48 protein-coding genes and 3 pseudogenes are annotated in these 45,481 nt (G+C 71.0%); 29 read left to right on the top strand and 22 right to left on the bottom strand.

Going from position 1 to position 45,481, the window contains the following annotated elements; all coding sequences use genetic code 11:
• Together B277_RS18705 and B277_RS18700 are read left to right on the top strand one after the other, a co-directional pair.
• The coding region (locus B277_RS18705) for an integrase core domain-containing protein (RefSeq protein WP_007924957.1) at positions 1-154 on the top strand (154 nt) is incomplete at its 5' end.
• A pseudogene (locus B277_RS18700) lies at positions 154-330 on the top strand (four-helix bundle copper-binding protein); the annotation flags it as partial. The gene B277_RS18705 and the pseudogene B277_RS18700, both read left to right, overlap by 1 nt.
• A gap of 70 nt (positions 331-400) precedes the next feature.
• On the opposite strand, the gene B277_RS02835 reads toward B277_RS18700, so the two are convergent.
• The 5 genes and pseudogenes from B277_RS02835 to B277_RS02820 form a co-directional block, all read right to left on the bottom strand.
• Entirely contained in the window at positions 401-1,003 is a 603-nt protein-coding gene (locus B277_RS02835; RefSeq protein WP_007924954.1) for a DUF305 domain-containing protein, read from the bottom strand.
• Between the two features lie 158 nt (positions 1,004-1,161).
• Positions 1,162-1,452, bottom strand: a complete 291-nt coding sequence (locus B277_RS18695) for a beta propeller repeat protein (protein ID WP_238148171.1) — start codon at positions 1,450-1,452, stop codon at positions 1,162-1,164.
• A 235-nt stretch (positions 1,453-1,687) separates the two neighbouring features.
• On the bottom strand, positions 1,688-1,840 hold the full coding sequence (locus B277_RS18690) for a hypothetical protein (RefSeq protein WP_238148169.1): 153 nt from the start codon (positions 1,838-1,840) through the stop codon (positions 1,688-1,690).
• 203 nt (positions 1,841-2,043) lie between these two features.
• A pseudogene (locus B277_RS02825) lies at positions 2,044-3,539 on the bottom strand (multicopper oxidase family protein).
• Positions 3,540-3,572: 33 nt separating this feature from the next.
• Positions 3,573-3,806, bottom strand: coding sequence for an SHOCT domain-containing protein (locus tag B277_RS02820; protein ID WP_007924950.1), 234 nt, complete (start codon positions 3,804-3,806; stop codon positions 3,573-3,575).
• Positions 3,807-3,962: 156 nt separating this feature from the next.
• Between B277_RS02820 and B277_RS02815 the strand changes: the two genes are divergently transcribed.
• The 4 genes from B277_RS02815 (at position 3,963) to B277_RS02800 (ending at position 7,250) form a co-directional block, all read left to right on the top strand.
• Entirely contained in the window at positions 3,963-4,685 is a 723-nt protein-coding gene (locus tag B277_RS02815) for a response regulator transcription factor (RefSeq protein WP_272948435.1), read from the top strand.
• The gene (locus B277_RS02810; RefSeq protein ID WP_040880641.1) at positions 4,682-5,800 is read left to right on the top strand and encodes a sensor histidine kinase; all 1,119 of its coding nucleotides are present in this window, start codon (positions 4,682-4,684) and stop codon (positions 5,798-5,800) included. The genes B277_RS02815 and B277_RS02810 overlap by 4 nt, the downstream gene beginning before the upstream one ends.
• A 708-nt stretch (positions 5,801-6,508) precedes the next feature.
• A complete protein-coding gene (locus tag B277_RS02805) occupies positions 6,509-6,805 on the top strand; it encodes a hypothetical protein (protein WP_007924944.1) in 297 nt (98 codons plus the stop codon).
• A gap of 97 nt (positions 6,806-6,902) precedes the next feature.
• Positions 6,903-7,250, top strand: a complete 348-nt coding sequence (locus B277_RS02800) for a hypothetical protein (protein ID WP_007924942.1) — start codon at positions 6,903-6,905, stop codon at positions 7,248-7,250.
• Here B277_RS02800 and B277_RS02795 read toward each other — a convergent pair.
• The 8 genes from B277_RS02795 to B277_RS17270 all read right to left on the bottom strand — a co-directional run bounded on the left by B277_RS02795 (position 7,239) and on the right by B277_RS17270 (position 14,555).
• A complete protein-coding gene (locus B277_RS02795; RefSeq protein WP_007924940.1) occupies positions 7,239-8,090 on the bottom strand; it encodes a hypothetical protein in 852 nt (283 codons plus the stop codon). The genes B277_RS02800 and B277_RS02795 overlap by 12 nt on opposite strands.
• An 83-nt stretch (positions 8,091-8,173) precedes the next feature.
• A complete protein-coding gene (locus B277_RS16450) occupies positions 8,174-8,767 on the bottom strand; it encodes a thermonuclease family protein (RefSeq protein WP_157986927.1) in 594 nt (197 codons plus the stop codon).
• 35 nt (positions 8,768-8,802) lie between these two features.
• Positions 8,803-9,855: a hypothetical protein gene (locus tag B277_RS17805; RefSeq protein ID WP_007924937.1), complete on the bottom strand. Its 1,053-nt coding sequence runs from the start codon at positions 9,853-9,855 to the stop codon at positions 8,803-8,805.
• Between the two features lie 304 nt (positions 9,856-10,159).
• Positions 10,160-10,750 carry a mismatch-specific DNA-glycosylase gene (locus B277_RS02780; RefSeq protein WP_007924934.1) on the bottom strand — a complete coding sequence of 197 codons (591 nt, stop codon included), beginning with the start codon at positions 10,748-10,750 and terminating at the stop codon, positions 10,160-10,162.
• A gap of 100 nt (positions 10,751-10,850) precedes the next feature.
• Complete coding sequence (locus B277_RS02775; protein WP_007924933.1) at positions 10,851-13,100, bottom strand: heavy metal translocating P-type ATPase; 2,250 nt, start codon at positions 13,098-13,100, stop codon at positions 10,851-10,853.
• On the bottom strand, positions 13,090-14,076 hold the full coding sequence (locus B277_RS02770; RefSeq protein ID WP_040880640.1) for a hypothetical protein: 987 nt from the start codon (positions 14,074-14,076) through the stop codon (positions 13,090-13,092). Before B277_RS02770 ends, B277_RS02775 begins: the two co-directional genes overlap by 11 nt.
• A gap of 2 nt (positions 14,077-14,078) precedes the next feature.
• Positions 14,079-14,285 carry a heavy-metal-associated domain-containing protein gene (locus tag B277_RS02765; RefSeq protein WP_007924932.1) on the bottom strand — a complete coding sequence of 69 codons (207 nt, stop codon included), beginning with the start codon at positions 14,283-14,285 and terminating at the stop codon, positions 14,079-14,081.
• A 96-nt stretch (positions 14,286-14,381) separates the two neighbouring features.
• A complete protein-coding gene (locus tag B277_RS17270; RefSeq protein WP_156811717.1) occupies positions 14,382-14,555 on the bottom strand; it encodes a hypothetical protein in 174 nt (57 codons plus the stop codon).
• 274 nt (positions 14,556-14,829) lie between these two features.
• Here B277_RS17270 and B277_RS17800 point away from each other — a divergent pair, with 274 nt between their 5' ends.
• A complete protein-coding gene (locus B277_RS17800) occupies positions 14,830-15,066 on the top strand; it encodes a hypothetical protein (RefSeq protein ID WP_007924931.1) in 237 nt (78 codons plus the stop codon).
• Positions 15,067-15,103: 37 nt separating this feature from the next.
• On the top strand, positions 15,104-16,006 hold the full coding sequence (locus B277_RS02755) for a diacylglycerol/lipid kinase family protein (protein WP_157986926.1): 903 nt from the start codon (positions 15,104-15,106) through the stop codon (positions 16,004-16,006).
• 45 nt (positions 16,007-16,051) lie between these two features.
• On the opposite strand, the gene B277_RS02750 is transcribed toward B277_RS02755, so the two are convergent.
• Both B277_RS02750 and B277_RS02745 read right to left on the bottom strand, forming a co-directional pair.
• The gene (locus B277_RS02750) at positions 16,052-16,459 is read right to left on the bottom strand and encodes a potassium channel family protein (RefSeq protein ID WP_007924928.1); all 408 of its coding nucleotides are present in this window, start codon (positions 16,457-16,459) and stop codon (positions 16,052-16,054) included.
• Entirely contained in the window at positions 16,452-17,816 is a 1,365-nt protein-coding gene (locus B277_RS02745) for a TrkH family potassium uptake protein (protein WP_007924926.1), read from the bottom strand. The genes B277_RS02750 and B277_RS02745 overlap by 8 nt, the downstream gene beginning before the upstream one ends.
• Before the next feature lie 142 nt (positions 17,817-17,958).
• Between B277_RS02745 and B277_RS02740 the strand changes: the two genes are divergently transcribed.
• The 5 genes and pseudogenes from B277_RS02740 to B277_RS02720 all read left to right on the top strand — a co-directional run bounded on the left by B277_RS02740 (position 17,959) and on the right by B277_RS02720 (position 23,135).
• Positions 17,959-18,666, top strand: a complete 708-nt coding sequence (locus tag B277_RS02740; RefSeq protein ID WP_007924925.1) for a polyamine aminopropyltransferase — start codon at positions 17,959-17,961, stop codon at positions 18,664-18,666.
• Between the two features lie 393 nt (positions 18,667-19,059).
• Positions 19,060-20,946 (top strand): molecular chaperone DnaK, encoded by a 1,887-nt coding sequence (gene dnaK / locus B277_RS02735; protein ID WP_007924924.1) that lies wholly within the window; start codon positions 19,060-19,062, stop codon positions 20,944-20,946.
• On the top strand, positions 20,943-21,587 hold the full coding sequence (gene grpE / locus B277_RS02730) for a nucleotide exchange factor GrpE (RefSeq protein ID WP_007924923.1): 645 nt from the start codon (positions 20,943-20,945) through the stop codon (positions 21,585-21,587). The genes dnaK and grpE overlap by 4 nt, the downstream gene beginning before the upstream one ends.
• 21 nt (positions 21,588-21,608) lie before the next feature.
• Positions 21,609-22,632: pseudogene (locus tag B277_RS02725) on the top strand (DnaJ C-terminal domain-containing protein).
• Positions 22,633-22,688: 56 nt separating this feature from the next.
• Positions 22,689-23,135, top strand: a complete 447-nt coding sequence (locus B277_RS02720) for a heat shock protein transcriptional repressor HspR (protein ID WP_007924920.1) — start codon at positions 22,689-22,691, stop codon at positions 23,133-23,135.
• 16 nt (positions 23,136-23,151) lie between these two features.
• Here B277_RS02720 and B277_RS02715 read toward each other — a convergent pair whose 3' ends face one another.
• The gene (locus B277_RS02715) at positions 23,152-24,003 is read right to left on the bottom strand and encodes an SGNH/GDSL hydrolase family protein (RefSeq protein WP_040880639.1); all 852 of its coding nucleotides are present in this window, start codon (positions 24,001-24,003) and stop codon (positions 23,152-23,154) included.
• Between the two features lie 127 nt (positions 24,004-24,130).
• On the opposite strand from B277_RS02715, the gene B277_RS02710 reads away from it, so the two are divergent.
• Positions 24,131-24,697 carry a maleylpyruvate isomerase family mycothiol-dependent enzyme gene (locus B277_RS02710; protein ID WP_007924917.1) on the top strand — a complete coding sequence of 189 codons (567 nt, stop codon included), beginning with the start codon at positions 24,131-24,133 and terminating at the stop codon, positions 24,695-24,697.
• On the opposite strand, the gene B277_RS02705 is transcribed toward B277_RS02710, so the two are convergent.
• Positions 24,694-25,158, bottom strand: a complete 465-nt coding sequence (locus tag B277_RS02705) for an SRPBCC family protein (protein ID WP_007924915.1) — start codon at positions 25,156-25,158, stop codon at positions 24,694-24,696. The genes B277_RS02710 and B277_RS02705 overlap by 4 nt on opposite strands.
• 61 nt (positions 25,159-25,219) lie before the next feature.
• Between B277_RS02705 and B277_RS02700 the strand changes: the two genes are divergently transcribed.
• The 4 genes from B277_RS02700 to B277_RS02685 all read left to right on the top strand — a co-directional run bounded on the left by B277_RS02700 (position 25,220) and on the right by B277_RS02685 (position 30,921).
• Positions 25,220-25,492, top strand: a complete 273-nt coding sequence (locus tag B277_RS02700) for a ribonuclease E inhibitor RraB (protein WP_007924914.1) — start codon at positions 25,220-25,222, stop codon at positions 25,490-25,492.
• 123 nt (positions 25,493-25,615) lie between these two features.
• Positions 25,616-27,112, top strand: coding sequence for an LCP family protein (locus B277_RS02695; RefSeq protein WP_007924913.1), 1,497 nt, complete (start codon positions 25,616-25,618; stop codon positions 27,110-27,112).
• Positions 27,113-27,216: 104 nt separating this feature from the next.
• Positions 27,217-29,790, top strand: a complete 2,574-nt coding sequence (clpB, locus tag B277_RS02690) for an ATP-dependent chaperone ClpB (RefSeq protein WP_007924912.1) — start codon at positions 27,217-27,219, stop codon at positions 29,788-29,790.
• A 114-nt stretch (positions 29,791-29,904) separates the two neighbouring features.
• Positions 29,905-30,921, top strand: a complete 1,017-nt coding sequence (locus tag B277_RS02685; RefSeq protein WP_040880638.1) for an FAD-dependent oxidoreductase — start codon at positions 29,905-29,907, stop codon at positions 30,919-30,921.
• Between the two features lie 52 nt (positions 30,922-30,973).
• On the opposite strand, the gene B277_RS02680 is transcribed toward B277_RS02685, so the two are convergent.
• Positions 30,974-31,372 carry a universal stress protein gene (locus B277_RS02680; protein WP_007924907.1) on the bottom strand — a complete coding sequence of 133 codons (399 nt, stop codon included), beginning with the start codon at positions 31,370-31,372 and terminating at the stop codon, positions 30,974-30,976.
• Positions 31,373-31,489: 117 nt separating this feature from the next.
• Here B277_RS02680 and B277_RS02675 point away from each other — a divergent pair, with 117 nt between their 5' ends.
• The 5 genes from B277_RS02675 (at position 31,490) to B277_RS02655 (ending at position 37,100) form a co-directional block, all read left to right on the top strand.
• On the top strand, positions 31,490-32,491 hold the full coding sequence (locus B277_RS02675) for a Bug family tripartite tricarboxylate transporter substrate binding protein (protein ID WP_238148167.1): 1,002 nt from the start codon (positions 31,490-31,492) through the stop codon (positions 32,489-32,491).
• A complete protein-coding gene (locus tag B277_RS02670) occupies positions 32,488-33,030 on the top strand; it encodes a tripartite tricarboxylate transporter TctB family protein (protein ID WP_007924903.1) in 543 nt (180 codons plus the stop codon). Before B277_RS02675 ends, B277_RS02670 begins: the two co-directional genes overlap by 4 nt.
• 6 nt (positions 33,031-33,036) lie before the next feature.
• Positions 33,037-34,539: a tripartite tricarboxylate transporter permease gene (locus B277_RS02665; RefSeq protein WP_007924900.1), complete on the top strand. Its 1,503-nt coding sequence runs from the start codon at positions 33,037-33,039 to the stop codon at positions 34,537-34,539.
• Positions 34,540-34,633: 94 nt separating this feature from the next.
• A complete protein-coding gene (locus tag B277_RS02660) occupies positions 34,634-35,326 on the top strand; it encodes an LppX_LprAFG lipoprotein (RefSeq protein ID WP_128277219.1) in 693 nt (230 codons plus the stop codon).
• A gap of 1 nt (position 35,327) precedes the next feature.
• Positions 35,328-37,100 (top strand): MFS transporter, encoded by a 1,773-nt coding sequence (locus B277_RS02655; RefSeq protein WP_007924895.1) that lies wholly within the window; start codon positions 35,328-35,330, stop codon positions 37,098-37,100.
• On the opposite strand, the gene B277_RS02650 is transcribed toward B277_RS02655, so the two are convergent.
• Together B277_RS02650 and B277_RS02645 are read right to left on the bottom strand one after the other, a co-directional pair.
• Positions 37,062-37,925 (bottom strand): alpha/beta fold hydrolase, encoded by an 864-nt coding sequence (locus B277_RS02650; protein WP_169330579.1) that lies wholly within the window; start codon positions 37,923-37,925, stop codon positions 37,062-37,064. The genes B277_RS02655 and B277_RS02650 overlap by 39 nt on opposite strands.
• A gap of 14 nt (positions 37,926-37,939) precedes the next feature.
• Positions 37,940-38,773: an exodeoxyribonuclease III gene (locus B277_RS02645; protein ID WP_040880643.1), complete on the bottom strand. Its 834-nt coding sequence runs from the start codon at positions 38,771-38,773 to the stop codon at positions 37,940-37,942.
• Positions 38,774-38,997: 224 nt separating this feature from the next.
• Here B277_RS02645 and B277_RS02640 point away from each other — a divergent pair, with 224 nt between their 5' ends.
• The gene (locus tag B277_RS02640) at positions 38,998-39,753 is read left to right on the top strand and encodes a dienelactone hydrolase family protein (protein WP_040880642.1); all 756 of its coding nucleotides are present in this window, start codon (positions 38,998-39,000) and stop codon (positions 39,751-39,753) included.
• Positions 39,750-40,520 (top strand): SDR family NAD(P)-dependent oxidoreductase, encoded by a 771-nt coding sequence (locus B277_RS02635; protein ID WP_007924882.1) that lies wholly within the window; start codon positions 39,750-39,752, stop codon positions 40,518-40,520. Before B277_RS02640 ends, B277_RS02635 begins: the two co-directional genes overlap by 4 nt.
• Positions 40,521-40,644: 124 nt before the next feature.
• Here the strand turns inward: B277_RS02635 and B277_RS02630 are convergent, their stop codons facing one another.
• The gene (locus B277_RS02630; RefSeq protein ID WP_238148166.1) at positions 40,645-41,163 is read right to left on the bottom strand and encodes a hemerythrin domain-containing protein; all 519 of its coding nucleotides are present in this window, start codon (positions 41,161-41,163) and stop codon (positions 40,645-40,647) included.
• A 63-nt stretch (positions 41,164-41,226) separates the two neighbouring features.
• On the opposite strand from B277_RS02630, the gene pyrE reads away from it, so the two are divergent.
• The 4 genes from pyrE (at position 41,227) to B277_RS02610 (ending at position 44,533) form a co-directional block, all read left to right on the top strand.
• Positions 41,227-41,781, top strand: coding sequence for an orotate phosphoribosyltransferase (gene pyrE / locus B277_RS02625; protein WP_007924878.1), 555 nt, complete (start codon positions 41,227-41,229; stop codon positions 41,779-41,781).
• Positions 41,782-41,881: 100 nt separating this feature from the next.
• Positions 41,882-42,748 (top strand): siderophore-interacting protein, encoded by an 867-nt coding sequence (locus B277_RS02620; protein ID WP_007924876.1) that lies wholly within the window; start codon positions 41,882-41,884, stop codon positions 42,746-42,748.
• A 151-nt stretch (positions 42,749-42,899) separates the two neighbouring features.
• Entirely contained in the window at positions 42,900-43,691 is a 792-nt protein-coding gene (locus B277_RS02615; protein ID WP_007924874.1) for an HAD family hydrolase, read from the top strand.
• Positions 43,692-43,726: 35 nt separating this feature from the next.
• Positions 43,727-44,533, top strand: coding sequence for a DUF1206 domain-containing protein (locus B277_RS02610; RefSeq protein WP_128277218.1), 807 nt, complete (start codon positions 43,727-43,729; stop codon positions 44,531-44,533).
• Here the strand turns inward: B277_RS02610 and B277_RS02605 are convergent.
• Positions 44,421-45,317 carry a phosphatase PAP2 family protein gene (locus B277_RS02605; protein ID WP_007924866.1) on the bottom strand — a complete coding sequence of 299 codons (897 nt, stop codon included), beginning with the start codon at positions 45,315-45,317 and terminating at the stop codon, positions 44,421-44,423. The two genes, B277_RS02610 and B277_RS02605, sit on opposite strands and share 113 nt — an antisense overlap.
• Positions 45,318-45,481: the final 164 nt, after the last annotated feature.

Raw genomic sequence — 45,481 nt, 5'->3', positions numbered from 1 at the left:
CTACCGGACCCTCGCCGAGGTCGAGTACGCCACCGCCGGCTGGGTCGACTGGTACAACAACACGCGCCTGCACTCCACCCTTGGGATGATGACCCCAGTGGAGTACGAGCAAGCCCACTACGCGGTCCTCATCCGAGAGCCGCAACCCGTATAGGAGCGGCGCAGAACCTGGGGCGCTTCACTTTCCTCGAGGCCTGTGCGACCGCCTGCAAGTCGTGCGGTGACAGCTGTGAGGAGCATGCCTCGATGCATGAGCACTGTCGCATCTGTGCCGAGGCGTGCCGGCGGTGCGAGCAGGCCTGCCGCGAGTTGATCACCTCGCTCACCTGACCGATTACCGGGAGCGGGTCGCGCGCCACCCGTGATCCGGCCGGCCGAGCTCGTCAAGGGCATGCCGCGCTCAGAGTTCGCGCTGCATGGCCGTGATCTCGGCTTTCTGCGTCTTGACGATGGCTTTGGCCATCCTCTCGACTGCGTTGTCCTCGGTCGAGGTGAGAACTTGCTCTGCCATGGTCACAGCGCCTTGATGGTGCTTGATCATGAGGGTGAGCCACTGCTTGTCGAATTCGGCGCCAGTGGCCGACTCGAGTTTGGACATCTCATCCTGCGTCATCATCCCGGACCCGTGGTCCACGCCGGAAGAGCTTGCGGTGGGGGCGTCCCAGTCCTTGAGCCAACCTTCCATCGTCTGGATCTCGGGGCCTTGGGCGCCTTTGATGTCCTTGGCGAAGTCGCGGACCTGCTCCGAGGCATTGGCTGAAGGGTCAAGAGCGAGGTCGGCCATCGCGATCGCCTGCTCGTGGTGAGGGATCATCATTTGGGCGAACATGATGTCGCCTTGCCGGCCCTCCGCCGTCGTGGAGGTGTCGCTGGTGCTCATCGGTGTCTTGTCGTGGTCCATCCCGGACATGGATCCGTCAGAGCCGCTGGAGCAGGCAGCCAGGGCGCCTGCGGTGAGGGTTGTCGCGACCACGTGAGCAGCGCGCCGTCCAAGGCGGGTCATCGGGGACTCCTTCGCAGAATGTTCGAGGCAGGACCAACCCTCACGTCGCGGAATGGTGATTCGATCCCGATCGTATTGAGGTTGGATGAAGGCCACCGCGCTGCCGGTGGAGGATCGGCGCCGCGGAGTCCGAGACCTGGTCGCACAGGCACGACGACTCACTGGACCAATGTCTGGGTGGTCCTTCCTGCATCCGTGGTGCTGATCACGCGCCCGTTGACGGACGCGATGATCTCCAGTTGTCCGTCACTAGTGCGGCCCGCCCACAGCGCTTCGGCCGGCCCGATGCTCTTGGGGTGGAGGGTCCAGGTCTGGCCGGCGTCGCTGCTGGTTGCCAGTCTGCCCGCGGCTGAAGAGGTGACGATGGTCTCTTCGTCGGCCCAGGCGGCGAGGACGGCGACCTCTGGTGGGGCGAGGGAGGTCCAGGTGGTGCCCTCGTCCTGGCTCATGAGCAGGCCAGCGCTTGTGGTGGCCAGGACCGTCCCGGACGTGGGGGAAGCGGCCAGCACCCGTGGCGGTGAGGGAATGTCCCGCGTATCCCAGGTCTTTTGTCGCTGGTGTGTCGAAGCGTTCCGTCGAACCCGATGACGCCGTTTGGGCCGGCGGTCAGAGCGTGGAAGTCCGAGCGCCCGCCGCGTGAGGCGACCTGCCAGGTGCGGCCCGTGTCCTGTGACGTGATGAGACCTACTGGCTGGGGGAGGTCGGTGCCGGGTGGCCGGAGGCATACAGAGTGCCGTCGTCGCCGATGGTGAAGCCCATCAGGTCGATGGCAGGACCGTTGCGGACGAGCTTGCCGTCGACCTGCTGGAACAAACCTTGATGGGTCGCCACCAGCACGTCGCCGGTTCGTGGATGTCGAGCGATCCCATGAACGTGGATCAAGGGTGCGGGCTGTTGGCTCGCGTCGCTTCCCGCTGGGCTGGACGACTCACCGCCAGTGGACTGCGGTGTCCCGGTCTCGGATGTCGAAGAGCACGCGGCCAGCAGCGCCACCGCAGCCACCACAGCGATACCTCGGGCGACACGTCGTCGACGGGGCCTCATGCGATGTACTCCAACGCGATCATCATGCCGCCCTCTGCGTGGTAGATGTTGTGGCAGTGGATCATCCAGTCGCCCTCGTTGTCGGCGTCGAGGTCGATGGCGAAAGACTGCATGGGGGCCATGAGGACAGTGTCCTTCCTGAGCCCGGAGGGCAGGGCAAAGGTGTGGCCGTGCACGTGCACCGGGTGAGTCATCATCGTCATGTTGGTGGCGTTGATCCGCAGTCGTTGCCCGGCCCGGACGGTCAGGGGCTCGTTCTTGCCGAACGGAGCTCCGTTCATCCCCCATGCGTAGGGCTGCATCGATCCGGTGAGAGTGAGCCGCGCGGTTGCATCGGGTCTCCTGCTGGGCAGTTTGGCTGCCTGGCGGGTCTCAGGTCGGAGCCGACGAGGACTTCTCGAGTGAGTTCTCGTGGGTTGGCGTCCCCGCCGGGTGCGGCGCCGCTTCCGGTGCGGACCAGGGCCATGGCCTGACCGCCGCTGGCCTTGCCGACCGGCTTGGCCACCAAGGGGAAGGCCCCGTCGCCGAGGGTGACAATCGCGTCATAACGTTCGCCCATCCCGATGTAGAACGCGTCCGTCTCGGTCGGCTCGACCGGGAACCCATCGCTGTGCGTGATCGTCATCCGGTGCCCCCCGAGAGCAACGGTGAAGATGGTGTCGGAGGCGGCGTTGATGATTCGCAGGCGAATCTTCTGCCCGGCCTTGGCTCTGAGCGTCTCGGGGTCCGCTGGCGGCCGTCCGTTGATCAGGAAGTGCGGGTAGGTCACGTCTCCGGCGTCGCCCCACGGCTCGGCCTCGTCCATGGCGCCTTGGTTCATGCCATCCATCTCGCCGTGGTCCATGCCACCCATGCCTCCGGATCCGGAGTCGTTGGCCAAGAGCTTCTCCAGGACCTGCTCGGGCGTGGTGCCTGTTCCGTCGATCCAGTCATCGAGGACAAGGACCCACTCGGTGTCGTAGTCGCCTGGCTCGTTCGGGTCGTCGATGATCAACGGGGCGTACAGTCCCCGGTCGAGCTGGACGCCGACGTGGGGGTGGAAGAAGTACGTGCCCGGGTCGGGCGCTGTGAATTCGTAGACGTAGGAGGTCTCCGGCTTCACCGGGTCCTGCGTCATGCCGGGGACGCCGTCGGCCGGGTTGCGCAGACGAATACCGTGCCAGTGGATGGTGGTCTCGTCCGGAAGTTGGTTGTCGAGGGTGACGCGCAGGAAGTCGCCGGCGGTGGCCCGCAGAAGTGGACCAGGCACGGCGTCGCCGTATCCCCAGGTCGAGACGGTGCGGCCCGCTAGATCGAGGGTGATCGGCTTGGCGGTCAAGGACTTGGTCACCACCGTCTGGCCCGGGTCAGGTGAGACCGGCGTCGGAGCGCCGAAGGCCCCCTTCGGCGCGCTGGCACCCGATCCTTTGGTGGCGGCATACGTTCCCAAGCCCGCTGCGCCAGCGGTACCGAGGCCACCGATCAGCAGGCCACGGCGAGTGATAGAGCCCATAGTTCCCTCCAGGGGTCGGTGTACCGACGCGCGTCAGCGCCCATGAATGATCAGGTGACGTCGCTTTTCGTACTCATCGACGCTCAGGTCACCGCGGGCCAGTCCTTCGTCGAGAAGCGTCAGCGCGTCGGTCCGGGTAGGGCCTGTGGCGGTGCTTCTCTGGCCGGGGAACAGTGCGCGCACGGCGAGCACGACGATCACCCAGAAGGCGAGGACGCCTGCGGCCATGCCCAGCCACATCATGTCGCAGCCGTGATTCCACATCATCGGAGACTCCTTCTTGAAGCCGACCTCCCGGCATGCAGACAGGCTCCGGCGGGAAGGTCATGGGTTGGTGGTCGCCGCGTTGAGGTTTGACGAAGATCCTCGTCGATTCGCCGCTGACGTCGGCCGTGGTGCGGCCCTCGGGTGAGACTGTCTGTCGTGAGCACACGAACCCCTGTCGAGCCGTTGGCGAAGGTGCTCATCATCGAGGACGAGAAGACGCTGGCAGAGATGATCGCCGCCTATCTCGCCCGCAGCGGGTACCAGACCACAGTCGAGCACAACGGCGTCGCCGGAGTCGAAGCAGTACGAGAGCAGTCCCCAGACGTGGTGATCCTCGACCTGGGACTGCCCGGTCTGGACGGCATCGAGGTCTGCCGCCAGATCCGCACCTTCAGCGACTGCTACGTCATCGTCGTGACCGCCCGATCGGACGAGGTGGACACCCTGATCGGCCTCTCCGTGGGCGCCGATGACTACGTCACCAAACCCTTTAGCGTGCGCGAGCTGGTGGCACGCGTGCAGACGGTCCTGCGTCGCCCACGGGGCGGGAACGCCGGCAACTCCAGCGCTGCGGCAACCCCATGGGTATTCGGCGACCTTCAGGTCGACCCAATCGGGCAGCAGGTCCACCTGAAGGGAGAACCAGTTCCGCTGACACCGACCGAACGGGATCTGCTGATGACCTTGGCCCAACGGCCCTCGATGGCCTTCTCCCGCACGCAGCTCATCGAGGAGGTCTGGGGTGGCGGCTGGGTCGGGGACGAGCACCTGGTCGACGTCCACATCGCTCACCTGCGACGCAAGCTCGGAGACAACCCCGATCTCGCTCGCTACATCACCACGGTGCGCGGCATCGGTTACCGGATGGGGCCTGGATGAACAAGCGCGTCAACAAGCTCTCCAAGGGTCTGGCGCCTCGATTAGTGGCGGGCCAGATCCTGGTACTCCTTGCGGGAGCACTGACAGCCGGGCTCGTCGCCGCCGTTATCGGCCCCCCGATCTTCCACGACCACCTCCTCCAAGCGGGGCACCAGGAGAACACGCCCGAGCTGGTCCACATCGAGATGGCCTTTCGGGACGCTTCGCTCATCGCCCTGGGCGTGAGCCTGCTCATCTCTCTGACTGGGGCGACTGCGGTGGCCTGGTTCCTCGCCCGACGGCTGCGCCAACCGCTGGCGCAGATGACCTATGCCGCGCGCGAACTGAGCCGTGGCCATTACTCCACCCGCGTGCCTCATGTCGGTGCGGGGACTGAGCTCGAGACCCTCGCCGGAGCATTCAACGTGATGGCGGCCCGCTTGGAAGGAGTCGAGGACACCCGACGGCGGATGCTTTCCGACCTCGCCCACGAACTTCGCACGCCGATCGCGACCTTGAGCGCCTACCACGAGGGACTGCACGACGGCGTGGTGACCCTGGGTGATGACTCTCGTCTCGCGTTGACCGCCCAGACGGAACGGCTGGCGCGACTGGCCGAGGACATCAACGAGGTCTCCACGGCCGAAGAAGGACACCTCGTCCTCGACATCCAGCGACACAAGGTGGCCGACTTGTTGTGGGCGGCCTACGGGGACATGCGTGACAGCTACTCGGAGAAGGGCATCAACCTGGTCCTGGACGTTGACCAGGCGACAGGACTCGAGACCCTGGTCGATCCCGTCCGATTCGCCCAAGTCATGACCAACCTCCTCACCAACGCACACCGGCACACCCCTGCAGGCGGAACAGTCACCCTGACGGCCACCCGTGAAGACGGTGAGGCCATCATCACCGTCACCGACACCGGCGACGGCATGACCCCCGAGCAGGTACAGCACGCATTCGAACGCTTCTACCGCGGGGACTCGGCCCGCACCAACGACCAACGAGGATCTGGCATCGGCCTGACCATCAGCAAGGCCATCATCGACGCGCATCACGGAGGACTCACCGCATCCAGCCCCGGTCCGGGGAAGGGTTCGTGCTTCACAATCTCCCTGTCGCTCGGGCGCTGAGGCGCAAAGGCATCCTGGGAGCCAGTCGCGTTGCCTATCGTCACCGCACACACCGCGAAGAGCGCTCGGTTACTCAGGCACCTTCTAGGTCAAGGAGTTCCTGGCAGGCTGCCGACCACCGCTGTCCGGTCACAGCGGCGTGGAGAGTGGGGCCCCGTCAGCCATTGGCGGGATCACCCATCTCGGCACCATCCGCGCCGCTCGACCACCGCCGAGTGAGGGACGCGCTCGGCGCAGCCCCTCACCGTCACGCGGAAGGGACTCTTCCTTGTTCTTCAACACCCGCACTGCACGCGGCATGGGCTCTCATCGCGGTCGCCGTCGTTCACTACGTCGTGCCCGACATGACGCGCGACATCGCCACCTGGGCCTTTTCACAGGACGTGGACCAAGTGCTCCTCACGACGGTGCTCACTCACCACTTCGCAAAGAAGCGGGACGCCGCTTCTCGGGAGATGGGACAGGCGAAGAGCTAAGGACGCGCCTCCGGTCAGGGTGCTCGGCATGGCCACAGGAGCACCCTGACCTCCCGGGCTAAGGGCCATCGGCAGGACTGCCTCGTTGATGGGGTGTGGTTGACACTTCAAAGTGTATAGGGGTATACACTGAATGTAAAGCGGTATACACACACCGTGCGGCCGAAGATGCGAGGCACGCCTTGGCGGACTTGTATAGTGCTATACACGCTCCGAGGAAGGGAGGTGGCCATTGGCCACCACGCCACTGACAGAGGCCGAGATCGCCGCCTTGGTGGCCCGGCGCTATCCCGACGACGCGCGGCTCCAGGAGCTGGCGCGGACTGCTGCGAACGCCGTGCGGAGCGAGGAGCCGGCAACGGACACCTTCGACGCGATCGCGCGGCGCCATGCGGCCGCCCTGGAGGCACTGGATTCAGTGCGAGCCGAGCTGACCGGCGCGATGATCGCGGCGTCGGACACCGAGGTCTCCATTGCGGAGCGGGCTGGAGTCAGCCGCATGACAGTCCGCAAGGCCCGCGGAAAGTAGACGTCAACCGCGCCAGATGTATATGGGTAGACAAGTGAATGTCTACACGTATACAGTGAGGTGAAGTCACCCAGTACTCGACCTCACGGGGGAGCAGATGACCGCCACGCGCACGACCACGGCCACGGCCACGGCCACGGATCTCATGGCGGCGATCGCCGCCCCTGGGCTGCATGTCCAGTGGGATCGGACGGGCGGCAACTGCCGCGCTATTCGCGTCCAGACCCGGCCGGGAGCCACCGATCCTCACGTGCTGATCACCCACGAGTGCGACCCGTTCAGCGACGGTGACCTGCACGATGACCTGTGCGGCCAGCGCTTGGCGCTGTGCCTCTATGACAGCGAGGACGGTGACCCCACGGTCCACGTCGACGCCGTGAGTGATTCGCGGCGAATCGCCGAGGTCGTCGTGGGCCTGCTGGCGACGGCTCGGCTAGCGGGGTGAGTCGCCGGCGTCTGGGGTGCAGGCGAGCACGAGCAGCCGTTTGAGGGCCCCGTGGGGGCTGCGCACGAGCGCTTCTCGTAGACCGGTGACGCGGAGCCGGGGCGCGTAGACCACGACTTCTTTCTCGAAGGTCGCCCGGCCGTCGTCACCGCCGCTGTGTCGTGCGCGGTCGCCAGCGTAGAGGGCGCGGTCAGTGGTGATCGCGAGGAGCCAACCTCCGGGGGTGGCTCCTCGTTCGTCGGTGAGGTGGCCACCTAGCGCGAATTCGGAGCTGGCGGCGATGCTGGGGTCGATGCTGGCGGAGATGGGCCGACGGTGGTGCGTTAGGAGGTCTCCGGGACGTGCCTGGGTGACGGTGCGCGCGAACTGGGGATGCGCACCGCTGTGGTGCTCCCCGCGGTAGAGGGTGACGGGACGAGGCAGGCGGCTGCGCGGGTCGTTGAGGGCGTCGACGATCTCCTCGTCGTTCTCATATCCGGTGGGTCCGAGCACGCCGGGCTTGGCGGTGTAGGAGCGTCTCGCGATGGCTGCGGTGATCTCTGGAGGAAGTCCTGCGGCGTGCTCGCGCATGAGGGTCAGGTCGCCTGCGTCGAGGGTGAGCGTGCTGTCGGAGTAGATCGCGCTGGCCACACTCTCCAGCGTGACTGGGAGGTACCCACCGAACTGGCGCAGATCCTCGAGGACGGCCGCGACGTCGGGCCGGTGCCACGCTCGCCGCGGTTGGTCGCGGCCCGCGACTCGCTGGGCTGCCTCGAGGACCAGCTCGCGGTCGTAGCAGCCGGCGACATCTCGCGCCCACTGCTCGTGCGCGCGCTGTCGTCGCTCTGCTCGCGTGCGCACGAGTCTCCACCGCGATCGAAGGGCAGGGTCGTCCGCTGCCGCGCGCACTCCGGCGATTGCGTCACGGAGGGCGTCAGTAGCGCTCACAGACAGGTTCCCCACAGGCCGCGCTGTTGATGCTGAGCGTCGTCTTCGGCGGCCGCGTACTTCTCGTAGCGGGTGTGACTTCGTGCGCGGCTGGTGTTGGGTGCGTGCCCGCCGCGGATGAGGGACTCACTGACGTCGGTGGTGCCGACCTCGACGTACCGCAGGAGGCGACCGTAGCGGTCGGTATCGGGTTGTTTGGGGTCGGCGACCAGGTCGATGGTGCCGCTTCGCAGCAGCCGGGCGAGTTCGTCCTTGGCGGCGTGGGCACCGCACATGGCCGGCTGTCCGTCGCGCGCCATCTCCGGGGCATCCATTCCCAGGACGCGCACCCGGCCGAGGTCGCTGCCGCTGCTGTCACGAGCGATGATCGTGTCACCGTCGATGACTCGCACCACGGTGGCGCGGGTTGTCTCGCCGGCCCCGTCACGCAGTTGCGAAAGCGGCGGGGTGCCGTTGTGCCACCACAGCCCGGCGACGAGGCCCGCGGCGAGCACGCCTGCCGCGCCTCCTGCTGCGGAGCGGCGGTTCTGGCTATATGGCGATACCCACGTCCCGTTGCGGTAGTGGCCACTGATCGGTGTGCGTCCCATGTGTCGAGCCTTGCAGCGGGCTGCGACAGCGCTGGCTACATGCGCGGGGTGGTGCTGGGCTGGTCGGGGACCGCTCGGCGTGGCTCGTCCGCTCGACGGGTGGGGCGTCTGCTCTCGGCGCGGGGTGGGCTGGCGCTGAGATCGCGGAAGTCTCCGGTGCGGGTGTGGCGCAGCTGCATCTCCGTGTCGGTGGACGCGAGACCGGCCGCGTCGGCGGACAGGACGATCCTTTTGGCGATTGGGTCCGATTCGGGCAGCGGGACCCATGCGCCGCGCCTGACCTCGTCGAAGAGGTGCAGTCCCTGCTCGCCGCGCTCGGTGATCGCTCGGGCCGGAATGGCGATCTGGCCCCCTTCGACCAGGGACCGTGTCACCTCGGCGTACTTGCGGGCGGTGGCGGCGATCTGTGGGCTGAGGTCGGCGATGGCTCGGAGCGTCGAGGGGGCGTCCAGACGCGTGGCGATGTCGGCTGGGGTCGCCCAGGCGCGTCCCGCGCGCAGGTGATGGCGGATGCTCTCGTGCAGGCGCTGGGTCGCCGCGAGTTGCTCGTAGTCAGAGCGTCCCGCTGGCTGGGTTCCCACCTGTGGTGGCCATGCTTGGGCTGCTTGGGTCCACGCTTCTTGGGCGTCGGCCAGGGAGTCGGCTGCGGCCTTGATTTCCAGCCGTGGTGTGTCTTCGCTGAGGGTGGATGCGCCCAGAACCAAGGTGGTCGCGGCGTGGAGGTACTGCAGGTCTCCGGGCACGGTGTGTATCAGGCGCGCGTCGGCTTGCCGCGGCTCCAGCGCCCGCTGAGTGGCCGTGGCCCAGTCGGCGATCGAGGCCGAGAGCGTGCCGGGGGCCGGCACGAGACCTGGGACCGGCCCCTGGGGCGTGTTCTGCGCGGGGCGGCAGGCCCTCGTCAGGGCGTCGATGGCCGTCAGCTCCCTGTGGCGGACGTGACTGTCAGCGGCACGGGAGACCGAGGCTGCCGCGACGCGGCTGACCGCACCGACGGCGGTCGTCATGCGGGAGAGAGCAGTGGCGGCGTGCTCGGCGGTGAAGTCGGCTCGGTACCGCGCGGAGGTGACCATCTCCGATGCGAGAGCCATGGACTTGGTCAGGGTCGTGATCTCTGGGCGGGGCGTCAGCGGGGTGCTCTGTGGTCGAGGCGCGGGAAGGTTCCCCAGTGCGTCGATAACGCGGCGTGCCGTGGTGCCGTCTCCCGCTGGTGGGAATGCCCGTAGGGCCGGTATGGCCGCATCGGCGAGGGCTCGCAGGTCGACTAGTGCCTGCGCGGCTGGCGTATTGAGGATCGGGGCGTTGGAGTGAAGCCTCTGTCGGCGGGGCTCACCTTCGGCCAGCGTGGTCTTGGTGACCTGGCCGGCCGCTGCGGGACGACGCGACGCGGGCTGCTCAGTCGAGGAGGTCGGCGGCGCGAGCGGGCTCGGCGTAGGCGACGGCCAGCGACTCGACCGTCTCGTGGGCGTTGAGCCCGCTCGGGTTGGGCACGACCCACAGCCGGGCGCCCTCGACGGGCTCGGGCTGCTCGCCCGTCTGCGCCTTGCGCACCCCGAAGGCCTGGCGGTAGGCAGTGATCCCCGCGACGGCGACGACGGCCGGCCGGGTGCGGGCGATGGTGGCCAGCAGGCGCTCGCCGCCCTCGCGCAGCTCGTCGGCCGTGAGCTCGTCGGCGCGGGCGGTGGCCCGGCGGACCAGGTTGGTGATGCCGACGCCACGCTCGCGCAGGTGCTCGCGGTCCTCGTCGGTCATGCCAGCGGCGGGGTCGACGGCCCGCGTGAGGACGCCCGCCCGCAGCAGCGCCGGGTAGAAACGGTTGCCCGGGTGCGCGAAGTGGGTCTGCGTCGCCGCGGTCCACAGCCCGGGGTTGATCCCGACGAAGAGCAGCCGCAACTCCTGGCCGGGGCCCGGCAGCAGATCGGGCACCTCGGCGTCGCGGTAGGACTCTAGCTCGGCACGGGTGAAGCTGCGGCGGGCACTCGGCATGTCCGTCACCCTAGATCGGCCTCTGGGTGGAGGTGGGCGCGACCGGATAGTCGGACGCAGATACCTCTACCCGGGACGTAGGGCGAAGTGGGACCCGGGCTCAGGCGCTGGCGCGGAAGGCCCGCAGCCGCAGGCTGTTGCTCACGACGAAGACGCTGGACAGGGCCATCGCGGCACCGGCGAGCATCGGGTTGAGCAGCCCGAGCGCCGCGAGCGGGATCGCCGCGGTGTTGTAGGCGAAGGCCCAGAAGAGGTTGGCCTTGATCGTGCCGAGCGTCTTGCGCGAGAGGCGGATCGCGTCGACCGCAGCCCGCAGGTCCCCTCGCACGAGGGTGATGTCGGCGGCCTCGATCGCCACGTCGGTGCCCGTGCCCATCGCCAGACCGAGGTCGGCCTGCGCGAGCGCGGGTGCGTCGTTGACCCCGTCGCCGACCATCGCGACGACCTTGCCCGCGCCCTGCAGGCGCGTGACGACGTCGACCTTGTCGGCGGGCATGACCTCGGCGATGACCTCGTCGATGCCGACCTCGGCGGCGACCTGCTCGGCGACCGCGCGGTTGTCCCCGGTGAGCAGGACGGGGGTGAGGCCGAGCTTCTTCAGCCCGGCGATGGCCTCGGCGCTCGTCGGCTTGACCGTGTCGGAGACGACGAGCACGCCACGGGCCTGCCCGTCCCAGCCGACGGCGATCGCCGTGCGCCCCTCGGCCTCGGCGGCCGCCTTGGCTGCGGCCAGCTCGCCGTCGAGCGCCATGGCCCAGTCGGCGAGCAGCGACTCACGGCCGGCGACGACCGCGTGTCCGTCGACGACGCCGGTGACGCCCTGGCCCTGCACGTTGTCGAAGCCCTCGACGCCCGGCAGGTCGCCGACCTCGGCAGCGGCTCCCTTCGCGATGGCCTGGGCGATGGGGTGCTCCGACGCGTGCTCGAGGGCCCCGGCCAGCCGGAGGAGATCGGTGCGGTCCACCCCCTTCGCCGGGACGGAGTCGACGAGGGCCATGGCACCGGACGTGACCGTGCCGGTCTTGTCGAGGACGATCGTGTCGACCGTGCGCGTGGCCTCCAGGATCTCGGGGCCCTTGATGAGCACGCCCATCTGCGCGCCGCGACCCGTGCCGACGAGCAGGGCGGTGGGCGTCGCCAGACCGAGCGCGCACGGGCAGGCGATGATGAGGACCGCGACGGCCGCGGTGAAGGCGGCGCTCACGGGGAATCCGGCGCCGAGCCAGGCACCGAGGGTCGCGACGGCGATCGCGATGGCGACGGGGACGAACACCCCCGAGACCGTGTCGGCGAGGCGCTGGACCTCGGCCTTGCCGGACTGCGCGTCCTCGACGAGTTGGGCCATCTGCGCCAGCTGGGTGTCGGAGCCGACCCGGGTGGCGCGCACGACCAGCCGGCCACCCTCGTTGACCGTCGCGCCGGTCACGGCATCGCCCTCGCCGACCTCGACCGGGACGGACTCGCCGGTGAGCATCGAGGCGTCGATCGCGCTCGTGCCCGAGGTGATGACGCCGTCGGTCGCGACCTTCTCACCCGGCCGCACGACGAACTCGTCGCCGACCGACAGCTCCTCGACCGGGATCCGTACCTCGGTGCCACCGCGCAGGACGGCGACCTCCTTGGCGCCGAGCTCGAGCAGCGCGCGCAGGGCGTCGCCGGCGCGGCGCTTGGACCGCTTCTCGAAGTAGCGCCCCATGAGGATGAAGGTGATGACGCCGGCGGCGACCTCGAGGTAGATGCTGCCGAGGCCGTCGCTGCGCGAGATCGTCAGCTCGAAGGCGTGCGTCATCCCGCGGTCGCCGGCGGTGCCGAAGAAGAGCGCGACGACCGACCACAGCCAGGCCGACAGCGTGCCGACGGAGATGAGCGTGTCCATCGTCGCGGCCCCGTGGCGCAGGTTGGTCCACGTCGCGCGGTGGAAGGGCCAGCCGGCCCAGAAGACGACCGGCGTCGCGAGCACGAGCGAGGCGAAGCCCCAGTAGTCGAACTGCAGGGCCGGGACCATCGCCAGCAGGATGACCGGGACGGCGAGCACGGCCGAGCCGATGAGTCGCTGGCGCAGGGCGGTCAGCTCACGGTCCTGCGGCGCCTCCTCCTCGGACGAAGGGGGTTCCGCCGCCGGCAGGGTCGCGGTGTAGCCGGTCTGCTCGACGACCGTGATGAGGTCCTGCGGGTCGGTGCCGAAGGGGGCGGTGACCGTCGCCTTCTCGGTCGCGTAGTTGACGCTCGCGGTGACGTCGTCGAGCTTGTTGAGCTTGCGCTCGATGCGGCCCGCGCACGACGCGCAGGTCATGCCGCCGATCTGCAGCTCGACGGTCGAGGTGGTGACCGGGTCCGTCTCAGTGGTCATGGTCGGTGTCTCCGTGCGAGGTGCTGGGGGTTGCGGTGCTGCCCGCGGGGCTGCTGCCCGCGGTGTCGACGACGAGCGGCGCCGTGTGCACCTGCCCGTCGACCTTGACGTCGAGGTAGAGCAGGTAGCGCCCGGGCGTCGGGGCCGTGGTGACGAAGTCGATCTCGGGACCGCCGGGCTCGGCGGCCGTGGGCGCCTCGCCCTCGGGGTGGACGTGGAGGTAGGCCAGGTCGCCCTCGCGCAGCGCGACGAGGTGGCCGGCGGCGCCGAGGTAGGGCTCGATCGTCGTCACGGGCTCGCCGTCGCGCTCGACCCGCAGGGTGAGGCGCGACTCCTCGCCGAGCACGAGGTCGCCCTCGATACTGACGTCGAGGCCGGCGACGCTCGTGGTCCGGGTCGGTTGCGACCCGGTGGGGGTGAGGTCACCGGCGACGTCGACGGTGGAGGTGAGGGTCACCCCTTCGTCGGCGTCGGCCGGGGTGGTGTCGGCGTAGAGGCGGTAGGTGCCGGCGGCCTGCCAGGTCCACGGCAGCGACCACGTGCCGTCGGCGGCGCGCTGCGGGTGGACGTGGCGGAAGTGCTGGCCGTCGCTGCGTACGACGACCAGGTGCAGCTCCTCCTCGTGCTCGATGGAGTAGTCGGTGACCGGGTCGCCGTCGGCGTCGGTGACCGTCAGCTCGAGGCGGCCGCGCTCGTCGACCTCGGTCGGGGCGGAGACGCCGGTGAGGCGGTAGTTGTCCTGCTCGAGCGCCAGGCCCGCGGGTGCGGCTGCGTCGTCGTGGGCGGAGTGGTCACCGGCGGCGTCGCCGGTGCCGTCGTCGTTGGGGGAGGCGTGCTCGCCGCCGTGGGTGGTGCTCTCCTGCGCCCAGGCCCGCGCGGTCTCCTCGGGTACGACCGCGCGGGCCGTGACCGCGGCGAGCGCGAAGACGACCGCGAGGGCGAGACCGAAGAGACCGAGACGGGTCGGGGCGTTCATCCTCAGGCCTTGGTGGCCGTGTAGCCGGCCTCGGTGACTGCGGCGATGACGGCCGCGTCGTCGACGTCACCGGAGACGACGAGCTTGCCGGTCGCGGAGCTCACCTCGACGACCTCGGCGCCGGGGATCTCGCTGACCTCCTCGCGGACGGACATCTCGCAGTGGCCGCAGGTCATGCCGGTCACCTGGTACTCGGTGGTGGTGCTCATCGGGGGTCCGTCTCTCATACCTGTGGGGGGTATCTGACGAGGACAACTGTATGCCCCCTTGAGGTATTCCGACACCGGGTGTCGAGGAGGTGCGACTCAGTCGCGGGCGTAGCCGCCCAGTCCGCCCGGGAGAAAGTCCGCGTAGTGCCCGACGAGCTCCGCGCGGGTGAGCGACGGCTCGGCGAACCACCAGTGGCCGAGGCGCTCGGCGATGCCCGGTCTCGTCGGCAGGCTGCTGCGCAGGCGGCTGGGGCGCCGCCTCTTCGACATCAACCTGCCGCAGATGTCACCCGAAGGCTGAACTTCGGCTACTCCTACGCCGACTCGACGATCATCGTCGGCGACGGGGAGGCAGCGCCGGTCTACGACATGGGCTCGCACACGCCCTCGACCGTGTCCGGGTGCCGCCTGCCGCACCACGAGGTCGACGGCAGGAACATCCGCTGCTCGTGCGGGCCGATGCCCACGTCGTCTGGCAGGGCAGCGTCCTGCCCGACGACGTGGCGACCCTCGTCGCGACCCTCCGGGGTGCGATGCCAATGCCGTGCTGTCAGAGGGCTACTTCAGGTGGTCTGCGCAGGACTCGGCCCTGCTCGTCACCGAGGTCTCCTTCGAGCGCTCCTGCCTGCCCGTGCACGTGCGGGCCTTCCACCGGGCGCACGTCGACGGGCCCGACCTGCAGGCGCACGAGCTCGCCCTCGAGCACGGCGACCGGGTGCACCTCGTGCGGCCGGAGGCGGCGCCCGGGGTGCACGGACTCGAGTGGAGCTGGCCGGACTGATCGGCCGATGGCGGGGATGGACCGGCACAATGACGGCATGCCACACCGTCAGGAGACCGTCCGCGAGGCCCTGATCGTGGCCAACCCCACCGCCCGCAACGGCAGGGCCGAGGCCATGGTGCCGGTCGCGGCCGACATCCTGCGCGGCCACGGCTGGTCGGTCGACGTCGAGATCACCCGCTCCGCCGAGCACGCGAGCGAGATCGGGGCCGCCGGCTCGCCCGACGGTCCGGTGCTCGTCGCTCTCGGCGGCGACGGTCTCGTCGCCTGCGTCGCGCAGGGCGCGATCCGCTCCGGGGCGGTGGTGGCGCCGCTGCCGGGTGGCCGCGGCTGCGACTTCATGCGGGCTCTTGGCGCGTCGCTCGACCTGCGCGAGGCCGCAGCCGGCCTCCCCTTCGCCACGGAGCGTCGGGTCGACGTCGGGATGGCGGGGGAGACGCCCTTCCTCGGAGTGGCCACGGTGGGCTACGAGTCGCGGGCGAACGAGTACGCCAACGACGCGCCGGCGTGGGTGCCGGGTGCGCTCGTCTACGCGTACGGCGGGGCGCGCTCGCTCGTCGAGACCCGTCCCTTCGACATCGACATGAGTGTCGACGGGGTGCCCCGTCGGGTCGAGGGGTGGAGCATCGCGGTCGGCAACTCGGGTCGCTACGGCGCCGGCATGCAGGTCAACCCCGGGGCGCTGCTCGACGACGGTGAGCTCGACGTGACGACTGTCGAGAACGTCTCGCGGTGGAAGTTCCCCATCCTGCTGCCGCGGTACTTCCGCGGGACGCAGATCGACGGCGTCGGCATCCGCGCCGACCGGGGCCGGGAGATCGAGATCGCCTCTCCTGCAGGGCGCGTCGTGTACGCCGATGGCGACCCCGTCGGGCAGACCCCGATGCGCTTCACCGTGCGGCCGGAGGCCCTGCGGGTGCTCGTCGCCCCAGCGGGCTGAGGCCGCCGGGGTGTCGTGACACCGGGTGCGTGCTGAGGTCAGGGCTCAGCGGCGCAGGATCTCCGACGCCATCGCCAGCCCGGCCTCGCGCTCGGGCTGGATGATCCGGCTGACCCCTAGGCGGGTGAGCGCCTCGACGTGCTGCCGCGAGCCGGCCTTGGCCCAGATCTCGCGGACGCCGAGCTCGTTGAGGGCTGTGGCGGTCATCAGCGAGGCAGCGACGTGGGTCATGCCGAGGACGACGAGCGTGTCCGGGCGGATGTCGAGCTGCCGCAGGGTCTCCTCGTCGCGGGCCTCGGCGATCGCCAGGTGGTCGACCTGGTCGGCGAGTGCGGTGACGGCTGCCTCGTCCACGTCGACACCCAGGACCCGCCGGCCCTCCTCGACGAGGCGCAGCGCGAGCGCCGAGCCAAACCGGCCGAGGCCGATGACGGCGACGTCGTACCTAGCCAACGAGGATCCTCTCCTCCGGGACCTCGTAGCGCCGAGGTCGGTTGCGCAGCGCCAGGGCGGCGCCGAGGGTGATCGGGCCGAGGCGGCCGAGGAACATCATCGCCACGAGGATCAGCTGGCCGGCCGGCGGGATGTCCGCGGTGATGCCGGTGGACATGCCGACGGTGCCGAAGGCCGAGATCGCCTCGAAGAGCACGACGTCGAGGCGGAAGGGGGTGAGCACGAGCAGCGCGCCGGTCGCGGTGGCGACGAGGCCGGTGCCGAGCAGGGCGACGGTGAGCGCCTGACGCATGTTGGCGGGGGAGAGGCGACGGGTGAGCACGCGCACGGTCGGCTCGCCGCGCAGCTCGGCCCAGATGACGAAACCGAGGACGGCGAAGGTGGCGACCTTGATGCCCCCGGCGGTGCCGGCGCTGCCGCCGCCGACGAACATCAGTCCGTCGAGGAGCAGCAGGCTCTCCTGGCGGAGCGCCCCGATGTCGACGCTGTTGAAGCCGGCCGTGCGGGCGACCACGGACTGGAAGGCGGCGGCGAGGACCTTGCCGCCCGTGCCCATCGGGCCGAGCGTGTCCTCGTTGTCCCACTCGACGACGGCGAAGAGCAGGGTGCCGACGACCCACAGCACGACCGAGCCCCAGATGGTGATCGTCGCGTGGATCGTCCACCGCCGGTAGGGCTCGCGCCAGTGACGGAAGAGCTCCCACCACACGGGGAAGCCGAGCCCGCCGATCATCACCGAGAGCATGAGGGGCACGCACATCCACGGGTCCTGCGCCCACTGGACGGCACTGTCCGGCAGCAGGCCGAAGCCGGCGTTGTTGAAGGCCGAGACCGAGTGGAAGACGCCCGAGTAGACCGCCTCGCCCCACCCGTCGTGGTAGGCCGTCCGCAGCCGGACGGTGAGCACCACAGCGGAGACGAGCTCGACGGCGAGGGTGAAGCGGAGGACGCCGACGAGCACCTGCCCGGGCGTGCGCTGGGCGAGCGAGCGGGCCTCCGCGACGGTGAGGACACCGGCGGGGGCCGAGAGCTTGCGGCCGATGAGCATGACGAGCAGCGTCGCCACGGACATGACGCCGAGGCCGCCGATCTGGATGAGCGCGAGGATGACCAGCTCACCGAAGGTCGACCAGTGGCCACCGGTGTCGACCGTGACGAGCCCGGTGACGCAGGTGGCCGAGGTGGCGGTGAAGAGCGCGGTCAGCGCGTCGGTCGGCTCCCGGCTCTCGGCCGCGAAGGGGGTCATCAGCACGAGCGTCCCGACCGCGATCGTCGCCGCGAAGCCCAGCATGACCGTGCGGGCCGGGTTCGCCACGAGACGGTTGAGCAGATGCGCGCTCGGCGCGGCCTGGTCCACGCCGCAGGACGCTACTCCTCCTCGGAGCAGTCGTCGCTCTCCCGGTCCCTGCCCTTCGAGACGTCGGCCGCAGGCGGCCGCCTCCTCAGGACCCGGGGGTCGCGCAGCGCTGTCACCAAGGGCGTCGGGGCAGACTGAGCGGATGCGCCGCTTCGAAGAGCTCGCTTGGAGCGAGACCCCCAGAGGTGAGATCAGCCTGCGTCGGCGGATCGAGCCGACGCTCAAGGTCGAGGTCTACGAGGTCAAGCTCGGTGACGAGTTCCTCATGTCGAGCCTCTTCACCGTTGCCGAGATCGAGCTGGCTCGCCTCGGTCTGGCCAGGGCGAAGGGGGAGCAGCTCGACGTCGTCGTCGGCGGCCTGGGCCTCGGGTGCACCGCCAAGGCGGCGCTGGAGGACCCGCGGGTGAGCTCAGTGCTCGTCGTCGACGCCATGCCCGAGGTCATCGACTGGCACGAGCGCGAGCTGCTGCCGGACGCGCCCGCCGTCGTGCGCGACGAGCGCACGCGCCTGCTCCTCGGCAACTTCTTCGAGCTCGCCGCGTCCGAGGAGGGCTTCGACCCGGACGAGCCCGGCCGGCTGCACGACGCGGTGCTGCTCGACATCGACCACACGCCGCACCACCTGCTCCACCCCGACCACGCCCCCTTCTACTCGGTCGACGGCCTGCAGCGGCTGCGCGCGCACCTACGTCCCGGCGGCGTCTTCGCCATGTGGTCCGACGACCCGCCGGACGCCGACTTCTGCGCGCTGCTCGAGCAGGTCTTCGACGAGGTCGAGGCGCACGTCGTCGCCTTCGACAACTTCCTCACGGGCGGGGTGTCGAGCAACACCGTCTACGTCGCGGTCTGAGCCGTCAGCCGGGTCGGTAGGTGTCCCGGCGGCGCGGGGCGGCCTCCGGGTCCTGAGGAGGAGGCCGCCCTGCGGCCGACGTCTCGAAGGGCAGGGGTCTGGCCGGGAAACCTGCAGATGGCCGGGAAGGCCGGACATGGCCGCGCAATTGCTCGGCCAGTTCTGGATATCCCGGCCAGGTCAGACCTTCCCGGCCCGGCGAGCCCCTCCTCCCCGCCTGAAAGGGGATGTGCGAGGCCGGGAACAACCTCCCTTCGCTCGTAGTTGAGCCAAGTGAACTCAACTTTGGGGTCACGGATTTGCGCAAGCCGCGGACGGGATCCTAAGTTGAGCGACAGCAACTCAACTCGCGTCGGGGTGACCACCTCGACCACCCGAACAAAGGAGCGCCCCATGGCTCGTGCCGTTGGCATCGACCTCGGAACCACCAACTCTGCCGTCGCCGTCCTCGAGGGTGGCGAGCCCACGATCATCGCGAACGCCGAGGGTGGCCGCACCACCCCGTCCGTCGTCGCCTTCTCCAAGGGCGGCGAGGTCCTCGTCGGCGACATCGCCAAGCGTCAGGCGGTGACCAACGCCGACCGCACCATCCGCTCGGTCAAGCGCCACATGGGCACCGACTGGACGACCGACGACATCGACGGCAAGAAGTACACCGCCCAGGAGATCAGCGCCCGCACGCTGCAGAAGCTCAAGCGCGACGCCGAGTCCTACCTCGGTGAGGACGTCACCGACGCGGTCATCACCGTCCCCGCCTACTTCGACGACGCCGAGCGCCAGGCCACCAAGGAGGCCGGCGAGATCGCGGGCCTGAACGTCCTGCGCATCGTCAACGAGCCCACCGCGGCCGCCCTGGCCTACGGCCTCGACAAGGGCAAGGAGGACGAGCTCATCCTCGTCTTCGACCTCGGTGGCGGCACCTTCGACGTCTCCCTGCTCGAGGTCGGCAAGGACCCCGAGGACGGCTTCTCCACCATCCAGGTCCGCGCGACCTCCGGTGACAACCAGCTCGGTGGCGACGACTGGGACGAGCGCATCGTCAAGCACCTGCTGACGCAGGTGAAGAACACCACCGGCGTCGACCTCTCCGGCGACAAGATCGCCATGCAGCGTCTGCGTGACGCGGCGGAGCAGGCGAAGAAGGAGCTCTCCTCCTCCTCGACCACGTCGATCAACCTGCAGTACCTGTCCATGGGCGAGAACGGCCCCATCCACCTCGACGAGTCGCTCTCCCGCGCGAACTTCGAGCAGATGACCAAGGACCTGCTCGACCGGACCAAGACCCCCTTCGAAAACGTCATCAAGGACGCGGGCGTCCAGCTCTCCGACATCGACCACGTCGTCCTCGTCGGTGGCTCCACCCGCATGCCGGCCGTCAGCGAGCTCGTCAAGCAGCTCACCGGTGGCAAGGAGCCCAACAAGGGCGTCAACCCGGACGAGGTCGTCGCGCTCGGCGCGGCCCTGCAGGCCGGTGTCCTCAAGGGCGAGCGCAAGGACGTCCTGCTCATCGACGTCACGCCGCTCTCCCTCGGCATCGAGACCAAGGGTGGCCTCTTCACCAAGCTCATCGAGCGCAACACCGCCATCCCGACGAAGCGCTCCGAGGTCTTTTCCACCGCCGAGGACAACCAGCCCTCCGTGCTGATCCAGGTCTTCCAGGGTGAGCGCGAGATCGCGCAGCAGAACAAGAACCTCGGCACCTTCGAGCTCTCCGGCATCGCGCCGGCGCCGCGCGGCGTGCCGCAGGTCGAGGTCACCTTCGACATCGACGCCAACGGCATCGTCCACGTGACGGCCAAGGACCGGGGCACCGGCCAGGAGCAGAAGATCACCATCTCCGGCGGCTCTGCGCTGTCGAAGGAGGAGATCGAGCGCATGGTCAAGGAGGCCGAGGCCCACGCCGATGAGGACAAGGCCCGGCGCGAGGAGACCGAGGCCCGCAACAACGCGGAAAACCTCGTCTACTCGACCGAGAAGTTCCTCGGCGAGTCCGGTGACAAGCTGACCGACGAGCAGCGCAAGCCTGTCGACGACGCGCTCGCCGACCTCAAGGAGGCCCTCAAGCCGGAGTCCGGCGTGAGCGTCGAGGAGCTGACCAAGAAGGTCGACACCCTCAACGAGGAGTCGCAGAAGATGGGCGCCGCCCTCTACGCGGCCTCCGCGGAGCAGGGCGAGGGCGCGGCCCCCGGCGGCGACGCCGGCGCCGAGCAGCCCGCTCCCGAGGGTGACGACGACATCGTCGACGCAGAGGTCGTCGACGACGACGAGGAGAAGAAGTGACCGACCCCAACCAGCCGATCGAGCCCGAGGTGACCGCCGACGCGGCGAACCCGGAGGCCGAGGAGCAGGTCGTCGAGGCCGAGGTGGTCGACGAGGCTGCAGCTGACGCTGCGCCCGAGTCGGCCACCCCGGCCGACGGGGCCGCCCCGGCCCCGGGCGACGGGGAGGCCGCCGGCGACGCCGAGGTCCACCCCGACACGGCCCGCGCCGACCAGCTCCAGGACGACTACCTGCGCCTGCAGGCCGAGTACGTCAACTACAAGCGGCGCGTCGACCGGGACCTGCCGGTGCACAAGGAGCGCGCAGTCCACGACCTGCTCGAGTCGCTCCTGCCGGTCCTCGACGAGATCCACCTCGCCGAGCAGCACGGCGACCTGCCGGAGGGCAGCCCCTTCCGGGCGATCGCCGACAAGCTCGAGCAGGTCCTCGCCAAGCAGGGTCTGGAGCGCGTGGGCGTCAAGGGCGAGGCCTTCGACCCCAACGTGCACGAGGCCCTCATGCACGGCGCGTGGGACGCCTCCGACACGGAGCTGCCGAGCGACGCGACGGCCACGACCGTCGTCACCGTGCTCCAGCCCGGCTACCGCGCCGGCGAGCGCGTCCTGCGCGCCGCCCGCGTCGCGGTCGCCGACCCGCAGTAACCACCACCGAGAGGAGGAGACATGGCCAGTCAGGACTGGTTGGACAAGGACTTCTACGCGGTCCTGGGCGTCGCCAAGGACGCTGATACCGCGGACATCAAGAAGGCCTACCGCAAGCTCGCCAAGCAGTACCACCCCGACCGCAATGCCGGGGACGACGCCGCCGAGCAGAAGTTCAAGGACGTCGGCGAGGCGCATGCCGTGCTCTCCGACCCGGAGCAGCGTCGTGAGTACGACGCCATCCGCTCGATGGCCGGCGGCGGTGCGCGATTCACCGCCGGCGGCCCGGGTGGGGGCGCTGGCTTCGAGGACATCTTCTCGGCCTTCGGCGGGGGTGGGGGGCGGCTCGCGGGTGCGCTACAGCACCGGCGGCGGCTCCCCCTTCGCCGGGGGTGGGGCGGGTGAGCCCGACCTCGAGGACATCCTGTCGATGTTCGGCGGGGGTGGCGGCGCCGGCTTCGGCGGGCAGGGTGCGGGCTTCCGCGCCCCGCGGGGCCCGGTCAAGGGCCAGGACCTCACCGCCCGCACCGAGCTGTCCTTCCGCGACGCCGTCGAAGGGCGGACGATCTCGCTGAGCGTCAACGGCGAAAAGGTCAACGCCAAGATCCCTGCCGGCGTCAAGGACGGCCAGAAGATCCGCCTGCGCGGCAAGGGAGGTCACGGCGATCAGGGCGGGCCCCGCGGTGACCTCATCCTCACCGTGTCGGTGGGCAAGCACCCGGTCTACGGCCGCGACGGCGACAACCTGACCCTCGACCTGCCGGTGACCTTCGCCGAGGCCGCCCTCGGTGCCACGGTCGCCGTGCCGACCCTCGACGGGTCGCAGGTCAAGGTCAGGATCGCGCCGGGGACCCCGAGCGGCCGCGTCCTGCGGCTCAAGGGGCGCGGCATCGCGACGAAGAGGGCCACCGGCGACCTGCTCGCCAAGGTCCAGATCATCGTGCCGACCGATCTCAGCGAGGCCGAGCGCGAGGCCGTCGAGGTCCTGCGCGATGCTCGCACCGACGACCCGCGCGCCGCGCTGGTCGCCGCCGCGAGCGCCTGACCACGACACTGATGGCGAGCCGGTGGCGACGGAGATGACGAAGGGAGGTGGGCCCGATGGCCCGGATCTCAGGACTGAGCAGTGACGACCGCACGCCCGTCTTCGTCATCTCCGTCGCCGCCGAGCTCGCCGGCATGCACGCGCAGACGCTGCGCCAGTACGACCGGATCGGGCTCGTCACCCCGTCGCGCACCCGCGGCGGCGGTCGGCGCTACAGCGCCGCCGACGTCACCCGGCTGCGCGAGGTGCAGCGCCTCTCCCAGGAGGAGGGCGTCTCGCTCGCGGCGATCCAGCGGATCTTCGACCTCGAGCACCAGGTCGAGGCCCTGCGCGCCCGGGTCGCCGAGCTCGACGACGAGTTGGACGCCGCGCGCGAGCAGCTCGGCGAGGGCCGGCGCTTCTTCGCCGTCGGCTCGCAGGGCGACATCGTCGCGCTGCGGCACGGCCAGCGGCCGCGACCCCGCAGCGGCGGGCAGGCGCTCGTCGTGTGGCAGCCGCGCTGAGCCTCCCTTCGCGCCGTCAGACCCGCTCGAGCAGGTCGCCCCACTCCCGCAACCGTCGCTCGACGGCTGCCTGCTCGGCGGCCAGCCGCTTCATCCCGTCACTCGGGTGGATCGGCTCGGGCCACTTCGGGCGGGTCGTGTCCCCTTCGTACTCGCCCCGCAGCCGCCGCCGCACGAGCGGGACGACCTCGTCGCGGACGAACTCCGCCTCGACGCGCACGGAGTGCCGCCACCCGGGCTGGTCGGCGGTCACGAGGTCGCTGAGCTTGAGCGTGTGGGGCACGCCGAGGGCCTCCGCGACGACGGCCGCCATCCGCTTGTGGCCCGGCCGGGCCATGTGGATCCGGTCGAGCGACCACAGCGCCTTGTCGTCGTACTCGCGCAGCAGGTCGTGGTCGACGAGCGTGGCGTCGTGGGTCGACGCAAGGTCGCGGATCGCGGCGTTGAAGGCGTGCACCCGCTTGGTGAGCGGCTTGAGCAGCCCCGTTGCCTGCGGCACGAAGGTCGTGAAGACGATGACCTCGGCACCCGACCCGACGAGCCGCACGAGGGCGCGCTCGTAGCGCTCCGCGATGCCGGTGACGTCCGCGCGCAGGGACAGCAGGTCGTTGCCCCCGGCGCAGAAGGAGATGTGCGTGGGCCGCAGCGCGAGGGCCGCGTCCAGCTGGTCGTCGACGACCTGGTCGAGGAACTTGCTGCGGATCGCGAGGTTGGCATAGCGCCACGTCGGGTCCGCCCGCCCGAGCTGCCGCGCGAGTCGGTCGGCCCACCCGCGCACCTGGTTGGGGTAGTGGAGGTTGGGGTCACCCACGCCCTCGGTGAAGGAGTCGCCGACGGCGACGAAGAGCCCGCTCATGTCCTTCGTCATGCTGGTGGCGGCCTGCCCACGGATCAAGGGGGCGGGGGCTCCCTTCGCCGTCCCGCCGCCGGGAGTTCACCGACGAAGGGGGAGGGCGTCGCGTGCCGATGTCGGTGGGGGCTGGCAGGCTGGCGCCATGCCTCGACCCCAGGACGCCGCCTCCGTCTTCGACCGCAAGCACACGCCGCTCATGCGGCTCATCGACGCCACCGACCCGCAGGCCCTCGCCGGGGACAGCCCGTGCGACGGGTGGAGCGGACTCGACGTCATCCAGCACCTCATCGACACGCAGCGCGACTTCCTGCTCAAGGCGGGCGCCGACCTGCCCGACCCGGCGCCGACGGTGGCCGCGCTCGGGCCGGCGACCGCCTGGCGCACGCACGCCGAGGGCGTCGCCCGCCAGCTCGCCGACGACACCCTCGCCGAGCGGCCGTACGAGACGCCCTTCGGCGCGACGACGATCGGCGCGGCCTTCGACCGCTTCTACGGCTTCGACCTGCTCGTCCACCGGTGGGACATCGGCGCGAGCGCCGGGGTGCCGGTCGAGCTGAACGAGGCCGAGCTCGACGAGGTCGAGGCGGCGATCGCCGGCTTCGGCGACGCGATCCGCGGTGACGGGGTGTGCGGCCCAGCGGTCCACGTCGGTCCGGACGCCTCGCGGCAGGACCGGGCGCTCGGCCTCACCGGACGGGACCCCCGCTAGCTGCTCACCGCGGCCGCGAGGCGACCGAGCGTGTCCTCGAGCTGTGACTCCTGGACGAGCGGGAAGCCGACCTTCTCGAGCAACGCCTTGTCGGTGACGCCGCTCCAGTCGTAGGTGTGCGTGACGAGGGTGCTGTCAGGACCCTGCGGCTCCAGCTCCCACAGCCACTCCCACCCGGGCGGCTCGGTGCCGGCCGGAGCCGTCTTCCAACCGACCATCTTGTGGGGGTCGAAGGCGGTCACGTGGTTGTCGGTCTGGTAGTCGCCGCCCATGTGGTCGCCGGACATGTTCATCGTGAAGACCTCGCCGACGGCCTGGATGCGGTCGGTCTTCTCGTCCGAGCGGACGAAGCCGGAGCCGTCGAGCTCCGCGTGCCGCTCGGGATTGGTCAATACCTCGAAGATGTCCTTGGCGGACGCGTCGATGGTGCGCTGGACAGTGATCTTGTTTTCCTGTGCCATCCCCCGACGACACCACGCCCAGCACCTGTTGTCCACCCCCGACGCGTGACAGGCTGGTGGCATGTCCGAGCACCTGATGGTCTTCCCCGACCGTGACGACGCCGACCGCATCGCCGAGGACCTGCGCGACGAGGGCTTCACCGAGGTCCGGGTCGTGCGCGAGGCCCTCGCCGGCGAGGACGACAGCGAGGACCACGAGTGGGCGGTGCACGTGCGCGAGGACATGGTCGCCGACGAGTCGACCGCGGTGGCCCAGGGGCTGCGGGAGCGCTTCGCCGCACTCGCCGAGGAGCACGACGGCTGGTACGACCCGGACCCGACGACGCGCGCCTGACCCCCCTTCGGCATTGCTGGATCGGGTCACCTTTGTGTCACGATGTCGTGAATACGCGCGCCCAGGGATGCCGAGCACCAGCCATGCAGCCCGGCGGTCCCCATCACGCGGAGGTTGGCACCCGTGTCCGACAGCACCACCCCTGAGAGCCGGCGTGCTCTCGGAGAGCGCGGCATCATCGCGCGGCGCAAGGCACGCCAGAGCCGGCGGTACTACACGCTGACCGCGGCGAGCACGGTCATCCCCGGGCTCGGTCTCATCCGCACCCGCCGGAGGACGGGCATCACCATCGTGACCGCCTTCGTCGCGACGATCCTCCTCGTGCTCGGCTGGGCCCTGGCCAAGGGCGTGACCTCGTCGATCATCGGGGTCGGCGTGAGCCGGCGGGCCCTCATGGTGCTCATCCCGATCATCGTCATCGGGGCGATCGTGTGGATCTGGGGCATCATCACCACTGCCCGCGACAACCTGCCCGAGGGCACCTCCGGGCGGCCGCGGGTCGCCATGGTCGTCTTCGCGGCGCTCGCGGCGCTCCTCGTCTTCGCCCCCGCGGCGCAGTCAGTGCGCTATGCAGTCATCCAGCGCTCGCTCATCGGCTCGGTCTTCGAGGACCTGCGGCCCGATGGTGCCGCGGCTCCCGGCGAGGGCGACGACCCGTGGGCCGGCACCGACCGGGTCAACATCATGCTCGTCGGCTCGGACGCCGGAGCCGACCGCGACGGCATCCGCCCCGACTCGCTCATGGTCGCGAGCGTCGACACGCAGACCGGTGAGACGGTGCTCTTCGGCATCCCGCGCAACCTGCAAAACATCCCCTTCTCCGACAGCAACCCCCTCAAGCAGAAGTACCCCGACGGCTTCAACTGCGGCGACCAGTGCCTCATGGAGTACGTCTGGACGCTCGGGCGCGACAACGCCGACCTCTTCCCGGCGGACGTCAACCCGGGGCTCGTCGCGACCAAGGACGCCGCCTCCGAGATCCTCGGGCTGCACATCGACTACACGACCGTCATCAACCTCGAGGGCTTCACCCAGCTCGTCGACGCGATGGGCGGCGTGACCGTCGACGTCAAGGAGCGCGTGTGCATCGGCTGCAAGATCGAAGGGGGTGTCGTCGTCGGCACCACCGGCTACATCGAGCCGGGGGTGCAGGAGCTCGACGGCTACCACGCCCTCTGGTACTCGCGCTCGCGTGCCGACTCCGCCGACGGTGACTTCTCGCGGATGCGGCGTCAGCGCTGCATGGTCGGAGCGCTGCTCAACCAGGTCAACCCGACGTCGATGCTCGTGCGCTACCCCGCTCTTGCCAAGACCCTGCAGGACAACGTGACGGTCGACATCCCGCAGCAGGACCTCAAGGCCTGGGCCGAACTCGTCCTGCGCATCCAGGACGGCGGCACCATCAAGTCGCTGCCCCTGACCAACAAGAACATCGACGTCAACCGCCCGGACTACGACAAGATCCACACGATGGTCGACGAGGCCATCAACCCGCCGGAGCCGGAGCCGAAGAAGTCGACGAAGAAGAAGACGACTTCGACGACGTCGTCGACGACCTCCTCCACGTCGTCGAGCACGACCAGCGGTGACGAGCTGAGCGACATCACGGCCAGCTGCTGACCGCAGCCACATGCACGGGGTGAGCGCCAGAGTTGAGCGGAATAGACTCAACTCTGAGGAGGTTGTTCCAGACAGAGATCATCCGCCAGCCATAGAGGAGACCCATGGACTTCCAGCCCACCACCAAGGTGGCCGAGGCGCTCGCCCTGGCCCAGCGTTCGGCCCAGACCCAGGGGCACCCCGAGGTCACGCCCGAGCACCTCGTCAGCGCCCTCGTGCAGCTCGACACACCGCAGTGCGACACCCTCCTGCAGGCCGCCGGGACCGGCGCCGGGCACGTCCTCGCGCAGGCCGATGCGGCCGTGCGCTCGTTGCCGACCACGAGCGGTGCGGCGGCCTCCCCGACGCTCGGGCGCAGCCTGCTCGCTGTGCTCCAGCAGGCCGACACCCTCATGCGGGCGAAGGGGGACACGCACCTCGCCCTCGACCTGCTCCTGCTCGCGCTCGCCGAGACGGGCCACCTCGCGGCCGTCGAGTCCCGCGGCGCCCGCGACATGGAGGCGAAGATCGACGAGCTGCGCGCCGGGCGCAAGGTGACGTCCGAGACGCCCGCCGAGGGCGGCGAGTCGCTCGAGCAGTACGGCACCGACCTGACCCAGGCCGCCCGCGACGGCAAGCTCGACCCGGTCATCGGGCGGGACGCCGAGATCCGCCGCGTCGTCCAGGTGCTCTCCCGCCGGACGAAGAACAACCCCGTGCTCATCGGCGAGCCCGGCGTCGGCAAGACCGCCGTCGTCGAGGGCCTGGCCCAGCGCATCGTCGACGGTGACGTGCCTGAGTCGCTGCGCGACAAGCGGCTCGTCAGCCTCGACCTCGGCGCGATGGTCGCCGGCGCGAAGTACCGCGGCGAGTTCGAGGAGCGGCTCAAGGCCGTGCTCGAGGAGATCAAGGCCAGCGACGGGCAGATCGTCACCTTCATCGACGAGCTGCACACCGTCGTCGGTGCGGGCGCGTCCGGTGAGGGCGCCATGGATGCGGGCAACATGCTCAAGCCGATGCTCGCCCGCGGCGAGCTGCGACTCGTCGGCGCGACGACGCTCGACGAGTTCCGCGAGCACATCGAAAAGGACCCGGCCCTGGAGCGGCGCTTCCAGCAGGTCTTCGTCGGTGAGCCGAGCGTCGAGGACACCATCGCCATCCTGCGCGGCCTCAAGGAGCGCTACGAGGCGCACCACAAGGTCGAGATCGAGGACTCGGCGCTCGTCGCGGCGGCCACGCTGTCGGACCGCTACATCACCGGCCGGCAGCTGCCCGACAAGGCGATCGACCTCGTCGACGAGGCCGCGTCGCGCCTGCGGATGGAGATCGACTCCAGCCCCGTCGAGATCGACGAGCTGCGCCGCGCTGTCGACCGGCTGAAGATGGAGGAGCTGCACCTGTCCAAGGAGTCGGATGCGGCCTCCGTCGACCGGCTCGAGCGGCTGCGCGCTGACCTCGCCGACAAGTCCGAGGAGCTCGCCGCGCTCACCGCGCGCTGGGAGGCGGAGAAGTCCGGCCTCAACCGGGTCGGTGACCTCAAGGCGCGGGTCGACGAGCTGCGCACGCAGGCTGACCGGCTGCAGCGCGAGGGTGACTACGAGAGCGCGTCCCGGCTGCTCTACGGCGACATCCCCGCCGCCGAGCAGGAGCTGGCGGCCGCGCAGGCCCAGGAGTCCGAGGTCGAGGCGAGCGAGGGCTCGCCGATGGTCAAGGACCGGGTCGGCAGCGACGACATCGCCGAGGTCATCTCGGCGTGGACAGGCATCCCCGCCGGGCGCCTGCTGCAGGGCGAGACGGAGAAGCTGCTGAGCATGGAGTCGATCATCGGCTCCCGGCTCGTCGGGCAGGCCGATGCCGTGCGCGCGGTCTCCGACGCCGTGCGTCGCTCGCGGGCCGGCATCGCCGACCCCAACCGGCCGACCGGGTCCTTCCTCTTCCTCGGCCCGACGGGTGTCGGCAAGACCGAGCTGGCCAAGTCGCTGGCCGACTTCCTCTTCGATGACGAGCGCGCGATGGTGCGCATCGACATGTCGGAGTACGCCGAGCGGCACGCGGTCGCGCGCCTCATCGGTGCGCCCCCCGGCTATGTCGGCTACGAGGAGGGTGGCCAGCTCACCGAGGCCGTGCGCCGGCGTCCCTACTCCGTCGTCCTGCTCGACGAGGTCGAGAAGGCCCACCCCGAGACCTTCGACATCCTCCTGCAGGTCCTCGACGACGGGCGCCTGACCGACGGGCAGGGCCGCACGGTCGACTTCCGCAATGTCATCCTCGTCATGACCTCCAACCTCGGCAGCCAGTTCCTCACCGACCCCCTGCTCGAGGGTGAGGCGCGCCGTGAGTCCGTCATGGGCGTCGTGCGGCAAGCCTTCAAGCCGGAGTTCCTCAACCGGCTCGACGAGATCGTCATCTTCGACGCGCTGAGCCGCGACGAGCTCGGCCACATCGTCGAGCTGCAGGTGCGCGAGCTCGCGAGTCGGCTCGCCGACCGTCGGATCCACCTCGAGGTCACTCCGGCGGCTCGCGAATGGCTCGCCGAGACCGGCTACGACCCGGCCTACGGCGCCCGCCCGCTGCGTCGCCTCGTGCAGCGCGAGATCGGTGACCGGCTGGCCACCGCCCTGCTCTCCGGCGACGTGCGTGACGGCTCGACCGTCGTCGTCGACCGCGACGAGGAGGGTGGCGGGCTCTCCCTTCGCTGAGGGGCGCTGGATGGTTGTGTGTTGAAGCGGTAGTCCCCGGCGCCGGCAGATCCCCGTGAGGGGCTGCCGGCACCGGGGACTACCTTTTCGTCCCGGGGCTGGCAGGCTGGGGGCGTGCGAGCTCGCGAACACGTCCTCGTGGTCGGCGGCGGCATCGCCGGCCTGGCCCTGACCGTCGCCCTCGACCCTCGTCGGGTCCACGTGACCCTCGTCGAGGAGCGGCCCGAGCGGGCCGGTGCCGGCACGGTCCTGGCCATGTGGCGCGGCGGGCGCGAAGCCCTGGACGCGATCGGCGTGGGCGACCGGGTGCGGGCCGCGTCCCTCTCGGTGACGGGTGGAGCGCTGCGCCGCTGCGACGGTCGGGCCCTGCACGACCTGCGCCCCACGGACACGGCCCGGCTGTGGTTCGTCCCGCGACCCGAGCTCGTCGCCGCCCTCGAGGCGGCGATCCCCCCGTCGGTCACCCGGGTGACCCGGCAGGTGACCGACCCCCGCGCACTGGCTGCGGAGGTCGGCGCGGACCTCGTCGTCGGGGCCGACGGGGTGCGCTCGGCCGTGCGCCAGCACACCTGGGCGGGGTCGGCCCCGGTCGTCACCGACTGGGTCGCGCTGCGCGGCCACCTGCCCGGTCCGCCGGTGACGACGGCGACGGAGTGGTGGGGCCGCGGCGGGCTCTTCGGCATGACGCCGGGGCCGCAGGGGGCGGCCTGGTTTGCGGCCGTTCGCGGTGACCGCCGGAGCACCGAGGTCGACCGTGACGAGGTCGTGGCGCTGGCGCGCGGTCGGCTCGCCGACTGGGACCCGCGGGTGGGAGAGGTGCTGGCCGCCGTGGGGGACGCCGCCGACGCACAACGGGTGCTGCTCGCGCCCGCCCTGCGCACCTCCGTCGGCGACGGGGTCGTGCTCATCGGCGACGCCGCCCACGCGATGGGCCCGAACCTCGGGCGGGGTGCCAACGAAGCCCTCGCCGACGCCGCCGCCCTCGCCGACCTCGTCCACCGCCACGGGACGAAGGGAGCGCCCCGCGCCTTCGCCCGACGCCGCCACCTGCGGGGGCAGGTGCTGCGGGCGGCGTCCCTCCCCGCCCTTCGGCTGGCGACGAGCCGGCTCTGGTCGCCCGTATTTCCCTAGGGAAATGCGCACGGGGGGCCGTATTTCCCTAGGGAAATGCGGGGGAGGGGTGTCAGCCCCGGGTGACGAGGACGGGCACGGGGGAGTCGAGCAGGACCCGCTGCACGGTCGAGCCCATGATGAGCTTGCCGACGGGGGAGCGGCGGCGCGACCCGATGACGAGGAGCTCGGCCGAGGCCTCCGCCGCGAGCCCGAGGATCGCCTCGGCGACGTCGCCCCGGGTGGCCGCGGTCGCGATGCGGGTGGGCACGTCACCGGCGCCCTCGATCGTGGGGACGTGCTCGGCGATCGACGCGCGCACCGCGTCCTCGGCCTCGCTGGTCGCGCTCTCCGCACGGTCGACGACGTGCAGGACGACGAGCTCGGCTCCGCGGAGCACCGACTCGCGCAGGGCGAGGTCGAGTGCGGCCCGGCCGGCGGGGGTGCGGCTGTGCGCGACGGCGATGATCATGGGCGTCAACCTACTGGAGCGGCACCCCGTGTGTGACGTGGGTCATGCAATGGTGACATCATGGGGGACCCCTGTCCCCGCCTCTCCGGCTCTTCAACGACGAAGGTGGTCTCACCCGTGGTAGCCCGCGCCCACGTCATGCGCATCATCGGGATCCTCGCCGTCATCGTCCTCGCGGTCTTCGCCGTGCGGGACGCGCGTGGCTCCGCACAAGGGGCCGGCGCCCGCAGCCAGCTCACCCTCATCGCCCCGGCGGCCGTCGGTGGTGGCTGGGACCTCGTCGCCCGCGAGTCGCAGCAGGCGCTGCGCAGCGACGGCATCGTCAACTCCGTCAACGTCGTCAACGTCCCCGGTGCCGGCGGCACCATCGGCCTGAGCCAGCTCATCGGCATGGAGGGTGACGGCTCGACCATGATGGTCACCGGCACCGTCATGCTCGGGGGCATCACCCAGGCCGGTGGCCAGCGCGACCTCGAGGACACGACGGTCATCGCCCGCCTCGCGGAGGACTTCGAGGTCATCGCGGTGCCTGCGGACTCCGAGTTCAAGACCCTCGACGACCTGCTCGAGGCGTGGAAGAAGGACCCCGGCGCCATGCCCATCGGCGGCGGCTCGGCCGGTGGCATCGACCACCTCGTCGCCGCGCAGCTGGCCCGGGCGGCCGGGATCGACCCGGAGGAGCTGCACTACACGCCGCACTCCGGCGGGGGCGAGCTGACCCAGTCGCTCACCTCGACCGCCCAGGGCACCGTCGGCGTCGGCATCAGTGGCTACAACGACTTCCGTGACCTCATCGAGGGCGGGCGCCTGCGGGCACTGGCCGTCGTCGCCCCCGAGCGACTCGAAGGGGTCGACACCCCGACGATGGAGGAGCTCGGCTACGAGGAGGTCGACCTCGTCAACTGGCGCGGCCTCGTCGCTCCTCCCGGCATCAGCGACGCGCAGCGTCGTGAGCTCGAGGACATCGTCGACGAGATGTTCGCAACCGACAGCTGGGGCGAGGCCGTGGAGACCAACCGGTGGGTCGTCAACCCCGCCGAGGGCGAGGAGTTCGAGGACTTCGTCGCGAGCGAGCAAAAGCGCATCAACGAGCTGATGAAGGAGCTGGGGCTGGTATGAATGCCGCGCCCGACACCACCACTGCCACCGTCCGCCCCAAGGTCGACCTCGGGGCCCTGATCATCCCGGCCGTCGTCGCCGCCGTCGGGGTCTTCCTCGTCGCCGGCATCCTCGGCATGCGCGTCGCCGGTGACGGCGGGCTCTTCGGGCCCAAGGCCTTCCCGTGGATCGTCGCGGTCCTCTGCTTCGTCGTCGCGACGCTCATGACCGTCGAGGTGCTGCGCCCGCGCCCGGTCACCGTCACCGCCGACCCGGGCGACGAGGCCGACGCGATCCTCGACCTGGCGCCGCCGGAGCCCGAGGCCAGCAACTGGCGCTCGCTGCTCATCGTCGCCGCGGGGGTGCTCCTCTTCGTCGCCCTGCTCCAGCCGCTCGGCTGGCTCATCGCCGGGTCGCTGCTCTTCGCCGTCGTCGGCTTCGGCCTCGGCGCCCGCAGCCCGCTCGGGCTGGTGCTCGGCGGGGTCGGGATGACCTCCGCGATCCAGATCGTCTTCAGCGGCTTCCTCGGCATCCACGTGCCGGCCGGGATCCTCGGGTGATGTGACGTGGACCAGATCACCAACCTCCTCAACGGTTTCGGCGACATCCTCACGCCCGAAAACCTCGTCTTCGTCTTCGTCGGGGCCCTCATGGGCACCGCCGTCGGGGTCCTGCCCGGCCTCGGCTCGGCCATGGCGGTCGCCCTCCTCCTGCCGCTCACGGCCAGCCTCGACCCCCTCGCCGCGCTGGCGATGCTCTCGGCGATCTACTTCGGTGGCCTCTTCGGTGACTCCATCGCCGGCATCCTCATGAACACCCCGGGCAACAGCACCGCGATCGCGTCATCGCTCGAAGGGCATCGGATGGCCCTGTCGGGCCAGGCCCCGCAGGCCCTGGCCACCGCGGCCCTCGGCGCCTTCATCGGTGGCATCATCTCGACGCTCATCGTCGTCTTCTTCGCGCCGGCACTGGCGGACGCCGCCGTGAAGTTCGGCCCCGCCGAGTACTTCGCCCTCGCCGTCTTCGCCTTCGTCGCCATCGCGACCGTCGTCTCCGACTCGGCGATCCGCGGCCTTGCCGCGCTGGCGATCGGCCTGGCCATCGCCATGGTGGGCATCGACCAGCCGACGGGGACGGAGCGCTTCACCTTCGGCCTGCGGACCCTCTTCGACGGCATCGACATCGTCGTGCTCACCGTCGCCCTCCTCGCGCTCGGCGAGGTCTTCCACCAGGCCTCCCGCATCGGCCGGTCCGACGAGGCCAAGCTGCTCCCGACGAAGGGCAGGCCCTTCCTCTCCCGCGCGGAGTTCCGCCAGGCGCTGCCGGCCTGGCTGCGCGGCACCGGCTTCGGCGTCCCCTTCGGCGTCATCCCCGTCGGTGGCGCCGAGGTGCCGACCTTCCTCTCCTACGGCACCGAGCGGGCCCTCGACCGTCGCCGGGCGGAGCCGACCTTCGGCAACGGCTCGATCCAGGGTGTCGCCGGCCCCGAGGCCGCGGGCAATGCGACGGCCGGCACCGCCATGGGCGCGCTGCTCGCGCTCGGCCTGCCGACATCGGCGACGGCAGCGGTCATGCTCATCGCCTTCCGGCAGTACGGCATGCAGCCGGGGCCGCTGCTCTTCGAGCGCAATGCCGACATCGTGTGGGCGCTGCTCGCGAGCCTCTTCATCGGCATGGTCGCCCTGCTCATCCTCAACCTGCCGCTCGCGCCGATGTGGGCCCAGCTGCTCAAGCTGCCCAAGGCCTACCTCTACGCCGGCATCAGCCTGCTCGCCTCCTTCGGCGTCTACGCGACGGCGGCGAGCACGACCGACCTGCTGCTGATGTTCGGCCTCGGTCTGCTCGGCTTCGCGATGCGGCGCTACGACGTGCCGATCGCGCCGGTGCTCATCGGTGTCATCCTCGGCCCGCTCGCCGAGTACAACCTGCGCGACGCCATGGGCAACTCGGGCAACGACCCCTTCGTGCTCGTCAGCTCGCCGATCACGATCGTCCTCTACGTCCTGCTCGCCGCCGGCGTCGTCTGGGGTCTGCTGCGGCGCCGCCGCGCCGCCAGCTCGGACTTCTGAGGTCCGACCGGCCCCACCGCGGCCCAGCTCACGATCGTGTGGGCTGGGTCGCGGTGGTGTCGCCACCGGTACCCAGCGGGTTAGGTTGGCCGACATGCGACGTCGATCCGTGCTTGCCGCCGTGCCCCTCGCCCTGACGCTCGTCGCGGGGTGCTCGGCCTTCGAGGATGCGGCCCCGCCGCCCGAGGCCCTCGAGACCGCCCGCACGACCTTCGTCGACGCCGGCTCGGTCGGCTTCGACCTCAAGCAGTCGGCGATACCCAAGGGGCGCAACGGCGTCTCCGCGGCCACCGGCTCCGGCATCGTCGACAAGACCACCCCGAAGTTCCAGGGTCAGGTCACCGGCGTCATCGACGGCAACTCCGCGGGCGTCGAGATCATCGCCGTCGACGACAAGACGTGGATGTCCTTCTTCACCAAGGACTTCAACCCCGTCGACATGGCCGACCTCGGCGCGCCCAACCCCGCCGAGTTCTTCCGCACCGGCAGCGGCGTCGACCAGATCCTCGCCCACACCTCCGACGCCACGGCCGGGGAGCGCACCCGATCCGGCGACACGGTGCTGCAGGAGTACACGGGGACGATCCCCAAGGAGGACATTACGCGCCTATTCAACCTCGGCGAGGGGCGGGAGACCTTCGACGTCACCTACGGCATCGAGCCCGACAGCGGGCAGCTGCGCTCGGTGAAGATCACCGGGGACTTCTACAAGGAGACCGAGACGACCTTCACGCTCACCCTCAAGGACTACGGCAAGAGCGTGCAGATCGACGAGCCGTCCTCCTGACGTGGCCGGCCTGACCGGGGCCAACCCCCGGACCCTGCTCACGCTCGCCTCGACCGCCGTCGCTCTCGCGGCCGCCGACACCTACGTCGTCGTCCTCGCGCTCACCGACATGATGAGCGGCGTCGGGCTGGGGCTGGACAACCTGCAGCGCGCCGCGCCGATCATCTCCGGCTTCCTCCTCGGCTACATCGCCGTGCTCCCGCTCATCGGCCGGCTCGCCGACCTCGTCCCGCGCTCGCGGATCCTCCTCGGGTGCCTCGTCGTCTTCGTCATCGGCTCCGGCATCACCGCGCTCGCCGTCGACCTCGACGTGCTCGTCGCGGGGCGTGTCGTCCAGGGCGTCGGCGGGGGCGGTCTCGTCCCGGCCACGCTCGCCCTCGTCGCCGACCTGTGGCCGCCCGGCCGCCGCGGCATGCCCCTCGGCGTCGTCGGCGCGGTCCAGGAGCTCGGGTCGGTGCTCGGGCCACTGCTCGGTGCCGCGGTGCTCGTCGTCGCCGACTGGCGGGCGATCTTCTGGCTCAACGTCGTGCTCGGGGTGCTCCTGTGGGTGGCCATCGCGGTCGCGACGCGTCCCTTCGAGACGGCCGCGGACGGCCTCCTCAGGGATCGGGGGGAGACGGCCGCGGACGGCCTCCTCAGGGATCGGGGGGACAGCGGGGAGGGCCGCCCCCTTCGTCCTCGGCTGGTGACCACGGTGCTCGGCGTCGTCACCGTCGGCCTGCTGTGGTTGACCCTCGCGGCGCCTGCCGCACTCGCCACCGACGTCTACCTCGGCCTGCCCTTCGTCCCCGTCGTCGGGACGAGCCGGCTGCTCACACCCATCGGCCTGGTGACCCTGGGGCTCGCCCTGGCCCTCGTCGTGCTGACGGCCCGCCGGTGGTGGCCGCCGCTGCGGGAGAGCGACCTGCCCGGAGCGCTGCTGCTCGGCACGACGCTCGGGTGCGTCGTGCTGACCTTCAGCTCCGCCGACCCCGAGACCGAGGTCGTCGGGCCGCTCGGCTACGCCCTGCTGCCCGTGGCGGTCGTCACCGCGCTCGCCTACGTGTGGCGGCACCGCACCGCGGCCTCCCCGCTCGTGCCGCGCGGCACGGTGCGCGGTCGCACGGGCTGGGCGCTCCTCGTGTCGCTGCTCGTCGGGGTCGCGCTCGTCGCCGTGGTCGTCGACGTGCCCCTGTTTTCACGGCTCACCACCTCCGGGTCGCAGACCGACGCGGCGATGGAGCTGGTGAAGTTCCTCGTCGCCGTGCCCGTCGGCGCACTCCTCGGCGGGTGGGTCCTGCGCTGGGTCGGAGACGGCCTCTCGGCCGGGATCGGGCTGCTCCTCGCGGCGTCCGGCCTGCTCGTGATGTCCGGCTGGGACCGCGGCTCGCTCGCCGAGGTGAGCTCGACGATCACGCTCGCGCTCGTCGGGCTCGGCCTCGGCATGGCTCTGGCGCCGGTCAACGACGCGGCCCTCGCCGACGCGCCGCAGCACGCCCACGGCACGGCGAGCAGCCTCGTCGTCGTCGCCCGGATGGTCGGGATGGTCGTCGGCCTCGCGCTGCTCACCGGCATCGGGCTGCACCGGTACTACGAGGCCGTCGACGCCCTGCCCCGGGAGCAGCAGACGAGCGGGCAGGCGCTGCTCGACGCGGCGCTGCTGCAGGTGCACACCGTCTTCGTCGGGGCGGCTGGGGCCGCCTTCGTCGGTGCTCTGCTCGCCCTCGCCTGCCTCGGGATCAGGCGTCGTGAGGGGTCAGGCTCGCTGGCTCGCGGGCTCGGCGTCGAGGAGTAGCTCGATCTTGTCCGCGACGAGGCCGGGTGCCTCGTAGGTGATCATGTGGCCGACGCCGGTGACGGACCAGAAGTCCGCGCCCGGGATGCCGGCGGCCAGGCGCCGACCCGCCGAGACGGGGGTGAGCCGGTCGCGGGAGCCGGTGAGGACGGCCGTGCGGACCCCGGCGAAGGGGGCGAGGTGCTCGCGGAAGTCGAGCCCACCGATCGCCCGGTGCCAGTCGGCGACGACATTGGCTCGCGTGCTGCTCGTGAGCCGCGCCGTGGCGCGCACCGCCACCGGGTCGGGGTCGTCGCCGAAGAGGTTGGCCGCCGTGAGCCGTGGCGTCGTCGGCAGGCCCCGGGCGGACGCCGGCAGCCGCCCGAGGAGCGCCATGGCCAGTCCCTCGCCGGGGACCGGCCGGCGTCGGCCCAGATGGGCGGCGGTGCCGACGAGCGCGGCACCGCGGACGCGCCGGCGGAAGAGCTCGGGGTCGATCTGCGCCAGGGCCAGGACCGTCATGCCGCCCATCGAGTGCCCGCCGAGGACGACGTCGCCGTCCGGCGCCGACTCGACGAGGACCTCGCGCAGGGCCGCGCCGAGGTCGAGGAGCGAGACCGAGCGCGAGCGGCCCGGCGTCGAGCGGCCGTGGCCGGGCTGGTCGTACGTGATGACCCGCAGGTGCGGGCGGCGTCGCTGGAGCTCGGCGACCACCGGGTCCCAGGTCTCGGCGGCGAGGCACCAGCCGTGGGCGAGGACGAGGGTCGGGCCCTCAGCGGACCCGGACCGCGGCGCGTGCTCGCGGACCGCGAGGCGGGCGCCGTCCGGGGCGACCACGGTGCTCACGGGGGCGGTCGTGCTCACCGGGGGGCGCCCCCTTCGGCCGTCTTGTCCACTGCCGCGCCGTCGTCGCCGTCGAGACCGACGATGACCGGCGCGTGGTCGCTGGCGCCCTTGCCCTTGCGCTCCTCGCGGTCGATGGCCGCGCCGCTCACCCGCTCGGCGAAGGAGGCCGACCCGAGGACGAAGTCGATGCGCATGCCGCGCCGCTTGGGGAAGGCGAGCTGCTGGTAGTCCCAGTAGGTGTACGTGCCCGGTCCGGGGGCGTACGGGCGCACGACGTCGACGAAGCCGGACTCGAGGAAGGCGTTGAAGGCCGCCCGCTCCGGCGGGGAGACGTGCGTCTTGTCGGCGAAGTACTCCATCGACCACACGTCCTCGTCCTGGGGCGCGACGTTCCAGTCGCCGCAGAGGGCGACGGGGGTGCCGTCGGCGGCCCACTCGACGGCGCGGTCACGCAGCCGGGCCAGCCACTGCAGCTTGTAGGCCATGTGCGGGTCGTCGAGGGTGCGGCCGTTGGGCACGTAGAGCGACCACACGCGCACGCCACCGCACGTCGCGCCGATCGAGCGCGCCTCGGGCGCCACGGGATCGCCGAAGCCGGGGTCGCCGTCGAAGCCGATCGCCACGTCGTCGAGGCCGACCCGGGAGAGGATCGCCACGCCGTTCCACTGGTTGAGGCCGTGGTGGGCCACCTCGTAGCCGAGGTCGCGGAAGCGGTCGAAGGGGAACTGCTCCTCCTTGGCCTTGGTCTCCTGGATGGCGAGCACGTCGACGTCGCTGCGCTGCAGCCAGGCCTCGACGCGGTCGACGCGAGAGCGGATGGAGTTGACGTTCCAGGTCGCGATGCGCACGGGCGCCACCCTAGCCACCACAGGTGACAGGGCGGCAGTGGTGGTTGGTGTGGGCAGGGGTTCTTCGTTCCCGACCAGAGCTGGGGCGTCCTCCCCGGCGTTTTCCTCGGGACCGCCCTGTGGGCCGGCCTCGAGGTGAACGAGCGCCGAGGCGGGCGGAGTCGCCACCACTGAGCCGGAGGTGGGGCTGGCCACGGCGAAGGGGGGTCGTTAGCGTGCGCAGCATGCGTCCCTTCATCGAGATCCCGGCCGCCGACGGCACCGCCGAGGCGATCGTGGCCCGACCCGACGACGATCAGGCGCACCCCGGCGTCCTGCTGTGGATGGACGCGATCGGCCTGCGCCCGCGCATCGAGGAGATGGCCGACCGCATCGCCTCGTGGGGCTACGTCGTGCTGGCGCCCAACACCTTCTACCGGCTCGGCAGCGCCGCCGAGATGTCGCCACCGGCGGGCATGGACCTCACCGACCCGGAGCAGCGGGCGGCCTACGGGCAGCAGAGCTTCCCGCGGGTGGCGGAGCTGACCAAGGAGCGGACCGAGGCCGACGTCGCTCCCTTCGTCGCCGCGCTGCGTGGGCTGCCCGGGGTCGCCGACGGCCCCATCGGGACCACGGGCTACTGCATGGGCGCCAAGCACGCGACCCGCGCCGCGTGCGTCGACCCGAGCATCGCGGCGTGCGGCGGGTTCCACGGCGCGCAGGTCGCCTCCGACCAGCCCGACAGCCCGCACCTGTCGCTCGGCAGCGCCCGCGCGGCCTTCGTCTACGGGCACGCCGACAAGGACCGGTCCATGCCGCCCGAGAGCATCGAGCTGCTCGACCGCACGCTGACCGAGCACGGGCTGACCGCGACGACCGCTGTCTACCCGGACGCCCCGCACGGATACACGATGACCGACACCTCGAGCCACCAGCAGGCGGGCGAGGACCGCCACTGGCGCGAGCTGCGCGAGCTCTTCGACCGGGTGCTGGGCGCATGAGCACGGCACTGGTCACCGGCGCCACCGCCGGCATCGGACGGCAGTTCGCCGAGCAGCTCGCGGCGAAGGGGGTCGACCTCGTCCTCGTCGCCCGCGACGAGGCCCGGTTGGCGGCGGTGGCCGGCGAGCTCTCGGGGCGGCACGGGGTGGCCGTCGAGGTCCTGCCGGCCGACCTGTCCGACCGGGTGCAGCTCGAGCGGGTCGCCGAGCGGCTGCGCGACACGGCCCGGCCGGTCGACCTGCTCGTCAACAACGCCGGCTACTCGCTGGGCTCGCGCTTCGTCGACAGCCCCGTCGAGGCCGAGGAGCAGCTGCTCGACGTGCTGGTGCGCGCGGTGCTCGTCCTCAGCCACGCCGCCGCCACGACGATGGTCGGCAGGGGGAGGGGGCAGGTCATCAACGTCTCGTCCGTCGCCGGCCTCACCGCGAGCGGCACCTATGCCGCCGCGAAGTCCTACGTCACGACCTTCACCGAGTCGCTCTCCGGTCAGCTCGCCGGCACCGGGGTGCAGGTCATGGCGCTGCTGCCCGGCTACGTGCGCACCGAGTTCCACGAGCGCGCCGGGATCGACAAGGGGTCGCGGTCCGGGCCCTTCTGGCTCGACGCGAGCGACCTCGTGCGCCAGGCGCTCGCGGACGCCGAGCGCGGGCGGGTCGTGTCGATCCCCAGCGCGCAGTACAAGGCCGTCGTCGCCCTGGCGCGGCACATCCCGCGGGCGCTCGTGCGCAACCCGCGCGTCACGGCGCTGCACCGCAAGCCGGACTGACCTCCCCTTCGCCCTGCGCTCGGGTGAACCGCATTTCCCTAGGGAAATACGAAGGGGAGGTCGCATTTCCCTAGGGAAATGCCCACGGGTGACCGTATTTGCCTAGGGAAATGCGCAGGGGGGCTCAGAGCGGGCCGAGGACGGCGGCGGGGTCGGTCGGGAGGTCGAGCGTCTCGAGGACCTCGAGCAGTGCCCTCTCCTCGAAGCCGAATTGCGACTCCATGATCGCGCCGAGCCCCTCGACGTGGGAGTACACCTCGTCGGGTGGAGCGTCGCGGTCGAGCGCCGCCTCCAGCCCGCCGATGAGGTGACTCATCATCGAGTGGTCCTGGGTGAGCTTGCGCAGCGTCTCGGCGAGCTCGGGGTGCGCGGCGGCGACTGCCGGGAAGAGGTGACGGTCCTCCCCTTCGTGGTGGCGGGCCAGGGCCGTGCAGAACCCGCGGCAGTACAGCAGCAGGTCCCGTGCTGCCTCGGGGTCCGCCCCGGCGGTGCGCACGAGGTCGAGCGCCTCGCGCAGGCGGGCGTGGACCGCCCGCAGCTCGTGGGCCCAGGCGATGAGCCGGGTGTGCTCGCCCTCCGTCACGTGCGGGCGAAGGGCGGGATGCGCGCATGACGCGTCCTCCTTCAGGTGCGGCGCCTCCATGCCTGACACGGTCTGCCACCGGCACACGACGCAGGCCACCGACCTGGTCCATAGACTGCGGGCGTGACTGACATCGCCGCCGACCGCGCCCGCCTGCTCGAGATCGTCAAGGACAAGGCCATCGTCCACGGACGCGTGACCCTCTCCTCCGGGGCCGAGGCCGACTACTACGTCGACCTGCGCCGCATCACCCTCGACGGCGAGGCCTCCCCGCTCGTGGGCCGCGTCATGCTCGACCTCGTCGCGGACCTCGACTTCGACGCCGTCGGCGGCCTGACCCTCGGCGCCGACCCGGTCGCCACGTCGATGCTCCACGCCACCGCGGCGAAGGGGGAGCGGCTGGACGCCTTCGTGGTGCGCAAGGCAGGCAAGGCCCACGGGCTCCAGCAGCGCATCGAGGGCCCGGCCATCGCGGGCCGACGGGTCCTCATCGTCGAGGACACCTCGACGACCGGCAACTCGCCGCTCGAGGCCGCCACTGCCGCTCGCGAGGCAGGCGCCGAGGTCGTCGCCGTCGCGACGATCGCCGACCGGGCGACCGGTGCCGCGGAGAAGTTCGCCGAGGCCGGCCTGGAGTACCGCCACGTCTTCGGGCTGGAGGAGCTCGGCCTGGCTTGAGCCGCCCGCCGTCCGGGCAAGCGAAACCGGCCGTGTGGGGGGAACGGCCTGCTGCAGGTTAGGCTCTCCTAAGCCCGTTGTACCCGGCCTCAGGAGAGCCATGAAGATCGCCGAGCTCAAGGACCGCGTCGTCCTCGGCGCCGCTCGCGCATACGCCCGCCGCACGATGGCCGACTACGCCGAGCGCCCGGAGGAGTCGCAGTTCGAGGTCACCGTCGCGCGCGTCGTCGACCTCAACCCCGTGATGCGCCGGATCACCCTGACGGCCCCCGAGCTCGCCGAGTACCGGCTCCTCGGTCCGGACGAGTACTTCGGCCTGCTCATGCCGGGCGCCGACGGCCGGCTGCACCTGCCCGACCCCGAGCGGACCAACGTGCGCGCGGCGATCAGCGAGATGGACGAGAACGAGCAGCCGGGGCTGCGCTGGTACACGGTGCGCGAGCTGCGCCGCGATACCGCCGAGCTCGACGTCGACATCGTCACCCACGGCGACTCCGGGCCCGGGTCCGCGTGGGCCACGGCCGCGCAGGTCGGCGACCGGGCGGCCTTCCGCTCCGGGGGTGCGCTGTACTCGAGCTTCGACGAGGCACGTCAGCTCATCGTCGCGGACGAGACGGCCGCGCCGGCCCTGCTCGCGATCCTCGAGGAGCGCGACCGTCGAGGCCTGCCGGGTCTCGGTGAGGGCATCGACGCGCACGTCGAGGTGCCGTCCGCCGACGTGCTCGACGGACTCGACGTCCCCGCCGCGGTGACGGTGCACGTCCGCGGCGCCGGCGACCCCGGCAGCGCCGTCGTCCCCGCGATCGTGGCCGACCCCGCCTCGACCTGCGACCTCGACTACGCCTGGGTGTGCGGCGAGTCCGGGCTGGCGACCTCCCTGCGCCGTCACCTCGTGCAGGAGGTCGGGATGGACAAGCGCTCGATCACCTTTTCCGGTTACTGGAAGCTCGGCGCCGCCCGCGGCTGAGCCAGGCGCGGACGCAGAGGAGGCCCGGCGCAGCATCAAGCCGAAGTCGAGAACGACCACGCGACCACGCGACGACGAGGGACTTCGGCAGCGCGCCGGGTCTCCTCTGCGGCCGCCACGTGTCGCAAAGTCGGCGGGTAGCGTTCCACCCATGGAGCCCCACCTCGTCGCCCTGGATGTCGACGGCACGATCCTCACCCACGCCGGCGAGCTGCGCCCGGCCACGCGCGACGCGATCCGGGCGGTCGCCGACGCCGGGCACCACATCGTCATCTCGACGGGCCGGTCCGTCGTCGCCACGACCCCCGTGCTCGAGCTGCTCGGCCTCTCCCACGGCTGGGCCGTCTGCTCCAACGGCGCCGTGACCCTGGAGCTCGATCCCGCTGAGCCGCAGGGCTACCGGATCGCCGACACCGTGACCTTCGACCCCCGCGAGGCGCTCACCCTCGTCATGCGGCACGCACCGCACATCCTCGTCGCGGTGGAGCAGGTGGGGGTCGGCTTCAAGGTCGCCCGGCCCTACCCGGAGGGTGTCCTCCAGGGCGAGCAGGTGGTCGTCCCCTTCGAGCAGCTCGTCGACGGGCCGACGACACGCGTGACCTTCCACGACCCCGACGCGGCGAGCGAGGACTTCCTCGAGCTCGTCGAGCGCATCGGCCTGCACGGGGTGAGCTATGCCGTCGGGTACACCGCCTGGCTCGACCTCGCGCCCGAAGGCGTCTCCAAGGGCTCGGCCCTCGAGCTCGTCCGACGGCGGCTGGGGGTCGAGCCGCACCGCACCTTCGCCGCCGGCGACCAGCGCAACGACCTCGAGATGCTGCGGTGGGCCGCCCGTGGCGTCGCCATGGGCGGCGCGCCGCCCGAGGTGGTGGCCGCCGCCGACGAGACCACGGGGTCCGTCGACGAGGACGGGTTGGCGCACGCCCTTCGTCCGCTCGGGTAGTCGCCACCACGTCCGGTGGCGGGCATCATGATCCGGTGACCTCTGCTCCTGATCTCGGCGACGCCCGCCGCGCCGCACGCACGGTGGGTGACCACCCGGCACTCGAGGCGTTGGCGCGCGCCGGCTTCGTCGCCTCCGGCCTGCTCCACATCGTCCTCGGCTACACCGCGGGTCGCGTCGGCTGGGGAGGAGGCGGGCAGGCGGATCAGTCCGGTGCGCTCGCCACGCTCGCGAGCAACCCTGCCGGCACCCTGCTCATGTGGGTCATCACCGTGACCCTCGCCGGCCTCGTCCTGTGGCAGCTCACCGAGGCCGTCACCCCCGGCGCGGGTGACGGCGCAGCCGATCGGGCCAAGGCGGTCGGCAAGGCCGTCGTCTACGCCGCGATCGCCTGGACCGCAGGGCAGTTCGCCATCGGGTCGGGCTCCTCCTCGTCGTCGGAGCAGTCGTCGCAGGACGTCACCGCGACGCTCATGCAGCAGCCCGCCGGTCAGTGGCTCGTCGGCGGGGTCGGCGTCGCCGTCATCGCCGTGGGCGGCTACCACGTGTACAAGGGTGTCGCCCGCACCTTCCTCGAGGACCTCGAGGAGCATCCCGGGCGCATCGCCACGGCCCTCGGGGCCGTCGGCTACCCGGCGAAGGGAGCCGTCCTCGCCCTCGTCGGCGCCTTCTTCGTCATCGCCGCGGTGCGGCACCAGTCCTCGCAGGCCGACGGACTCGACGGGGCGCTCAAGTCCCTGCGCGACGAGCCCTTCGGTCCCGCGCTGCTGACCGTCGTCGCGGTGGGGCTCGTGGCCTTCGGCCTGTACTGCTTCGCCCGCGCACGTCACCAGCGCATCTGACCCACATCCCTTGCCCGGCGAAGGGGGAGTCCCTATAGGGAAATGCGCAGGTGGGGTCGTGTTTCCCTCGGCAGATGGCACTGAGGGTGGTGATTTCCCTAGGGAGATGTGGAGTCGGAGGGCGGCGGGTCAGCGGCAGGACGAAGGGGGGGAAGCAGCGCAGCCCGACGAGCGCCAGGGCCGACCCGAGGACCAGCCCGGCGGCGACGTCGCTGACGTAGTGGACGCCGAGGACGATCCGGTCGGCGGCCGTCAGCGCCGTTGCGACGACGACGAGCAGGGTGGCGCCCCAGCGGATCCAGACCGTGGCCACGAGGGTCAGCAGGGCGATGAGCAGGACCGCGCCGAGGGCGGCATTCGTCGCGTGCCCGCTCGGGTAGGACCAGCTGCCGTACGAGACGACCGCGTCCTCCGGGCGGGCCCGCTGCACGATCTCCTTGCACACCGCACCGAGTGCCCACCCGACGAGGCCGATCGCCGGCACAACGAGCACCGACCTCCCGACCCGCCCACGGACCCACAGCGTCACCGCGACCACGACCACGAGCGGGTGCACGACCCACGGCCCGCTGAGGGCCGACCACGCACGGGCGACGTCACCCAGCCATGGCGCCGACAGGACGAGGTCGGTGCCGGCGGCCACGCCCCCTTCGTCCAGCGCCCGGGCCCAGTCGGCCGGGATGAGCACCCACCGACCCAGCGCGGCGACGACCAGCATGGCGAGCGACATCGCACCCAGTGCGACGACGACGCGGCGAGCTGAGACGCGGTAGTCCGGGGGCATCCACCGATTGTGGGGCATGCTTGATCCGCCATGTCCGATCTCGTCATCACGTCCCCGGCCAACCAGCGCCTCAAGGACCTCGTCACCCTGCGCCGCCGCCGCCATCCGCGAGAGCCACCGGCACCGACCCTCGTCGAGGGGCTCGAGGAGACCTCGCCTCGCTC

The sequence above is a fragment of the Janibacter hoylei PVAS-1 genome (assembly GCF_000297495.1).
Lineage (GTDB): Bacteria > Actinomycetota > Actinomycetes > Actinomycetales > Dermatophilaceae > Janibacter > Janibacter hoylei.
Note: the sequence above shows the minus strand (reverse complement) of the source record. Positions and strands in the feature narration are given on the sequence as shown.

Excerpts from the sequence above, each read along its gene's own strand:
- B277_RS02680 (WP_007924907.1), bottom strand. The coding sequence starts at position 31,372 with ATGATCATCGCCGTCGCGCACAGCCGCACCCCCGCCGGCCGGGCCGCA.
- B277_RS02740 (WP_007924925.1), top strand. The coding sequence starts at position 17,959 with ATGCGCCGCTTCGAAGAGCTCGCTTGGAGCGAGACCCCCAGAGGTGAG.
- B277_RS02700 (WP_007924914.1), top strand. The coding sequence starts at position 25,220 with ATGTCCGAGCACCTGATGGTCTTCCCCGACCGTGACGACGCCGACCGC.
- B277_RS02720 (WP_007924920.1), top strand. The coding sequence starts at position 22,689 with ATGGCCCGGATCTCAGGACTGAGCAGTGACGACCGCACGCCCGTCTTC.
- B277_RS02715 (WP_040880639.1), bottom strand. The coding sequence starts at position 24,003 with ATGACGAAGGACATGAGCGGGCTCTTCGTCGCCGTCGGCGACTCCTTC.
- B277_RS02800 (WP_007924942.1), top strand. The coding sequence starts at position 6,903 with ATGACCGCCACGCGCACGACCACGGCCACGGCCACGGCCACGGATCTC.
- B277_RS02705 (WP_007924915.1), bottom strand. The coding sequence starts at position 25,158 with ATGGCACAGGAAAACAAGATCACTGTCCAGCGCACCATCGACGCGTCC.
- B277_RS02660 (WP_128277219.1), top strand. The coding sequence starts at position 34,634 with ATGCGACGTCGATCCGTGCTTGCCGCCGTGCCCCTCGCCCTGACGCTC.
- B277_RS02640 (WP_040880642.1), top strand. The coding sequence starts at position 38,998 with ATGCGTCCCTTCATCGAGATCCCGGCCGCCGACGGCACCGCCGAGGCG.
- B277_RS02755 (WP_157986926.1), top strand. The coding sequence starts at position 15,104 with ATGCCACACCGTCAGGAGACCGTCCGCGAGGCCCTGATCGTGGCCAAC.
- B277_RS02620 (WP_007924876.1), top strand. The coding sequence starts at position 41,882 with ATGAAGATCGCCGAGCTCAAGGACCGCGTCGTCCTCGGCGCCGCTCGC.
- B277_RS02780 (WP_007924934.1), bottom strand. The coding sequence starts at position 10,750 with ATGCCGAGTGCCCGCCGCAGCTTCACCCGTGCCGAGCTAGAGTCCTAC.
- B277_RS02835 (WP_007924954.1), bottom strand. The coding sequence starts at position 1,003 with ATGACCCGCCTTGGACGGCGCGCTGCTCACGTGGTCGCGACAACCCTC.
- B277_RS18695 (WP_238148171.1), bottom strand. The coding sequence starts at position 1,452 with ATGAGCCAGGACGAGGGCACCACCTGGACCTCCCTCGCCCCACCAGAG.
- B277_RS02770 (WP_040880640.1), bottom strand. The coding sequence starts at position 14,076 with ATGAACGCCCCGACCCGTCTCGGTCTCTTCGGTCTCGCCCTCGCGGTC.
- B277_RS02810 (WP_040880641.1), top strand. The coding sequence starts at position 4,682 with ATGAACAAGCGCGTCAACAAGCTCTCCAAGGGTCTGGCGCCTCGATTA.
- B277_RS02670 (WP_007924903.1), top strand. The coding sequence starts at position 32,488 with ATGAATGCCGCGCCCGACACCACCACTGCCACCGTCCGCCCCAAGGTC.
- B277_RS02615 (WP_007924874.1), top strand. The coding sequence starts at position 42,900 with ATGGAGCCCCACCTCGTCGCCCTGGATGTCGACGGCACGATCCTCACC.
- B277_RS17805 (WP_007924937.1), bottom strand. The coding sequence starts at position 9,855 with ATGGCTCTCGCATCGGAGATGGTCACCTCCGCGCGGTACCGAGCCGAC.
- B277_RS17270 (WP_156811717.1), bottom strand. The coding sequence starts at position 14,555 with ATGTCGAAGAGGCGGCGCCCCAGCCGCCTGCGCAGCAGCCTGCCGACG.
- clpB (WP_007924912.1), top strand. The coding sequence starts at position 27,217 with ATGGACTTCCAGCCCACCACCAAGGTGGCCGAGGCGCTCGCCCTGGCC.
- B277_RS02710 (WP_007924917.1), top strand. The coding sequence starts at position 24,131 with ATGCCTCGACCCCAGGACGCCGCCTCCGTCTTCGACCGCAAGCACACG.
- B277_RS02775 (WP_007924933.1), bottom strand. The coding sequence starts at position 13,100 with ATGACCACTGAGACGGACCCGGTCACCACCTCGACCGTCGAGCTGCAG.
- B277_RS02605 (WP_007924866.1), bottom strand. The coding sequence starts at position 45,317 with ATGCCCCCGGACTACCGCGTCTCAGCTCGCCGCGTCGTCGTCGCACTG.
- B277_RS16450 (WP_157986927.1), bottom strand. The coding sequence starts at position 8,767 with ATGGGACGCACACCGATCAGTGGCCACTACCGCAACGGGACGTGGGTA.
- B277_RS02765 (WP_007924932.1), bottom strand. The coding sequence starts at position 14,285 with ATGAGCACCACCACCGAGTACCAGGTGACCGGCATGACCTGCGGCCAC.
- dnaK (WP_007924924.1), top strand. The coding sequence starts at position 19,060 with ATGGCTCGTGCCGTTGGCATCGACCTCGGAACCACCAACTCTGCCGTC.
- B277_RS02635 (WP_007924882.1), top strand. The coding sequence starts at position 39,750 with ATGAGCACGGCACTGGTCACCGGCGCCACCGCCGGCATCGGACGGCAG.
- B277_RS02630 (WP_238148166.1), bottom strand. The coding sequence starts at position 41,163 with ATGGAGGCGCCGCACCTGAAGGAGGACGCGTCATGCGCGCATCCCGCC.
- B277_RS02820 (WP_007924950.1), bottom strand. The coding sequence starts at position 3,806 with ATGATGTGGAATCACGGCTGCGACATGATGTGGCTGGGCATGGCCGCA.